The sequence below is a fragment of the Pseudomonas sp. Y39-6 genome (genome assembly GCF_023651955.1).
Taxonomy (GTDB): Bacteria; Pseudomonadota; Gammaproteobacteria; order Pseudomonadales; family Pseudomonadaceae; genus Aquipseudomonas; species Aquipseudomonas veronii.
Window position 1 is genome coordinate 4,917,787 of the sequence record NZ_CP069594.1, and the last position, 57,671, is coordinate 4,975,457.

At 54.2% G+C, this 57,671-nt stretch carries 40 protein-coding genes and 6 pseudogenes (1 of these 46 running past the window's edge); 30 read left to right on the top strand and 16 right to left on the bottom strand.

The features are described from left to right. Window positions 1–43: 43 nt before the first annotated feature. Complete coding sequence (locus tag JN756_RS22315) at window positions 44–886, bottom strand: DNA/RNA non-specific endonuclease (RefSeq protein ID WP_250690855.1); 843 nt, start codon at window positions 884–886, stop codon at window positions 44–46. 484 nt (window positions 887–1,370) lie between these two features. Between JN756_RS22315 and JN756_RS22320 the strand changes: the two genes are divergently transcribed. After that, the gene (locus JN756_RS22320) at window positions 1,371–2,162 is read left to right on the top strand and encodes a hypothetical protein (RefSeq protein ID WP_250690856.1); all 792 of its coding nucleotides are present in this window, start codon (window positions 1,371–1,373) and stop codon (window positions 2,160–2,162) included. A gap of 277 nt (window positions 2,163–2,439) precedes the next feature. Here the strand turns inward: JN756_RS22320 and JN756_RS22325 are convergent. Beyond that, window positions 2,440–3,060, bottom strand: a pseudogene (locus tag JN756_RS22325) (tyrosine-type recombinase/integrase). Between the two features lie 123 nt (window positions 3,061–3,183). After that, on the bottom strand, window positions 3,184–3,678 hold the full coding sequence (locus JN756_RS22330; RefSeq protein WP_284694042.1) for a DUF2938 domain-containing protein: 495 nt from the start codon (window positions 3,676–3,678) through the stop codon (window positions 3,184–3,186). 299 nt (window positions 3,679–3,977) lie between these two features. Between JN756_RS22330 and JN756_RS22335 the strand changes: the two genes are divergently transcribed. The 3 genes from JN756_RS22335 (at window position 3,978) to JN756_RS22345 (ending at window position 7,298) form a co-directional block, all read left to right on the top strand. Next, window positions 3,978–5,198, top strand: coding sequence for an MBL fold metallo-hydrolase (locus JN756_RS22335; protein ID WP_250690858.1), 1,221 nt, complete (start codon window positions 3,978–3,980; stop codon window positions 5,196–5,198). 480 nt (window positions 5,199–5,678) lie between these two features. After that, the gene (locus tag JN756_RS22340; protein ID WP_250690859.1) at window positions 5,679–5,969 is read left to right on the top strand and encodes a hypothetical protein; all 291 of its coding nucleotides are present in this window, start codon (window positions 5,679–5,681) and stop codon (window positions 5,967–5,969) included. Between the two features lie 414 nt (window positions 5,970–6,383). Continuing rightward, complete coding sequence (locus JN756_RS22345) at window positions 6,384–7,298, top strand: hypothetical protein (RefSeq protein ID WP_201021362.1); 915 nt, start codon at window positions 6,384–6,386, stop codon at window positions 7,296–7,298. A gap of 436 nt (window positions 7,299–7,734) precedes the next feature. Here the strand turns inward: JN756_RS22345 and JN756_RS22350 are convergent. Together JN756_RS22350 and JN756_RS22355 are read right to left on the bottom strand one after the other, a co-directional pair. Further along, window positions 7,735–8,733: pseudogene (locus JN756_RS22350) on the bottom strand (serine hydrolase domain-containing protein). 417 nt (window positions 8,734–9,150) lie between these two features. Beyond that, the gene (locus JN756_RS22355) at window positions 9,151–10,113 is read right to left on the bottom strand and encodes a hypothetical protein (protein ID WP_201021363.1); all 963 of its coding nucleotides are present in this window, start codon (window positions 10,111–10,113) and stop codon (window positions 9,151–9,153) included. Between the two features lie 557 nt (window positions 10,114–10,670). Between JN756_RS22355 and pilL2 the strand changes: the two genes are divergently transcribed. The 8 genes from pilL2 (at window position 10,671) to JN756_RS22395 (ending at window position 18,269) form a co-directional block, all read left to right on the top strand. Then, a complete protein-coding gene (pilL2, locus tag JN756_RS22360) occupies window positions 10,671–11,258 on the top strand; it encodes a PFGI-1 class ICE element type IV pilus protein PilL2 (RefSeq protein WP_201021364.1) in 588 nt (195 codons plus the stop codon). After that, window positions 11,258–11,926: a hypothetical protein gene (locus tag JN756_RS22365; RefSeq protein WP_201021365.1), complete on the top strand. Its 669-nt coding sequence runs from the start codon at window positions 11,258–11,260 to the stop codon at window positions 11,924–11,926. The genes pilL2 and JN756_RS22365 overlap by 1 nt, the downstream gene beginning before the upstream one ends. A gap of 10 nt (window positions 11,927–11,936) precedes the next feature. Then, entirely contained in the window at window positions 11,937–12,662 is a 726-nt protein-coding gene (locus JN756_RS22370) for a TIGR03759 family integrating conjugative element protein (RefSeq protein ID WP_201021366.1), read from the top strand. Continuing rightward, window positions 12,647–13,207, top strand: a complete 561-nt coding sequence (locus JN756_RS22375; RefSeq protein WP_201021367.1) for a lysozyme family protein — start codon at window positions 12,647–12,649, stop codon at window positions 13,205–13,207. The genes JN756_RS22370 and JN756_RS22375 overlap by 16 nt, the downstream gene beginning before the upstream one ends. Further along, on the top strand, window positions 13,204–13,719 hold the full coding sequence (locus JN756_RS22380) for an integrating conjugative element protein (protein WP_201021368.1): 516 nt from the start codon (window positions 13,204–13,206) through the stop codon (window positions 13,717–13,719). Before JN756_RS22375 ends, JN756_RS22380 begins: the two co-directional genes overlap by 4 nt. A gap of 2 nt (window positions 13,720–13,721) precedes the next feature. Next, a complete protein-coding gene (traD, locus tag JN756_RS22385) occupies window positions 13,722–15,890 on the top strand; it encodes a type IV conjugative transfer system coupling protein TraD (protein ID WP_201021369.1) in 2,169 nt (722 codons plus the stop codon). 270 nt (window positions 15,891–16,160) lie between these two features. Further along, on the top strand, window positions 16,161–16,910 hold the full coding sequence (locus JN756_RS22390) for a TIGR03747 family integrating conjugative element membrane protein (protein ID WP_201021370.1): 750 nt from the start codon (window positions 16,161–16,163) through the stop codon (window positions 16,908–16,910). A gap of 396 nt (window positions 16,911–17,306) precedes the next feature. Further along, entirely contained in the window at window positions 17,307–18,269 is a 963-nt protein-coding gene (locus JN756_RS22395; RefSeq protein WP_201021371.1) for a hypothetical protein, read from the top strand. 166 nt (window positions 18,270–18,435) lie between these two features. Here JN756_RS22395 and JN756_RS22400 read toward each other — a convergent pair whose 3' ends face one another. Next, window positions 18,436–23,571: an NACHT domain-containing protein gene (locus JN756_RS22400; RefSeq protein WP_201021372.1), complete on the bottom strand. Its 5,136-nt coding sequence runs from the start codon at window positions 23,569–23,571 to the stop codon at window positions 18,436–18,438. Window positions 23,572–23,959: 388 nt separating this feature from the next. Here JN756_RS22400 and JN756_RS22405 point away from each other — a divergent pair, with 388 nt between their 5' ends. The 16 genes from JN756_RS22405 to JN756_RS22480 all read left to right on the top strand — a co-directional run bounded on the left by JN756_RS22405 (window position 23,960) and on the right by JN756_RS22480 (window position 39,517). Next, on the top strand, window positions 23,960–24,526 hold the full coding sequence (locus tag JN756_RS22405; RefSeq protein WP_201021373.1) for a hypothetical protein: 567 nt from the start codon (window positions 23,960–23,962) through the stop codon (window positions 24,524–24,526). Between the two features lie 295 nt (window positions 24,527–24,821). Continuing rightward, entirely contained in the window at window positions 24,822–25,148 is a 327-nt protein-coding gene (locus tag JN756_RS22410; protein ID WP_236255052.1) for an integrative conjugative element protein, RAQPRD family, read from the top strand. Continuing rightward, on the top strand, window positions 25,145–25,384 hold the full coding sequence (locus JN756_RS22415; protein WP_201021375.1) for a TIGR03758 family integrating conjugative element protein: 240 nt from the start codon (window positions 25,145–25,147) through the stop codon (window positions 25,382–25,384). Before JN756_RS22410 ends, JN756_RS22415 begins: the two co-directional genes overlap by 4 nt. A gap of 40 nt (window positions 25,385–25,424) precedes the next feature. Next, a complete protein-coding gene (locus tag JN756_RS22420; RefSeq protein ID WP_201021376.1) occupies window positions 25,425–25,787 on the top strand; it encodes a TIGR03745 family integrating conjugative element membrane protein in 363 nt (120 codons plus the stop codon). A gap of 12 nt (window positions 25,788–25,799) precedes the next feature. Then, complete coding sequence (locus JN756_RS22425) at window positions 25,800–26,204, top strand: TIGR03750 family conjugal transfer protein (RefSeq protein ID WP_201021377.1); 405 nt, start codon at window positions 25,800–25,802, stop codon at window positions 26,202–26,204. Then, window positions 26,201–26,872, top strand: coding sequence for a PFL_4703 family integrating conjugative element protein (locus tag JN756_RS22430; protein ID WP_201021378.1), 672 nt, complete (start codon window positions 26,201–26,203; stop codon window positions 26,870–26,872). The genes JN756_RS22425 and JN756_RS22430 overlap by 4 nt, the downstream gene beginning before the upstream one ends. Continuing rightward, window positions 26,872–27,759 carry a TIGR03749 family integrating conjugative element protein gene (locus tag JN756_RS22435; RefSeq protein WP_201021379.1) on the top strand — a complete coding sequence of 296 codons (888 nt, stop codon included), beginning with the start codon at window positions 26,872–26,874 and terminating at the stop codon, window positions 27,757–27,759. Before JN756_RS22430 ends, JN756_RS22435 begins: the two co-directional genes overlap by 1 nt. After that, window positions 27,749–29,230, top strand: a complete 1,482-nt coding sequence (locus tag JN756_RS22440; protein ID WP_201021380.1) for a TIGR03752 family integrating conjugative element protein — start codon at window positions 27,749–27,751, stop codon at window positions 29,228–29,230. Before JN756_RS22435 ends, JN756_RS22440 begins: the two co-directional genes overlap by 11 nt. Continuing rightward, window positions 29,211–29,630, top strand: a complete 420-nt coding sequence (locus JN756_RS22445) for a TIGR03751 family conjugal transfer lipoprotein (protein WP_201021381.1) — start codon at window positions 29,211–29,213, stop codon at window positions 29,628–29,630. Before JN756_RS22440 ends, JN756_RS22445 begins: the two co-directional genes overlap by 20 nt. After that, the gene (locus JN756_RS22450; RefSeq protein WP_201021382.1) at window positions 29,630–32,419 is read left to right on the top strand and encodes a conjugative transfer ATPase; all 2,790 of its coding nucleotides are present in this window, start codon (window positions 29,630–29,632) and stop codon (window positions 32,417–32,419) included. Before JN756_RS22445 ends, JN756_RS22450 begins: the two co-directional genes overlap by 1 nt. A gap of 657 nt (window positions 32,420–33,076) precedes the next feature. After that, window positions 33,077–34,564: an alpha/beta hydrolase gene (locus tag JN756_RS22455; RefSeq protein WP_201021383.1), complete on the top strand. Its 1,488-nt coding sequence runs from the start codon at window positions 33,077–33,079 to the stop codon at window positions 34,562–34,564. 326 nt (window positions 34,565–34,890) lie between these two features. Next, window positions 34,891–35,286 carry a TIGR03757 family integrating conjugative element protein gene (locus JN756_RS22460; protein ID WP_201021384.1) on the top strand — a complete coding sequence of 132 codons (396 nt, stop codon included), beginning with the start codon at window positions 34,891–34,893 and terminating at the stop codon, window positions 35,284–35,286. After that, window positions 35,283–36,230, top strand: a complete 948-nt coding sequence (locus JN756_RS22465; RefSeq protein WP_201021385.1) for a TIGR03756 family integrating conjugative element protein — start codon at window positions 35,283–35,285, stop codon at window positions 36,228–36,230. Before JN756_RS22460 ends, JN756_RS22465 begins: the two co-directional genes overlap by 4 nt. 26 nt (window positions 36,231–36,256) lie before the next feature. Further along, entirely contained in the window at window positions 36,257–37,654 is a 1,398-nt protein-coding gene (locus JN756_RS22470) for an integrating conjugative element protein (RefSeq protein WP_201021386.1), read from the top strand. Next, complete coding sequence (locus tag JN756_RS22475; RefSeq protein WP_201021387.1) at window positions 37,651–37,995, top strand: hypothetical protein; 345 nt, start codon at window positions 37,651–37,653, stop codon at window positions 37,993–37,995. The genes JN756_RS22470 and JN756_RS22475 overlap by 4 nt, the downstream gene beginning before the upstream one ends. Window position 37,996: 1 nt before the next feature. Further along, window positions 37,997–39,517, top strand: a complete 1,521-nt coding sequence (locus tag JN756_RS22480; RefSeq protein WP_201021388.1) for a conjugal transfer protein TraG N-terminal domain-containing protein — start codon at window positions 37,997–37,999, stop codon at window positions 39,515–39,517. Between the two features lie 2 nt (window positions 39,518–39,519). Here the strand turns inward: JN756_RS22480 and JN756_RS22485 are convergent, their stop codons facing one another. The 3 genes and pseudogenes from JN756_RS22485 to JN756_RS22495 form a co-directional block, all read right to left on the bottom strand. Next, the gene (locus JN756_RS22485) at window positions 39,520–39,879 is read right to left on the bottom strand and encodes a DUF3742 family protein (protein WP_201021389.1); all 360 of its coding nucleotides are present in this window, start codon (window positions 39,877–39,879) and stop codon (window positions 39,520–39,522) included. A gap of 217 nt (window positions 39,880–40,096) precedes the next feature. Continuing rightward, window positions 40,097–41,023, bottom strand: a pseudogene (locus tag JN756_RS22490) (DinB/UmuC family translesion DNA polymerase); the annotation flags it as partial. 46 nt (window positions 41,024–41,069) lie between these two features. Continuing rightward, window positions 41,070–41,858: pseudogene (locus tag JN756_RS22495) on the bottom strand (IS3 family transposase); the annotation flags it as partial. 51 nt (window positions 41,859–41,909) lie between these two features. Between JN756_RS22495 and istA the strand changes: the two are divergent. Next, a pseudogene (gene istA, locus JN756_RS22500) lies at window positions 41,910–43,109 on the top strand (IS21 family transposase); the annotation flags it as partial. Window positions 43,110–43,129: 20 nt separating this feature from the next. Beyond that, window positions 43,130–43,880: pseudogene (istB, locus tag JN756_RS22505) on the top strand (IS21-like element ISPsy14 family helper ATPase IstB). Window positions 43,881–44,233: 353 nt separating this feature from the next. Here the strand turns inward: istB and JN756_RS22510 are convergent. The 7 genes from JN756_RS22510 to JN756_RS22535 all read right to left on the bottom strand — a co-directional run. Next, window positions 44,234–45,154: a hypothetical protein gene (locus tag JN756_RS22510; protein ID WP_201021390.1), complete on the bottom strand. Its 921-nt coding sequence runs from the start codon at window positions 45,152–45,154 to the stop codon at window positions 44,234–44,236. A 351-nt stretch (window positions 45,155–45,505) separates the two neighbouring features. Continuing rightward, window positions 45,506–46,725, bottom strand: a protein-coding gene (locus JN756_RS22515; RefSeq protein ID WP_442966357.1) for an IS3 family transposase whose coding sequence is annotated in 2 segments (ribosomal slippage) — window positions 45,506–46,380 and window positions 46,380–46,725 — 1,221 coding nt in all. Because the reading frame shifts where the segments join, the coding sequence is not laid out codon by codon here. 79 nt (window positions 46,726–46,804) lie between these two features. Then, window positions 46,805–52,330 (bottom strand): DEAD/DEAH box helicase, encoded by a 5,526-nt coding sequence (locus tag JN756_RS22520; RefSeq protein WP_201021392.1) that lies wholly within the window; start codon window positions 52,328–52,330, stop codon window positions 46,805–46,807. Beyond that, a complete protein-coding gene (druD, locus tag JN756_RS32465; RefSeq protein ID WP_502941024.1) occupies window positions 52,327–53,367 on the bottom strand; it encodes a Druantia-type antiviral defence protein DruD in 1,041 nt (346 codons plus the stop codon). The genes JN756_RS22520 and druD overlap by 4 nt, the downstream gene beginning before the upstream one ends. Window positions 53,368–53,377: 10 nt before the next feature. Continuing rightward, the gene (locus JN756_RS22525) at window positions 53,378–55,255 is read right to left on the bottom strand and encodes a hypothetical protein (protein WP_201021393.1); all 1,878 of its coding nucleotides are present in this window, start codon (window positions 55,253–55,255) and stop codon (window positions 53,378–53,380) included. Continuing rightward, complete coding sequence (locus JN756_RS22530) at window positions 55,239–56,915, bottom strand: competence protein CoiA family protein (RefSeq protein ID WP_201021394.1); 1,677 nt, start codon at window positions 56,913–56,915, stop codon at window positions 55,239–55,241. The genes JN756_RS22525 and JN756_RS22530 overlap by 17 nt, the downstream gene beginning before the upstream one ends. 19 nt (window positions 56,916–56,934) lie before the next feature. Continuing rightward, a protein-coding gene (locus tag JN756_RS22535; RefSeq protein ID WP_201021395.1) for a Druantia anti-phage system protein DruA crosses the window boundary here: on the bottom strand, window positions 56,935–57,671 show its 3' portion. 493 nt of this gene lie beyond the right edge of the window; the window shows 737 of its 1,230 coding nt (coding positions 494–1,230); its start codon lies off the right edge, out of view; its stop codon occupies window positions 56,935–56,937.

Here is a 57,671-nt window from a genome sequence, read left to right on the forward strand (position 1 = left end):
AGACTCTTAAGTGGCTGGGGTAAGGCTTCCTCGCAAGCCGTCACTAACATCCAATACGACTAGCCAACTGCCCCTGTCTCGACTTCAAGGCGGTCTGCACTGGCAGCGGCAGATCACTCCAGAACGTGAGCCCCGACCGAACTTCGATCTGATCGACAGTCACTTGGTAAGTGCAGAAGTTCGCGTTGCGTGGAGTCTCTTGGTTCATCAAGAACGAGGCATACAGCCCGTTTTCTGGTGAGAGTCCTACGAAGATAATCTTCCAGTATCCGCTCGGGATGGTGTGGGCCTTGTTCGTCCCGGGGAGCTTGCCTACAAAGTGTTCATAGAGCGGGCCGGTGGCGACGTACACCTCATCGATGGTTGGATCCTTGATTAGGCTCCTCTCCTGATCTTCAAGACGAGCCCAGGGTCCTTGGTTCAGGTCGGATTTCTGAGGGGTGATGTTCGAGAGGTAATTGAGGGTTTGCCAGCCTGGAACTCCCCCCATCGACGCAAGGTTCGCCTGATGACCGCGGTCGATCTTTAGCGCGATGTTTGCACCATTGTAGTCCACGGGATCAAGCGTCTCGCCGACAGGGACATCCGGATCCGTCTTCCAGTTTCGCGGGCGGCCACTTGCCGGCGACTCTTTTGTGATTTTGTAGGACACCCAGTTTGCAAACTTGGTCGAACCATTGTTGTTCAGTGTGTAAGCCTGGCGGGCCAGCGTCAGAGAACTACCGCCGGAAGGGCAACCCACCGAGCAGTTATCGATCAACAGTGCTTCGACTGACTGAGTGTGCGGCGTGATGTCAGACTTAAGCGTTCTATCGGACGTAGTACATGCCGCAATGAGGGGAAGCATCCAAAGCGCTAGAAGTTTGAGTTCTATACGTCCTTGCATGGTGTAACTCCTTGAGGCCAACGAATGAAAAAACTGAGTGGTAAATCAGTTGCCTCAGTTCCATTAATGGCTGCCCTCGGAGCAGCACCAATTCGCTAGTGACTGCTGAACCTGAGCGACAGGGGTAAAAAGAACACGCTAGACGAACGATCATCTGAAATGGGTCGATTGTAGACTGTCGCGAAAGACCGGTACCGACCCATTGCGGTCATCACCTCTCCCGCCACTGGTATGGATGAGCAAGGCTATGAAAGTCACGAATTGAGCGAACAGCACCAAACCGCCGATGGCAACGGCCCAGCCCTATCTATTGCATGGACCTCCCGAAGGGATGCTCAACCGTCCGTCATCAGCATCATCTTCGGCGTGTTGCTCTGCGGTTGAATTAACACTGTTCTCCTCCAGTTTTCTGATCTACTGCCGACACAGAAGCTGGATAAAAGCCCTGCAATAAATCCGAAAATCGCCTAGGGAAAGACGCTTGATGAAAAAAATAGTTGTGACTATGTTTTTTATGTCTCTGTTCGCATCAGCTTGTTCTAATGCTGAGGAAGGGTACGATATTAAATGCACCTTGGACAGTGGGGATATAATGACGCTCAGCCATAGCAACAATACAGCTTATATAGAGTTTTTGGGGCCTAATGACGATCCGGATGAGGGTGGAAGCGTGATTAAACTGGATATTCCGTCCGGTGGAGCACAGCAATTTCTGAGTAAGAGCAGCGACGTCAATCAGTCATTCGTTCTCCGAGGAACTGACGAGGATATTGAGGGCGCTGTTGCTGTTGGTTACGAAAATCATGAAGGTAAGTTAGGTGCTTATTTCAGCTCCATGAATAGCTTGGGAAAAGAAACCGAAAGACATACCTGCAAACCCGAAACAATCCAGGCGGACCGGGTAATATTAAAAAAAGGTATTGGGGTTGATGTGCCGTCTCAGAAAAGTCAGCCAAATGAAACGGGGACAAAAACCACAGGCTCTCCTACAGGAGTTCCTTTTAAAATAAGCGTTGGCGAAAGAATATTTCAGTACGGCACTGTCAGGACACCTTACAGAACAGTAAACATCGTTAGCACTTCAGACAATCTGGTTATTAACAGCGTTACCGTTAATAGAAATCAATGCTCGGAAAGCATGGGCAACCCCAAGAAGGCAATCAATTTGCCTTTCGGCAAAACTGCTACGTACGACTATAACATTCAATACAAGCGGTGTGATGTGATTGAGATTGTAGTTAAAACAAACAAAAACGATTGGACCTTCACACTTTAAGAAAAGCTCGTCTATGTCGGCATAGCTGTATGCATTATATTTTTGCCGCCATTTACGCGGCAAAAATATAATAAATGCTATCTACCTGTGATGGACTACCCTTCAGTTTAACTTCTCACGGTCAGGCATTGGTTTGTTCTCTTCCCGACAAGCCGCGTTATTTTGCTTCTTGGCCTTCACGTCTCCAGTTTGAATATTCGAAGCTTCACGCTAGCGCTGCAACTGGCAACGTTGGGTCGGTTAGCGACGGCCTGACTTCGACCGTCGCTATGCATAGTCAAACCTCAGTCTGTTCCGCCATCTGCAGGGCGTCATCGACCTCAATCCCCAGATATCGAACGGTGCTCTCCAGCTTCGTATGGCCGAGCAGCAGTTGAACCGCCCGCAGGTTCTTCGTCCTGCGGTAGATCAGTGATGCCTTCGTACGTCTCATCGTATGAGTGCCATACATGGCTGGATCAAAGCCAACGGCTTTCACCCAGCCTTTGACGATACGAACGTATTGCCAAGTGGATAGAAGGTCTAAGGTATGCAGCCGGCTAGGGAAAAGGCAGTCCTCGCTGCGTAGCTGGGCCTGATGTACCCAGGCCGCGACAGCGGACCGTGTTTGTTCAGTAATCTCGAACTGCACTGGCCGCTGCGTTTTCTGCTGCATCACCAAGGCTCATGACGATACGTGCTCGCCATGGGCGACGTCGCGCACGCGGAGCTTGGTTAAGTCGCAAGCTCGAAGCTTGCTGTCGATGGCCAGATCGACGAGAGCCAGATCCCGAGTTCTTTCTGCAATTTGAAGCCTTACTCGGATGGCCCAGATATCTCTCAGTCGTAGCGGGGGTTTCTGCCCGACCAATTTTCCTTTGTTCCAGCGCTGACGGCTGCGGGTAGCGATGATGTTCATGACATGTCCTCCACGTGTGGAAGGACAAGGATGGCTAACCAGAGCAACGGTCGCTAACCGGCCAAAGGCAGGCACTCGGAACTTACAATCTCACCCTGAGCACCACCGCTGTACCAAAGGCACTCAACTTAGGCAGAACGATCTCGGAAAGAGCATCATCAACAGCGATGCCGCCACAAAAAGTCCCAGTCCGAACGTCAGATGCTCAGTGACGCTCCTGCGCCTTGCCACGCTAGGTGCCCCTGTCTTCAAACCGGCAACGCCGAAACCGAGCGCGGGCTGCATGATGAAAAAAGGCGCAATCACATTGACCAAACCCATCACCAGCGCAGGTACTAGCATGGGGTTGCAGATCCACGCAGGCCCATTCACACCGATCAGCACCATCGCGAAGACGATACCTGTGATGTAATGGAATACCCATCCCATCAGGCGTTCATTCCTGATAGGAGGCGCCGCCATGATCGAGGCATGACGAAACCGTCCTTGCAACATGTGGCCCAGCCAACGACCAACCAAGCCATAGTCAAGCGACGCTAGACCAAACACTCGTGCTTGAACAAAACCCGACACGTCCATAATCAGCGTGGCCCCGATTCCAACAAACAGAATGTGCAGTGCGGTCTCGACTAGGTGACTTGGCCGGACGGTTACATTGCACGTCCCAGAAGGACCAGATATTACAGCCCAAATAGGCCAGAAATGATCACGGCTCTTGAGACGGCATCTTTCCAAGACGGAACCGCCCCGCGCCTCTCGCAACTGATGATGCTCGCGTCCCGGCGTCTCACAAACAGATTTCAGACAGTTCCTGATTCGATGTGACCGTCCTGACGCTCCTAATACATCTGTCGACGACGGTATAGATTATCTGCAAAAGGCAAGCGATGATGGCTAACTAAGATTAAGGAGCTTTCATGGCCAAATTTATCGCTCTTCCTGTAGGCCAGGGAGATGCTTTTTACCTGGATCGAGGTAACAGCACCATTTTGGTGGATGGCGGGAAGAGCAGGTCCGCCTTGCCCGACATGTTCCGCAGAGTAACCGGCAAGCATTCCGTTGATATCTTAGTGTGTACACATAACGATGCCGACCACGTTAACGGCGTGTTGGGTTTTCTTGAGTCAGAGCTGGGATGCGAAGAGCTGTGGCTCCCAGGCCGTTGGCTCGCGGTCCTGCCCGATGTACTCGCACCATTGCACACATTCGCGGAGAAAGTCCTGAGCGAAATGGGACATGACGGAATCCTCCTAGGCCCCGATGCACGACCCGTCGATCCAATATCACTCGAAGAATACGCAGCTAGGTATGAGGATCTTTATCGAGACTACGAGCCCGGCGCGGATGGTGATATGGAGCGTAACCATAACGGTATCGAGCTGGGTAACGACGGCTGGCCCACTTCGGCTATCAACGATCTAGAGACCGCTCAACCATGGGATATGGCTGGCGGCATAGTTTGGCCTAGTAATAATCTGTGGCAGTGGATAGATATCGTCTACGACAGCCCTACGACCGCCCGTAATCTAATGGTATCCCTTATCGATGCAGCCTCACGCATCAGGGAGGCCGCGATCCTCGCGTTTCACAAAGGAGTCACTGTTCGCTGGTTTGAGCACTGCCCCTCATTGCCATCTGGAGGGACCGCAGGAGTATTGATCCCGGCGAACGCTCAACAATTACTGAGAATGCGCTACCGCAAGGGATCGGTAGTGGAATACATATCCCTGTCAGTAGCAAACCGCGAAAGCTTGGTATTTTGGGCACCGCCAACCGACAGAATGCCAGGCGTCCTTTTCAACGCAGATTCGGATTTAGCAAAAATGTCTCTGCCCACAGGCCTCGAGAACTCATTAGCGACTGCCCCTCATCACGGCTCGGAATCAAACGCGCATGCTTACGATGTAGTGAAAAATGCCTCAGGAGATGGGAAGTCGGTGACATGGATTCGCAGTGACGGACGATTCCTCAAGCGCCCAGGAGATGCATATCTTACGAAGACCACAAAACGTTTCTGCACCCTGTGTCGCCCCGGAAAATCCCCTTCATCCAAGCCTAAACAGGCGGTAAGACTGTTCACCAGGAAGGGCAAATGGGCTCGCCATGAGGAATGTCATCCTTGCGCGTGCGCGCCCTAAGCATGACGCTGCCCTGCTATGACGCACCTCGCACGCCGAACAGCGAGGTGGCCCCTTAGCAATTTCCTGCACCACGCAGGGGCGTTACTAAAGCTAAGAATTAGCTATATTTTCCGAATCCAAACCGGCAGGGGTTCTCGGAAAACTCGCATTCGGCACAACTACGCTCAAGGCTCGACACGAAATCTTTGGCCAACGACATCTTTGGGTCGATTCTGTTGAAAAAGTCGGTTTCGGTTTTCAAGGCAGAAAAGTTCGCTCCCGAGATTGAAATCTGTGTTTTGGGCAGAAGGTTCACGACTCGGATTTTAAGTAGCTGCACGCAAAATAGGTGTTTTTACCCATCAGTTTCCGAGCGTTTTGGACAAACCGACTTTTTCAACAGAATCGGTCGAAAGCTGTCAGTCGTGGAGTCAGCGCTGCGACTCTTCGGCAAATGGTGGTACAAACTGAGCATATGACGACATGGATAGAGACGAAATGAATCAGCTGAGTCCCGATCTGCGTGAAGACCTCCTCGAAGTGCGGGATGAGGTCTCTACACTGATGTCCGCTGAATATGCGCAGCTTGGCCCCTTGCCTGATGATCATCCACTGGCACAGTCAGGTCTTGAGAATGGGGCAGAGATCGTTCTGGACTACATCGCGCACGGCGAGGCAGGTGTCGCACTCGATCATCTGTTCTACATGATCAAAGAGCCTCCTCTCGCTATCTCTGCCAGATCTGCCGAGAAGCTGGCTCGGCTTGCCAAAGTTTTCGAATGCCCTTGAGCTGGAGGGCATGAGGTCTGATCGGAGAGTAGAACAGGACGCGCCATTGTCGGAGCGGAAGACGGCTATCGGCCCAGAGTGTGTAAAAACGCTTCGTCAAAATTGAAGTGTGCGCGTCTACGTTAAATCTGAAATTTATCGGCACGTCAGCAGATGTGGATTTTGCGTAGAAGCGCGACTTTCAGTCCGGTTTTGAGTACCTGCCGCGCTCAAAAACGTTTTTACACAGCCTCGGCCAAAAGCTGACGCCTATAAGAGATAGAACAAATTCCCCCCCGTCCCAAGCCTCAAATCATCACAACGTCTGTCAACTCTAGGCACAAAATGATATCATTATGGCATCGCCTCGTGTTTGGATACTGCACTAATAAGTATCTAGCATGGGAAACTTAAGACATCTATAATGGCAAAAAGATGGAATCTGTAGAGTCAAATGATGCATCACAGGACTGTATTGAAAAAGTAGACCCTGTAGAGTCCGAAAACAAAGATGAAAATACCTCATCAAAGCCCAACAAAAAGTTAACCGAGAAAGAAATAAAGCAATCAAGAATCCAACTAAAACCATACGACTATAAAGCCGGAATCAAAGACAATGACGATGAGAAAGTCATAAAGATCTATGCTAAAAGTTTGAGTTTTATAGTATATAGAACAGATCGTGCAATACGAATTGATATTGATGATGAGCACTTGGATGCGCAAAGTATTGGTAGTCGCCACTACGGCCTGAGCGTCGATTTAGCGCGAATTTATTCGTTACTTCCTGAAAATCTTTCCAACTCAGAGTCGATAAACAGACTTGTAGCTCGCGCCATCACGGCTAACGCCGCTGGCCGCCCTGAGGACGCTAAGCAAATACTAGCCCAAGCCGAAGATCGCCTCGTAAAACTGAAGACCATCCAAGGGCGGCTTCGATATACCCTAAGCGCTCTAACTCTTGTCTTGATAGTTTTTGTAATTTCTTTATGCAATGGACTGACAAGTGCCCCGATACTATTTAATATTATTTTGCTTGGAAGTCTTGGCGGCGTCCTCTCTATCGCTCTAGGCTTTTCTTCGCTTGAAATAGACTTAGATGCAAGTAACAAAGTTAACTGCTTGATCGGCTGCTCCAGAATTTTAATAGCAATTGCCGCGTCGATTTTCTCTTACTTTGCGATACGGACAGACGTTGCTTTTTCGTTTGTCGCCAATGCCCCCGATAATTCAGGGTTTTACATGATCGCTATGGTAGCTGGATTTGCTGAGATGCTTATACCTAACATTATGAGTAACTTAATGAAGGAGGGAGGTGAGAAAAAACCAAGCGCATCTGAATCTGCATAACGGACGCAATTACACAATGATATCCAGTTCGAGTCGAATGCTTCAGGCTGGGACTATTGGATCACCAGAATGCGATACGGTAGCCGCACTTTCCCAACAGGCAGCTATGGGTCCAGAGTGTGTAAAAACGCTTCGTCAAAATTGAAGTGTGCGCGTCTACGTTAAATCTGAAATTTATCGGCACGTCAGCAGATGTGGATTTTGCGTAGAAGCGCGACTTTCAGTCCGGTTTTGAGTACCTGCCGCGCTCAAAAACGTTTTTACACAGCCTCGGTCGATTGTAGCCGGTCGCGAAAGACCGGAACCGACCGATTATGTTGAAAAAGTCAGACGCGGTTGTCAAGGCAGAAAAGTAAGCGCATGAGATTGAAATCTTAAATGCCCGCACAGGCATTCGGACACAAATTTCACGTAGCCGCGCGAAAAACAGGCTCCTTCACCGATCAGCTTCCGGGCAATCCGAGAGAACCGACTTTTTCAACACAATCGACCCAAAGCGGTCATCTGGAGAATCATGAGGCCAACGCCAATAGGACTTCGACGCTCTCAGCCCCCCCTGCTGCAGAACTTGCATCAGTTGTCCAACGACTATTGCTTCGACGGCACCTTCACTGGCGCCTGCCTCAAAAGCAGAGCAACAAGCCGATGCGTTACCGTCGCAGATACGGTAGACAGCAATGACACTGCCTGGCCCGCAGCCTGTGTGCCCGCATAGGGAATATCCGCAGTCAATCGTCCCCTGCATCACGCCAAGGCCATAGCCCGGCGTAATCCATGGGCGCCCGGGAATCGGGCCGCCCAATGTTCGTGCTGTCTGCATTTCCTGGAGCAAGCCCGTGGGGAGCAGATCTCCGCTGAGGAGTCGATCCAGAAATAGCGCTGCTTGTGAGATTGAGCCGATCAAAAGGCCGTGATAAACCCAGGCGGGGTCATAATTTGAGGTGCTTCCAAGGTGGGTCGTCTGTAAGTCTGCTCGCGTTTTAGCAAAGCGAATGTTCGACAGGCCCAGAGGGGAAAGTGCCCGTTGAATCACAGCTTCATCAAGAGTCAAATCGGTTAGCCGTTCAATTAGTCTACCGATGAGCAAGTAACCTACATTCGAGTAACGCCAACCGGTTCCGGGACCGTATCGTAGTCGAGTACCGTCAAGGCGTTACATCATTTCATTTGCCAACTAGGCCGGCTTATTATTCGTAACGGCGGCGTGATACTCAGCGAGTTCACCGTAATCAGCCAGACCTGCCTCATGCCGCAGTAGCTGGCGTAACGTGAAAGGCTGATCAAGAATTGGGTCGTCCAATCCGATCAGCCCGTCACGTACCAAGGTTAGGGCTGTCGCAGCCAAGACTGTTTTCGTAAAACTCCACCAGGGGGCCATCAGTTCCAATCGGTCAGGCGTTCGTGGCTGACCATTGGATACGAGTGAACTGAGCATTGGCTTCCTTGGAATGTTGAGCGGATCGACAGTTCGACAAGATATCTCATTTACTCTTTTTCGAAAGAGTGAAAAGTCAGCAGCTTGTACTGTCCTGAACGACTGCTATTAGCCCAGAGTGTGCAAAAACGCTTCGCCAAAATTGAAGTGTGCGCGTCTACGTTAAATCTGAAATTTATTGGCCCGTCAGCAGATGTGGATTTCGCATAGAAGCGCGATTTCCAGTCCTGCTTTGAGTATCTTTCGCGCTGAAAAACGTTTTTACACAGCCTCGGCCGGGAGCAGCCGTTTATGTATGGTAATTTCCCAAAGGGGAAGCTTCACGACAAGCTACAACAGCCTGCCTTCTGATCTGCAAACGCTCGGTCAAGGCTTGTTTACTCACTTAACGGTACTACCCATCACGATCGGCAGATTTTACTCAGCCATAAGCTTTTCGTATTTGTGTTGACAGTAACTGCAGACCCCTTCCCACTGTTCACTCGTATCCAGACGCTCTTCACACCATTTGCAGGCGATGTTATCAGGCACGTAAAAGCATGCAGCACATTGATCGTACGCGCAAAGATAAGCATCGGCCTCGCATTCTGGACAAGACTCCGTAACAGGGTCTCCGCCTTTACGAATAGACCAATGGTTCGCTCCAGACTGCGATTCGGAGACGGCTACTCCAATAACAGAGGCATAAGTAGAGTCCTTATGACAGGTGCTGCACGTAAAGACTTTTTCCTTATCTTGAACGCTCGAGTCATATAAACGAAGTAGCTCAGAGTCGCATTCTGGACAGCGCATGTATGGAACAGACTCAAGTACTTCATCAAACGGCCAGTCAATAGCTTCTAGCTTCTCTCGGCAAGCCTTTAGCTCTGCATCGTACACAGAAGCAACATCGAGCATCTGTCCCCAGCATTGCTCGCCAAGAATTTCGATAGGAGTCCTTTGGAGATGAGGTTCACAAAACTGCATAATCAGATGCAGCGCACTGGCGACAGCCTCTTTCATACGCTCCGCGGGTAGCGGACTGTAGTAGTGCTCAATATCATTTCTGATTCGCTGCAATTGCTCAAGGCGTCCCCATTCAATTTCGGTCACGCCAAGCGAGCGCAAACGCTCTGTAATATCTTGAACATCTACCGTCTTCTTTCCCTTACCCGTCCACTCAATTTCCCCAGTGTCCGGACTTGCTAGCGGTAAAATCTTTACTTTAAGGAGCACCTCATCAGAGCCATCGGGGCTTAATTGTTGAAGCTTATATTTGAAAAGAAGCAAAATACCCGCGTAGAGGTTCCGAATGGCAGAAAGCACCCGACGGTGGTCGTCGTCATGAAAATCCTCCATCCCAATTTGGATTGATTCCACAGCGTTATTCAAAATTGACATCTGACTCGTTCCTCCGTTAGGCGATCCATACAGAATGAGCCACCAGTAGAATAGATGTTACGAGTTTAGCCCGGATGCGTGAAGCCGCCCCCAAATCCTGCTTCATAACCGTAGATAGCGCCTATGGTTGACTGTTTCAGGCCAGTAAATGCCCCTGCGCTGAGCGTCCACTTTTGGCCCCGAGTGTGTAAAAACGCCTGATTGGGTTTTTATTTCGACGCTCAAAGGCCATGCTGACGTTTTGCAAACTGATCATGGTTTCAACGTGTGTTGGTCAAATCCGATGCATCGCTGGTCAGAACGAATGCAAGTGACTGGTCAAGTCGAATGCAAACAGGCGGTCAAGTGAAGCGCAATTTCGCACTTTGCTTGAGGGCTGCGCTAATCTCGCTCCAACGGCATGGATAGGCAAGCTAAGCATCGGCGGATCTCGTCGTTTCTGAAGCCTCAACCAAAAGCCAAAAACACCAAAACCCCAACGTTCAATATCAGTTTCTTTGCGGTCCCTTCCCTTTAGGTTTGCCACCTTGTTCTCTCCATTGTGTGAGGAAACAAGGATGTTCTACCTGCTGAATAGCCCGCTGAAGGCCATTTCACTATTCGCTTTTCCGCTAGCGGCAGCCGTGCTTTCAGGTTGTATGTCGTCTCACGGCTCAGTTGAGCCTGAGCCGGTAACGGAGTCTGCGCGTATTGCGTTGCCCCTGACTAACGCCACGACTGCCATACATGCGAAGCCCTCATCGGCTATTCGCTATGGTCGCTACACCCTTGCCAATACGTCGCCCAGACCCGAGCAAGTCGACCTGCTCAGCCAAGTGATCGACATCCAGATACCGGATGGTCTTGCTCCCACGGTCCGGGATGCATTGACGTATGTGTTGCGCCATTCGGGCTACCAGGTGTGCCCGCTGAATGACGATGTGCAACTGCTGTACTCCCGTCCCCTGCCCGCCTCGCCTTACCACCTGGGCCCGATCTCATTACGCAACGCCCTAGTGACGCTGGCAGGTGTCGCCTGGCAGCCAGTTGTAGATGATAAGACTCGAACTATTTGTTTTGAAACACGCAGTTCTTCTGGGCTCGCGCGAAGTGCGGACTCTTTAGGCTCGACGACAGACAGTCAGCCGCATACGGGAGGTGAGTGATGAATCGCCGCTCTTTCCTCCCCGCTCTACAAAACGGAACATTGGTGCTACTAACCGGTGCGGCGTTGCTCCTGGGAGCGCAGCTATCCGCCCTCTCCTCAGCCGTGCAGCAAACACCTTCGAGCGATCAGCTTGAGAGCACCCAGCAACGTCTTGAAGAGGTGAACGCCAAGCTCGATGCCTTACAGCAAATGGGCTTCGTGACGAATGAGGATTTTCAGATCCATGAACTCATCCTTCAGGAACAGTTGGATGAACTGAATCGCACCCACGACCGATCTGCTGATGTTCAAGAGCTGCAGCGTGATTTGGGTGATCTAGCGGCTCAAGTGCAGATTGCGCATACCCAACTGCAGGCGCTGAAAACCATCATCGACGGTCTGCCCCCCCTGTCGGCATCCCCATCTGTAGCCGCGACGCCACGCCCATCTCAGCGAAAAGTCTTCGCCAATAAATCCTCCCCGCGGCCCTTCAATATCCTCGGCATCGAATCTCGCGGTGGTGTGATGTTTTTGGCAGTGTCGCCCACAGGTCTGACGCGACTGGATGACGTGGAATTAATGCGTGTTACCGGCTCATACATGGGCTGGAGGCTAGACACGCTACTGCCTGACACTGCTCGTTTCAGACGGCCTGATGGCTCCTCACACGACGTGAAGATCAACTAGGAGGTCTGCGATGAAACAAGCGTATTTGATGATCGCACTGAGTGGCCTGTACGTTTCAGGTTGGACTGAGGCCTATGCGCAAGACCAGGAATCAGTCATTGAAAACACCCGCACTCAGGAACAGCTCACCTCCACACTTGAACAATCAAAAGCCCATGAGTGGGGGCTCAAGGCGCAAGAGTGGCAGCGCTACCGTGAGCTGATGGAAGGGCCACTCGGCGTCTACTCGCCCGGCATTGATCCCCTGACTGCACTAGGCATGGAGGCACGTGATAGCGAAGAGCAGAAACGCTACACAGAGATGCAGGCACACGCCGAGTACAAGCGGATTACAAAGCTGTTTGCCTACCAGAACGCCTACGACGACGCTTTCGCGCGGCTTTACCCAAACCTGCTACCCGTAAATTTGATAGGTGCCGACAACACACACCAGTCCTCTCCCGCCACGGCACCAGCCCGATTGATGGTCTTCGTTACGATCGACTGCAAGGGATGCGTAGAGCGGGTTAAACGGCTTCAAAGTGCTGATCAGCACTTTGACCTTTACCTGGTGGGGACACAAGGCAACGACGAGCTCATTAGAGGTTGGGCCAACAAAGCAGGCATTGATCCGAAAAAAGTTCGAAGCCGTGACATCACCCTGAATCACGACGGCGGACGCTGGGCCAGCCTTGGAGACGGAGGCTCATTCCCAGCAGTGATGCGACAGGTCAATGGCCAATGGCAACGGCACTGATCATCGCTGGTGCGTTGTTGACTGGAGGACTGGCAGCGGCAAGTGCCTCTGCTTACGACGTTCCGCCACCGGCTTACCAGGTAGCAACGCATCGCACCGGCGTTCCAGCAGAGGTGCTCTACGCTCTAGCTCTTCAGGAAAGTGGGACAGTGTTGCGCGGGCAATTGATTCCCTGGCCCTGGACCTTAAACGTCGCCGGCAAACCTTATCGCTTTTCACATAGCGAGGCGGCTTGCAGTGCACTACTTCAAGCCATACGGGATGTAGGCGCCAAATCGGTGGATGTCGGGCTAGGCCAAATCAATATTGGCTGGAACGGCGAACGTTTTATCCAGCCATGCGAAGCCCTGGATCCGTATCGTAATTTGGCGGTGGCTACCGCCTTGCTCCGAGAGCACAAAAGCGCAGACAACGACTGGATAACGGCCGCAGGACGTTATCACCGCCCGGCAGGCGGCGTACCCGCAGCGCGCTATCGAAAGTCCTTCGCTCAACACCTCTCTCGTATCACCCGACCATCACTTCAAGGACCGAAGACACCATGAAGATCCCACCCGTTTTGGGAGTCGTGACACTCCTACTCGCCTCCTTCTCTCATGCCGCACTGATCGTGGTGGAGGATATGGGAGGTACTTCTGCTCTCCCCTACTACCGAACACTCAATCTTCCCTCTGACGATCAGTCGGCCAAGCCCATGACCTTGCCAACAGTACGCCTCAATCCATACAGCGAGGCTGATATGTTGCCGGTGAAATCCGAGCACTTAAGCCCGGGCAAAGTCGAAAACCGCGTAACCAATGTCCCCGGGCTTGTGCCGTTATTTCTAGTGGGTGACGACAACCTCTCGCGTCGCTGGTTAGCCGCCAGGGCGGATTTACTACGCGAGATAAGTGCGATCGGGCTAGTGGTGAACGTGCAGCACATAAAAGCACTGACAGAACTGCGTGAACTCGGTTCCGGACTTGAAATGGTACCCGCGTCGGCAGATGACCTTGCCTTGCGAATGGGGGTTAAGCACTACCCAGTGCTGATCACTGCGACCGGCATAGAGCAGTAGTCATGACCCAGTCGCACACCATCGAAGCGTTGCTCCGTCCTGCCGTCGAGCTGTACACCGTAGCTGTATGCATAGTCGGAGCGTATCTAAGCCTGTTCGCGCCTTGGTCAGTGGCACTGACACCTTTGTTTGGGGTTGCCGCGGCACTATTCTTTCTGGGGTTTGGCTGGATTCGCCTGCGCCAAGCACTGGTGGTTCTGCGCTATCGGCGCAATATCCGCCGGCTGCCGCGCTACGTAATGACCAGCAAGAACGTTCCCGTTAGCAATCGACGCCTCTTCATTGGCATCGGGTTCAAATGGGAACAGCGTCATACACAGCGGCTGATGCAGACCTACAGGCCAGAGTTTCGTCGGTATATTGAGCCTACAGCGTTGTTCCAAGCCGCTCGCCAGATAGAGGAGCGCATGGAGTACGCCAGTTTTCCGCTTAACCTGCTGCCTAAAGCGACTTCTTGGGACAGCCCTCTGAATCCTGTGCGCCCTCTTCCGCCTGTAGGCGGTTCTCCAAGACTGCATGGCGTCGAACCGGTAGAAGTAGAAGTGTCGCTGCCCTTGGGGGAGCGAGTAGGTCATAGCCTGATCCTGGGCACTACTCGGGTAGGTAAGACTCGATTGGCTGAGCTGTTCATCACTCAGGACATTCGCCGAGTGAAACTGGTCAACGGATTACCTGAATTTGAACCCGTGATTGTCTTCGATCCAAAGGGCGATGCGGACCTACTCAAACGTATGTACATCGAAGCCAAACGTGCTGGCCGAGAGGGAGAGTTTTACGTATTCCATCTGGGCTGGCCGGATTTTTCCTCGAGGTACAACGCCGTAGGCCGCTTTGGGCGGATCTCGGAGGTGGCCAGTCGGATTTCCGGGCAGTTATCAGGTGAAGGCAACAGCGCAGCGTTCCGTGAGTTCGCCTGGCGTTTCGTTAACATTATTGCCCGTGCGCTGGTGGAGCTGGGTGTTCGTCCGGACTACCTAAAGATTCAGCAGCATGTGATCAACATCGATGCTTTGTTCATCGAGTACAGCGGCTACTACTTTGCCAAGCATGATCCCAAAGCGTGGGAGGTGATCGTCACGATTGAAGGTGCACTGAACGAAAAGAATACCCCCTTCAATATGCGAGGGCGGCAAAAGCGCGTGACCGCCATCGACCAATACCTTTCAAAAACCAGGGTGGCTGATCCCGTAATGGACGGTCTGCGCTCGGCAGTGAGGTATGACAAAACCTACTTCGACAAGATCGTTGCCTCTCTCCTCCCTCTCCTGGAGAAGCTGACCACCGGCCGTATGGCTGAACTAATATCCCCAGATTACACAGACTTGAATGACCCCCGGCCTATCTTTGATTGGATGCAGGTCATCCGTAAGCGCGCGATCGTGTATGTCGGTTTGGATGCATTGTCCGACCCAGAGGTTGCTGCAGCCGTGGGCAACTCAATGTTTTCAGACCTGGTCTCAGTGGCTGGCCACATCTATAAATTCGGTATTAATGACGGCCTTCCCAGCGCCACCTGCGATCAGAAGATCCCGATCAATCTGCACGCTGACGAGTTCAACGAGCTGATGGGGGATGAGTTCATCCCGATGATCAACAAGGGCGGCGGCGCCGGCATCCAGGTCAGCGCCTATACGCAAACCATCAGCGACATCGAGGCCAAGATTGGCAACCGCGCCAAAGCGGGCCAGGTGGTGGGTAACTTCAACAACCTGTTCATGCTGAGGGTCCGCGAGACGGCGACAGCTGAGCTGCTGACAAAACAGCTACCCAAGGTCGACGTGTACTCAACAACGTTGGTGAGCGGCGCTACAGACAGCTCAGACCCTTCTGGCAGTACTGACTTCACTAGCAATACCCAAGACCGGGTCAGCTCCAATAGCGTGCCGTTGATTGAGCCGGCCCATATTGTCAGCCTGCCCAAAGGACAAGCCTTCGCGCTGATCGAAGGCGGAAATCTTTGGAAGGTTCGCATGCCCCTACCCGCTCCAGATCCCGATGAGCTGATGCCCAAGGATTTAAGAGCCTTGGCCGAGAATATGCGCAACAGCTACGTCGATGGCGGTGGTGAGTGGTGGACCAGCAGCGGAACCCGAAACCTGGATGAGTCGTTGCCAGCAGGTCTACTGGATGACCCCTTGATCGCAAACCATCAGGAGATACCACAACTATGAGATGGCCATCGCGCATGGAGCTGCGCTTTATCAATCTCAGAGCAATGACACCCGCTGTTCGGGAGATTTCAGGTGAGCTCCAGTTACTGCTGGGCTACGCCAGGCTAGGCATCTATGACGGTCATGCGCTCTTTGATCGACTACAGGAGAAAGGCCTAAAGCCCCTTTGGGCCAACCCCAGCAGCATACAGATTGAAGACCCAGTGGCAGGCCCTCTGCTGGTTTGCTTTGAACACCAATGCATGACCATTCACTGATCTAGGGAAGACCATGGTAAGTGCGACTGAGACCGCGAAAAGCCAGCAGCAATACCGTGAAAAAGGTTGGTTCAGCAAAACCATAGGTCTTCCATTCGCCTTACTCGGAATTCTGCTGATCTCACTGTTTTTCAGCATCATGACGGAGTGGATCGGGCTGTATTTCTTCTGGCCGGAAGAAGGATGGCATCACTCGCGGGACATGCTGAATAGCGAGTTGGAGTGGATATCCAAGTCGTTCCCCCAGAGCTTGTTGATTCAGGACCCAGACCACACAGCACGTTGGCTTATTGGGTTCATATACGAATGGTGTTTTGAGAAAACGGCGCTGATTGAATGGATCAAGCTTTCATCCGTACAAGCAAGGATGAACAGCTCAAAGGGCGGAGATCTTCAGTACTACCTAGGATTAGCCTACGTCCAAATAGAAAACTACGGACTCGCATCGCTTTATGCGGCACTTACCTACCTGGCGAGGCTTTTGATACTGACGCTGACTATCCCCCTGTTTCTGATGGCAGCGTTCACAGGATTGGTGGACGGCCTCGTACGTCGTGACCTTCGACGTTTCGGTGCCGGGCGAGAGTCAGGGTTCATTTACCACCGGGCCAAGATGCTGATCATGCCACTGTTGGTTGCCCCCTGGCTCATCTACCCTGCTCTCCCGATGACCGTAAACCCGATCTTAATACTGCTCCCCAATGCAACTGCGCTCGGTTTTATCGTGAGCATCTCAGCAGGAAGCTTTAAAAAGTACCTATGAGTGAGAACGCCCATCTATAACGGGGGAGTGAATCGGCGAGACGCGTCGCCCTCAAAAATGTCTCTTAGCCACCCGTGGTACGCGCGCAACGGTCTTGATTGAGGAGCAACTGGGCGGTCTTAAGTTGGAGTCGGTCCGTTGCGACCGGCGGCGCGCGCCGTCGTGGCGTAACCAAAACGATCATCGACCAACGCAGCATTCCTAGTTTCTGCTGAGCCGGGCCCCCATAGACGGCCAAGTGCCATAATGCGGTAAACCGCTACCAGTTGCTCGGCAACGTCCCGCAGGCATTGGCTGGCTCAGGAATCAGGTTTGAATGTGGTTGCCACTAATGACTGGATGAGCGCGGTAAATACACAAACTAATAAACTTGAAACTTTTGCCTAGGATTTCTGCATGACGGTGTTCAGAACTGATGCGCTCGGCTTTACAAATTCGGATCGACTCCTAATTAAGCACCCGGCAATCTACAAAATGATGACCTACGGTGATCATGAATTACCCGACGAAAAGCGACTACCCATCGTCAATTGGAACACTTGGGGATTGGCACCACGAGGCATCCTCACCTGGCTCGCAACCCAAGCCATGGGAGTGTCACGCTTCCCATGGCATCCTGACCAGTGTCAGATTCAGCCGCCAGACGGAGACCAAAAGACGGGCGCGTTGCAGGTTCTCAAGGAGCATTTTGGTGAGCCTGCTCTAGTGAAAGATGGCGTAAGACAGATGCGCGAAATCTATGAGCACACGCAAGCTGTATTTCGTCGAAGGAATCAAAAAACCATCGTTCTGCACCGTAGCTTTTGCGATGACACATACCAAAACGATGGCCAAGGTTATGCCGACAGATTGTTGAGTATGGCATGTGCCGCAAAACTCCTTGGGCGCGACAGATTCGAAATAAACACAAACATTCTAACGTCTTGGTCTAAAGGCGCCGGGTACGGGGCAAATCCAATAACCATCAGGGTTGAGCACCCTGTCGAGAATGTTTTTTGGGGCAGCGACCTGATTGCATCTAAGAGTAGTCGCGCAGAGAAATCGGCAGTAGAGTCCGGTGAGTGGGTCATTTTCGACCCCAGTCTTCAGGGTCGGCTAGTTGTACCAGTGAACGGTATCGTGAAAGGTCAGGTGGGCGACGACTGGGTCCCACTATATGAGCGAGGCCAACGATCTATTCATACATCGCAGCCAATGAAAACAGCCACTCAAGAGGCTGAGGAGTATTTACAGCGTCAATCCGAATTTCTTGAGCCAATTCTGATTGATAAGCTGCACACCTATCCACACAGAGTGTTGACACTTAATTTCAGACAGCGATTGATACTGGCGTTTCAGATAATCCGCGGCGCGTCATAGGGACTGCTGAACTGCATTTACGGGACGCGAGTAATGTTGGTCTATTTCTACTTTTGCGATTAGTGCAAGTTACCAAGGTCTGCAATTCTGGTAATTATCAGGCTCTTTCTCCGACTCCTCTTTCTTGGGAGCAAAGCGGACGTTCACCAAGAGTTAGACGGCGTTCTTACGTATGCGCCCCAGCCACCGCCACGACCTTCAATTCGAGATCATGGGCTTCAGCGACGCCAACAGCGACTAACCTCCCGAGCATGCGGTCAATACGGGCACGCAACGGATGCGCCGGGGTGAGCAACCTCGGCTCTTGGATGATCGCCGCTTCCAGCCATTGGACTACTTTCCGTCCAATATCTTGGTCGATCCACAGCCCGGGCGCCTGCGTGCGATCAAACCATACTTCAGTCGCCTCGAGCAGAAAGTCGAGATGACGCTCGCGCGGAGCAACCAGGAGCAGATTCATCGTGCACCGCGCCACAAATGCCGTCGGGCCACCTGGCAGCAGCTGTCTCATTGCTGGAAGGAGCGGATCGACGCGGTCGAATAGCAGGGGCGGCAGATAGCTATAAGTCCCGTTGAACGGATCGTAGGTGTTCAACATAATCTTTGCGAAAATCCCGCCGCTCTCCATGTCGATCCGTGAGGAGGTGGGATCTCCGGCATATTGCCACCTGTGGAGTAGCATCACCCGTTGCGCCAACTGGACACGTAATTCGACATGCCGTGTGGCCGGACGTTTCGGATCATTGAAATAGAGCGCGTCTGCAGAATGGATAACAGTCAGCGCGACGTTGCTAAATGGGTGGTCCGGCAGATCAATTACGAGCTTTAAATCAGTTTCAAACGATGTATCGGCAGCGTCGAGCAGCCGCTCGGCGAACAGTGCGTAGTAGTGCAGATTCCAATCGTGCGGTTCGCGATCGATCTCGATGTCTACCGGTAAGCCGAGCCCGTTCATCCGTGCGGTCCAGTCGACATAGGCTTCGACCAACTCCTGCCTCCAATCGATTGCATCCTTGGAAGCAGCTTGGACCATTGCCAGCCATTGCGCTGCCGCCTGGCTGTCGACATGGATCATCGATGACTGCTCAACGACCGGAGAATTTATCGCCTCATCCTCCCCAGACCCTACAAACTGGACAAGCCCTGAAACTCGGATACGCGAGCCTCGCGCCAAGAGCGGCCGCTCCTCGGGCCAAGCAGGCCATACAGGCTCGGCATCCCCCCCCATCCAGGCGATCTCGGCAGCGACTGCTGAGTCCACCGCCGCAGCCTGCTCTGCGACGAAGCACGCTTGCTCTGCCTCGTCGTCCTCATCGTAGCGCTTCCAGCGCCAAGTCATCCCTGCGAACGCCGCGCGCATTGCTGCTTTGAAAAGCTGGGGCTCGACTTTGAGAATTCGCCCGCATCCGACTGAGAATGCCGGAAGCGCGCTGCGATCCTCGCGCGTCGCAAGCCGGATCAGCGCGTTCCGGTCCGTCTCACTCCCCTGCCGGGCCCAGAGATATATCAGCGTAAGAATGGCAATCGCTGGCCGATTGAAGCGCAGCGTATCCTCTGATCCGCCGCGGCGATCGGAATGCTCCTGCAGCGCAATGACGACAACCTGACGAACCCAAACTTCCTCGGCGGCAAGCAGCGCGTCATCACCGTCGCGAGCCACCAGCAACGCGGTCGTGATCAGTCGGGTTGAACGAGACTTGAGGTAGTCGGTATCGCTATCGTCGGGAAGGTCGCCGTTTGCATAGCTGGCCGCATCGCGCGCTGTCGCTGCAGTAGCGTGTTCGCCGTTGCCATCAAATGCCAGATCGATGCGCGATTTGATCTCGCTCGAGAGCATTAATGCGATCCGTTGCTTCTCCATCGCCTCAAGATGTGCAGCTTCGTCAGGAGGAGACTGATAGCTAAGTCCTCCGTCCCCAATGTCGCTCCAGTTCGATCGCTGGAGCCTATTGTGGGCAACCCGTGCAATGAGCCGGGAGTCACTATAGTTTGAGTAGGATTCAATCGGGTCAAGGCTCAAGATCGCCGCACCCAGCTGCTCGCGAAGACGATTCGCTACGGGATCATCTTCCAGATAAAAGTGCACCACATCGAATAAGGTCGCCCGCCGCGACAGACGGCCATTCAAGTCGACGAGCCTGACTTTCGCATTTGGCTCTTTCCCGATCGCGAACTGATCAATCCCCAATCCGAACTGGTCATGGTCCCGGCGCATCCTGTCGGTAGCCAGCAGCTCTGGATGCGCTATCAACGGCGCCAACGCGTCCTGTGCAGCATCGAAATGTGACAGCAGCACATCAACCGCAACAAGGAGGTACGCCGCACAACTGCCCTCGGGCCCGAGAATATCGGCGAGCACTTCATCGACGGGGGCGCCATCATCTAGCCTTTGCTGACTCCAGGCTTCAAGCGACTTGAGCCCTGAGGCCGCCGAATATTCGCGGCATTGATCCCGAGACCAGAGATAGCTGTCGGCCCGAGGAAAGAAACGGGGACCACTGCCAAAATCGACGGTGAAGCCTGGATCTATCGGCGCGCGTGCATCGGTGCTGAATGCAATCGCTTCCGCAACCAACGTTCGGATCAACTTCAACCCCTCCGCAGGCGCGGACTCCAATAGATCCAGAAACGGAGGCTGCGCCGGCGAGGCGGGCAAGTAGTTGCAGTCGGCGAAAGTGAAAGCCTGCTCCATTGCGCGATCATGGTGGCCGTGCCGCTTCTGTGGCTGGAGGAGGCTCGCTAACACGAGCTCCGCCAGTTCGGCAGGCGCAACCGGCGCGATCACTTTGGAATACTTCCGGATATCATCGACTTTATTGCGGTCCTGCTCATTGCCCACCTCCCGGAGATACGCCTTAAGCTCATCAGGCGCGAATTCACCGAGTAAGAAAGCGATCATGCGAAGTTGCTCAATCATGCGTCTTCGCCCGTCGCTCTCTGCCCTCCCGGGTTTCAGCTTACCCGGGATTGTCACCTCGGCACCGCCGACGTCGAGCTGTCGTAGCCAACCAAACAGCATGACTGCCGTTTGGATGGCGAACGATTGAAGATGCTTGAGGAGATACATCTGTATCTTAACCAGTTCTATCACTGCGCCGATCGCCGCTATCGAGATCTCGGCCACATGCAACAGCACCCAGCGCAGTACATTGAAGGAAGATCCGGTGACATCGATCCGATAAGAGCGCGGCAGATCGACCTTGGTACCGTCTGGCATCTTCATAAGGTCGGCCGTCGCTACTGTCTCGACCGCGGCAATTGTCGTACATAATTCGACAAAGAGAGCCCCGTCGTCCGAAAGCAATCCGGCGCTGCACTTTTCGAGCAGCTCGTATGCGGCCTCCGAACGCGATAAGGCAAGGATTGCCTGACGTCGCCAGGAACCATGCGCCCCGGAGACCGAGAGCTGTCCGATCAGTTGGATCCACCCGATGGAATCTGCACCGGACTCGAGTGAGAGGCGTGCGGCGAACTCGACGCCGCGTGCTACGCGCGGTGAGGCAGGCCCGCTCAAGTCCATTGCGGCCAAACGCTGAGGGCTCTCGGCGATATAACTGCCTATCGCCCAGTCACGCAGCACGTCATGATAGAAGTCGAGGCGATCGCGCTGTGTTTCCCTGATCGTAAAAGCTCCGAGCAAATGCGAACGCGCCGCCGAATCTTCGGCAATTTCAAGCCCCCCCTCACCTTCCAGGGCGCTGGCGGCGAGCGCTGCCATCAGCCTCTGCGCAGCCCGAACATCGCTTGCAGGCGCGCCGTCCGCACGCCCCCACCAGAAACGGGCCATCGCGGCCTCGGTACGGATTCCGGTAGAGCTAGGCACCTTCAGCAGTCGAGACAGTCGATAGAGGTTTCTGGCAAGTCCGGCGGCGGGATGCCTGGGGGCCAAAAGCGATCGGAGATCTGGTGTTTGATCGACCAGGGTCGCGACTTCATCATCCGAGAGGGGCTCGACCTGTATCGGGTACACGCCCCCCATTGCGGCGACGATCTGATCGTCAAGCCAGATATCGACATCCACATTGCCGGCCGTGCGCGTGGTGGTGATTATCTTGAAGTCCGGGATCGAGCTCGCAGCCCTAATGAGCTCGGTGATAGTACGCTGACGCCCTACATCGTCGAACATATCCAGGCCATCGACGAAGAGCATCGCGCCCCCGCTTGCGGCCAGATCGGTGAGGAACTCGACCGCCGATCCAGGGATGCCGAGAGCGTTTGAAAACGGCAGCCACCCACCCGGAGGGGTTGAGTCCCGGTCGAGTACAATGATCGGTGAATGGCTTGCGACACGCTCGGCAAGATGGCGAAGTACCCAGGACTTGCCGACACCGGGATCCCCGCGGACCTCGACAAAGCGATGTCCCTCACATGCATCGTCGACTGCAGCGACTGCTTCAAGTCGCGGCAAGGTTACCCCCGCCACGTTTGTACCAATATGTGAAAGCGTATTATGCGCAAGCTCGGTAAGCCTGGCGCGCGCGGTGTCATATTCACGGCCACCAGCAAGCCGGAAGCCCGCCTCGGCGAGATTGATGCCGAGTTCCGTACGATCGATTTCACCGCCGGTAGTACCGGTCTTAATCGACAAGTCGACCAACCGACTCCATAGGGCCTCAGCACGTCCGACATCCTCGTCGCTTAGTGCCATCCGTGCGAGCGCGTACCCATAAGTTCGGGTGATCGGTGACGTGGCTTCGAAGTCAAATTCAAGTATAAGAATCCGACGCAATAGTCGCCAAATCGCATCGTCGTCATCAGCGACACCACCCGCAATCAGGTGCTTTCTAGTCGTTGCGACAAATTCGCGCATATCCTTGCTTGCTATGCCCTTGCCGGCTAGACGGGTGAAGAATGCCTCAGCACTCTCCATTGTTCGCGCCCATTTGAGAACATCCTGATAAGCGCCGGAAATCTTACGACTGGTTCGCTGTGTCGCAATGCCCAGAATGTGCCGATCCGACGGAACTGAACCCAATACACTCTGTGCTATCTGGAAGGCGACGTCTTGATAGATGCGGTCCCCCGGCGAGAACGAAATATCCCGTTTCGACTGAATTTCAAGGATGAAATCGCCGGCCTTCCCCACGCCCAAAGCGATCAAGTCATCCAACTTAAACCCGTGCTCGGTGCCCTGAAATCGGACTCTGGTCACCCGAGCGCCTGGCAGGCCCGGAGCCGGATTACCCGATAGCAGGGCAAGCAGATAGAGCGCACCAAGTTCGCCTTCGATATAAGCACCGGCCGGCCCTCGCGAGGCTGGACTTGAACCGCGCTCCATTTTTGGTCTGAGATCTACTTCCATCATCGATCCGTAGTGCTAATAGTCGTCCTTCTACACTAGGATCATACCTTATGTTCAAACGACCTGAATGGGACTCAGCTTTTGGGATAATCAAGATTGTCGGTAAAGCTAGAATGGGCGGGAAGCCGAACTTTGGCCAAGTCGACTCACCAGCACAACTGGTTGCACCCAGCTTCCCTAGCTTAAAGTACTGAACTGGATGTAATCGTCTGATCTATGAGGGGCTCAGGCAAGCCCCATTATAAAGCGCTAGAGCGCCAAGTATAGCTCCATTCACGCCGAATGCTCAGCCTGCGATCAAGCTATCCTATTATCACCGAGAATTATCCTGTCGACCTCGAACCCTCAAGGACGAGCAACGATTACGCTAAACACCAAGGAGAAAGGAATGAAGCGTCTGTCGGAAGAAAATACCGTCCTGCCAGAACAATTTCATGACGCGTACGAATTTTGCTTTGCAGCACATGACATCGCAGCCCACTTGCTAGTATCAGGTATGGAGCAAGGCATATTCGTTACTAACCTTACGTTTCGCGATAAGAGGGAACAGGTAGATCTTGAACAGGCTGAAGATCTAATCGAATGGCTACAGAAAAGTGATCGAATGGATGACGAAGCGGATGTCCTCGTAACGATGGCGTTTCCGGCGGTGTTATCAGACATGCTCCACTGTATTTTCGAAGCCCTGGAAGCCTCCAGAAAAGGAACGCTGGCCGTTGCATACATGCTCCTGAGAAAGCCGTTCCAAGAAAGCTTATACCTCTTGGAGTCGGTGGTCGCAGACAAAGCTTGTTTCGCCAAAATGATCGCCGAAGATCCCGCTAAGCTTCGCCCACAACAGATCGTACAAACCGTCCATGATGACTCGTATTCCCTTCTGAAACAGGTGCTTCCAATAACCTGCCCGCCGTATCAAATTCCCACAGTTCCCGATAAGCCTCCGCGGCTCTCGTAGTCGACCTTAGCAAGGACCGGGTTATCGAGGTAAACGTTCCAACATCACCTAGACTCCATCGATATGGACGTCCAAAACTTCGTCTTGAGCAATTTAAACGGTCGGAGATTATTGATGAATGGTCCGGCGATCACCTTCACGGTATCCATTCAACTTGTGACGAATTTGCCGCCCGTTGGATATACAGTGTATTCAGCCCCCGCAGAAAACATCTTCACCTAATCCAGTTTTCCTGCTGGCTGCAGCAACTCCATGCGAGACACTCAGAAAACTCTTCTGCGCATGGATGCCACCGATGTTCCTCCCCTTCCGTCTCGGACTTTCAGCTCTACTGGCGTGCTGCATCGCGTCATCTACCGTTGCTTTTGCTACCGGCGACGAGCATCAACAACTCTCCCTGATCCTTCGCCAGCTTGATTCTTTGAGTCGGCTGACAGCATCGCACGACGCGCTTGTAATCGATCCAGGTGCCCGCTACAGCTTCGACTACCCGCGCCTGGCCGCTGACATCGACCTGATCCGCCAGGGTATCAACAGCTATATCACGCCCTCCCGAACTCAACCTCGTGACCCACCTGAGTTGACGGGTCACTACACCCGTTCAGGCGCTTCACATCCATGAGCATGAGCCAACAGCAGCTCGCTGCCTTTCAAGCCATAGGCGGATTTACGCCACAGCAAAGCACCTCGCTTTTCATCGGTGTGGTCCTAGCCAGTGCCTTGGTCTTCGCTGCCTGGGCGCTCGGTAGCGGCTATCGCGGCTGGGCGGCCGGCCAGATCTCACAGGCAAAGTTCGTAGGCCTTGCCGCGAAGGTGACCCTCATCTACATCCTGCTCACATTCCTGTTGCTGCACTGATGCGGCATCAACGTTCGCGCATCGCCATTGGAGGCACACCATGCATATTCACCCGATCTTCAAGAAACTCGCTCGCCGCTGTTCACCCTACTTCGTGATCTGCTTCGGAGTCTTGTCTGCCGGCACTCACGCCGCCCTTCCTCAAATGGAGGCGCCCAGTCGAGGTGAAGGCAACGGCATCATCCAAACGCTGCAGAACCATGGTTTCGATATCGTAGGGCTTATCGCACTTGCCATTGCCGCCGCAGCCTTCTGCGGTGTTGCGTACCACGCCTATGGGTCCTATTCCGAAGTGCAAAGCGGCAAAAAAACCTGGGGACAATTCGGGCTGACATGCGGTGTAGGCGCCCTGCTCCTGGTGATAATCATCTGGCTGCTGACAAAAGGCACAGGCGTGCTGTGAGGCGGCTGCTCAATGAAAAGGGATTTAGATCAACAACTGTCTGACGGCACCTTGCGCTTCATTCCCACGCGGCTTAACCGTCAGCCCATCATTGTCATGGGACTTACCGCTGACGAGATGTGGATCACCGTTGCTGCCTCCGCGGTGCTAGGCATCGCGATCGGCATTGCAGCGGCAGTGCTCTTCGAGAGCATTGCATTGGGTCCCACGATGATGATGCTGTGCATCGCCCTGGGTCTGTTCATCGGTGGAAAACTGCTGCGACGTCACAAGCGCGGCAAACCCGAGACATGGCTCTATAGGCACCTGCAGTGGTCCATCGCCAAGCGTTTCCCGTTGCTCACTGCTTGGACTGGCGGAGCGGATATCGTGGTGCGCTCAGGCCTTTGGAGCACTCGCCGGAGCCGTCATCCATGAGTCGCTTCAAGAACGAGGTCACTCGACTTGAATCTCACGTGAAAACGCTGCGCGTCGGCTGCGGGACGCTACTCGGTGTAGCCTTGCTGATGGGCCTTGGATGGTGGGACTCTCCGAGGGATCTGACTATTCACAACCCACCAGACCTGCGCTCGGGCAGTACGCGTAAGTGGTGGGAGGTGCCACCCGAGTCGGTCTACACCTTCGGCTTTTACATCTTCCAGCAGCTCAACCGCTGGCCCATCGACGGGGAAAAAGACTACCCGCGTGCGATCCATAAGCTCAGCGCTTACCTGACGCCGAGCTGCCAGGCCGAACTTGAAAGCGACTTTCAGAAGCGTCAAACGGCGAGCGAACTGCGCAATCGTACTCGCAGTGTTTTCGAGCTCCCGGAACGGGGCTATGGGGAAGATCCGGAGCTTCGCGTCAAGGTACAAGGCCGAGACCGTTGGCTGGTCAACCTGGACCTGGCCACAGAAGAGTTCTATGGCTCGGAGCGCGTCAAGCAAGCCTTTGTTCGCTATCCCTTGAAGGTGGTGCGTCTGGACGTCGACCCGGAGCAAAACCCTTTTGGCCTGGCTCTGGACTGCTACGACTCGTCCCCGCAGCGCATCGCACCTCCCATCCCGCCCATCAGCCGCTCCCCACACAAGCAAGGAGGCCAGTAATGCGCCGATTGCGTTTCGCCCTGCCACTTGGAATGGCTTTCACAACTGCACAGGCTGTCGAGATCATGACCTGGGAACGACTGCCATTGCCTGTGCCTCTGCATGTTGGCCAAGAGCGCGTCATCTTCATCGATCAGAACGTCAGAGTCGGCGTACCACGAGCGCTTACTGACACCCTGCGGATTCAGAGCACTGGCGGCGCGTTGTACCTGAGGGCCAGCGCGCCAATCGCCCCCACGCGACTACAACTTCAAGATGTGCGTACCGGCGAAATCATCCTGGTGGATATCGCCGCTACAGAGGGCAACGATCAGTCATTACTTGAGCCCGTAAAAATCGTCAAAGGTTCCCGCGGCCCTAAGCGTTACGGATCTGATCCCAAGCAGGCGGATATCGGCGCCGAACCCTTCTCCCCAGATCCAGCACAAGCGACGCCAGAGCGCCGTGAGACGCCAATACCGGTTGTGCTCACTCGCTATGCCGCACAGAGCCTTTACGCCCCCTTACGCACTGTAGAACGGCTCCCGGGCGTCATTCAGATCAAGCAACGCCGTGGTTTGGATCTAACTAACCTGATGCCGACTCAGCCGGTGAACGCCTCTCTCCTTGGCGCCTGGCAACTGGAGAACTACTTCGTCAGTGCCATCAAGCTGAGCAACACATCGGCTCTCACCTTAAGCCTGGACCCTCGCGAGTTACAGGGCGACTTCATCACCGCGACGTTTCAGCATCAAACCCTCGGCCCCGTCGGCGTATCCACCGACACCTCCGTCGTCTACCTGGTAACCCGGGGCAAAACCTTAGCTGAAGCGTTGCCACCTTCGGTGAGCCAGATCGACGCCAGCATCAACCTCAAGCCATCCCGGGTAGGTGCTCATGCACAGTAATGGCTTGCTCAAGTGGCTGATTCTGCCTCTGATACTGCTGGTCGTATTTGGGGCGTTTAAGGCTTGCTCCAACAAACCGACTTCGACATCGTCCTCTAAGGCCAACGAACCAAGACTGACCCAGGAGGAAATGAAGCAGCTCGGCATTGACGGCGATACACCGAACGACACCGTGGCCACCTTGGTAGCCCAGACCAAGGCCATGCGCAGCGAACTGAAAGCGTTGCTCTCCGACAACAAGGGCCAACAAGAAGAAAACACCCGTTTACGCCAACGAGACAGTGATATTGATAAACGCATTCAGCAAGCCTTGAGCAATGAGTTGCAGAAGCTCCCGCCCAAGGACCAGCGTCGGCTAAACGAACAGGAAACACAAACGTTGCTGGACGATCTCAAGCAACGCCTCTCCACAGACTTTTTGAGTAACCGAAGCGCCGACCTTCCCATAGGCCTGGGATTGCAGCCTGGGGATGGCGACCAGTTTTCCAATGGTGAGGATGATCTGATTTGGATCGCCCCTCAGGACGCCACGACGGTGGATTCACAGGGTAAACCGATACCGAGCGGCTCCAACAAACCGTCTACAGGCTTCAGCTTTCCTGATGCCTTCAGCGATGAGATCAATCGCGGTCAACGAGAACTGAAAGCAACCACCGGAGCTGTTGGACGCAACATCAGAACTTCCGAGGAGAAATATTTGGCCAAGCCCGTCTACACCCTACCGGAGAACAGCACACTCACAGGCTCCATCGCCATGACGGCACTAATCGGCCGGGTACCGGTAGATGGCGTGGTTAACGACCCCTACCCCTTTAAAGTACTGATTGGCCCAGACAACCTCACAGCCAATGGCATTGATCTGCCGGACGTCGCAGGCGCAGTGATCAGCGGAACTGCGGCGGGTGACTGGACGCTTTCCTGTGTGCGGGGGCAAATCATCAGCATGACCTTCGTTTTCAATGACGGTCGCATCCGCACGGTACCCACCCCGCAGAAGCTCACCAACCGTCAAAGCCCAGGCCAATCCAGTGGATCGCAAATGGACAAGATCCAGGGCGGAATTGGTTGGCTCAGTGACCCCTATGGCATCCCCTGTATTTCGGGTGAACGACGCTCCAACGCTGAGCAGTACCTGGGTACCAAAAGCTTGATCACCGCCGCCGGCGCCGGCGTGGCCAAACTGCTGGAATCAGACCAGCAAGGCTCAAACACGCTGTTCAGTGCATCTGGCACGCCAGTAGGTAATGGCTCAACCGGAACCGACGCGATGAATACCATCCTCTCAGGCGGCGTAAAAGACATCGGTGACTGGGTTAACAAACTCTACGGCCAAGCCTTCGCCACCATCTACGTACAGCCCGGAGCCCAAGTGTCCGTGCACTTGGACCGACAGTTGGAGATCGACTACGAAACGTTGGGCCGCAAGGTGCGGCACGCTTCTGGAGGAACTTATGTACCCGAGCTCGATTAACCCCTGGTTGCTGGTTCTACTCGGTATGTTGTTCATCGCTGGCTGCAGCACCGAAAAGGATCAACTACTCCCCCACGGCCCGCAGAACATGGTGGACATCTGGGATGCGAACACCAGGTCTGCGTCACAAAGCACTGTCGATCGGCAATTGCATGACGCACGCGTGTCCTTGCGCAGGCCAATGGATGTATCGACACTTGATCTAGCCACCTACACTCGAACCGCTCAGACCGAGATTTACAGCCAGTTTAAACGCCTCCCTAACCCTGACCTGGTGATGTACATCTTCCCTCACTTGGCAGGCACTGATCCCGTTCCTGTGCCCGGGTACAGCACCATCTTCCCCTTCTACCAGCGCGTGCAATACGCCTTGCCTGGCGAGCGGACGGAGGACTACTGATGGATCAGAAAATGACGGATGCAGGGCAGGACCACGTCGATAAGCTTGCAGCCCACGGATTACAAGCACCTGGTGCGTGGAGGACTTCTCAAGAGCGTCCAAGCACAGTAGCCGATGAGCGAGCCCTCTACGCAAAAGCACCCAGCTTTGTCGACATGCTGCCTTGGGTTGAATTTCTTCCTGACTCCCAATGCATGCTGCTTGAAGATGGCGAGTCAGTGGCTGCGTTTTACGAACTGACGCCGGTTGGTACAGAAGGACGGGAGGCTAGCTGGCTGCGTACAGTGCGAGACGCTCTGGAGAACGCGCTGCAGGACAGCTTCGATGAACTGGAAGACCAACCCTGGGTCGTTCAGCTCTATGCGCAGAATGAAACGGACTGGGATGGCTACATGAGAAATCTCAGGGCATACATCCAACCCCGCGCCCAAGGAACGGCTTTCACTGAGTACTACATCCAGATGTTCGAGCAGCACCTGCAGGCTATTTCCAAGTCGGGTGGTTTATTCGAAGACACAGCGGTGACCAAACTTCCATGGCGGGGCCAAACCCGTAAAGTACGGATGGTCGTCTATCGCCGCAGCAAAGGCTCGCCCTCCCGCCGGGGTCAATCCAGTGAGCAGGCACTCAACAGCATTTGTGATTGCCTGGTGGCCGGGCTGGGAAATGCTGGCGTGAAATCTTGCCGCATGAATGCCTCACAGACTCACAACTGGCTATTGCGATGGTTCAACCCTAACCCGCGATTACTGGGCAATACCGCAGAAGCACGAAAAACCTTTTACCAATTGGCGGCGCTGCCAGAAGACAACCCAGATGATGAACTGGAGCTCGCCAGTGGTACAGACTTTGCGCAACAACTGTTCTTCGAACAACCCCGTTCAGATGCAGAACAGGGCCTTTGGTACCTGGATGGCATGCCGCACCGTGTGGTGGTACTTGATCGTCTTCGGTCCCCTCCCCCCACAGGTCACCTGACAGGCGAAACGCCTAAAGGTGGCGATGCCACCAATGCCCTGTTCGATCAGATGCCTGAAGAGACCACTTTGTGTATCACGCTTGTGGTCACACCCCAGGACATGCTGGAAGCGCACCTTAATCACCTTGCGAGCAAGTCAGTCGGTGATACGTTGGCGTCAGAGCAAACCAGGGAAGACGTCCAACAAGCGAGATCCCACATCGGCAGCGCTCACAAGTTGTACCGAGGAGCCGTAGCCTTCTATCTGCTCGGCGAGGACGTTGGGCAGCTAGACGAACGCACGTTGCAGCTTCACAACGTAATGCTCAACGCCGGACTACAGCCCGTGCGCGACGAGCATGAGGTAGCGCCACTCAACAGCTATCTACGCTGGCTGCCTTGTGTGTTCAACCCAGGCGTTCGTAATAGCGAGTGGTACACGCAACTGATGTTTGTACAGCATCTTGCCAACCTGGCGCCGGTGTGGGGGCGCAGCGAAGGCACTGGCCATCCCGGGATAACCTTCTTCAACCGTGGCGGGGGCACGGTCACCTTTGACCCGCTCAACCGTCTCGACAGGCAGATGAATGCTCACCTGTTTCTATTCGGCCCAACCGGCGCCGGCAAGTCAGCAACTCTGAACAACATTCTGAACCAGGTCACTGCGGTGTACAGACCACGCATTTTCATTGCAGAGGCCGGCAATAGCTTTGGTCTTTTCGCAGACTTCGCCAAACGCCTGGGCATGACGGTCAACTCTGTGAAGCTGGCGCCAGGTTCGGGTGTCAGTCTCGCGCCCTTTGCCGATGCATACCGACTGATTGATACGCCTGGCAACATCAAAACGCTGGATGCCGACGCGATAGATGAGTCAGAGCCCACGGAGGATGACGAGCGAGACGTACTGGGTGAACTCGAAATCACTGCTCGCCTGATGATTACCGGCGGCGAAGAGAAAGAAGAACAGCGCCTAACTCGCGCTGATCGGAGCATGATTCGCCAGTGCATCATCACTGCTGCAGCAGACTGCACAGACCAACACCGAACGGTTCTGACCCAAGATGTACGAGATGCGCTGAGAGCCTCCGGCAATGACACAAGTTTGCCGGAACAAAGGCGCATCAGGATGCTGGAAATGGCCGACGCAATGGACATGTTCTGTCAGGGTTCTGATGGCGATCTATTCAACCGTGATGGTACGCCATGGCCGGAAGCTGACATCACAATCGTCGACCTCGCCACCTACGCCAGAGAGGGCTACAACGCTCAACTCTCCATCGCTTACATCTCCCTTATCAACACGGTCAACAACATCGCTGAGCGAGATCAGATGCTCGGCCGGCCGATCATCAATGTCACTGACGAAGGACACATCATTACCAAGAATCCGCTGCTCTCCCCCTACGTCCTCAAGATCACCAAGATGTGGCGCAAGCTCGGAGCGTGGTACTGGTTAGCCACTCAGAATATCGATGACCTTCCCAAAGCAGCAGAACCGATGTTGAACATGATTGAGTGGTGGATCTGCTTGAACATGCCACCCGATGAGGTCAACAAAATCGCGCGGTTCCGCGAACTCAATGATGCTCAAAAAACGCTCATGCTCTCAGCTCGTAAGGAGACAGGAAAGTTCACGGAGGGGGTCATTTTGTCGAAATCCCATGAGGTCCTTTTCCGAGCAGTACCGCCGAGCCTTTACCTGGCGATGGCCATGACTGAACCAGAAGAGAAAGCTGAGCGATTCAAACTGATGAATGAGCAAGGTATTAGTGAACTAGAGGCTGCCGCGACCCTTGCAGAGGCAATAGATCGTAAAAGAGGCATCATCTGAACGTAGCTCCCATCCTGCCTCCACAATCTGGTCAGAAGGCACAGGATGGGCTTTTTTGAGACATTACCTCGTGGAACGTAAACGCGCTATACACCGCACCTCCATACAAGCCAAATCCTTGATGAACTGGCAATGTTCATTAGCGCTCAACGTCTCCATTGCGTAAAGGGCTTGGATATGACCTAAAGCTAACCATCCCTTCTCGTCAACCTGCTCGGCAGAGTGTGCATCTGCTATTCGGTTGATAACCTCGGTGCAAATACTTCGAGCACGGCTAAGATCTGCCTCGGTATAAGTCGGCATTTACTTGATTCTCCATTCATTAGCCCTATCCTCCCTTCATACCCACCCGAAGGCATAACATCGCTACACATAGACAAAGCTTCATGCGTAGAAATAATCTTACCCTCCACATGCCCCTATTAATTGGCGAAAAGGTTCGCGCTCCCCAACTGAAAAATTGTCACCAATTGAAAAGCCTCGCAGCCTTAACAGCATTTGGCGCGAAAGTCAGTTCACTTTTCAAGGCGGTATGCTGCCCGCTAACGGATGAGGAGCGCACCTGCCAGCCCTCTAAATCAATAATGGCAATTTGCTTGCATTGCGTACTTCTTATAGCTTAAATTGAACAAAACACCTACATCGGAGAGACATCGCATGGACAGAACGAACATAGAAAGGACTTCGGCCGATCTTGCAATCGCACTAGCTATTTTGCATCAGAATTTCTCCACCAATCTATCTTACAAAAGAATAATAAGCTCGACGCAGATATTGCTATGTTGGAAAAATGCACCAACCGGTACGTTCGTTGAGGTTTTAGAGTCAAGAATCCTAAAAAAGTCAGCACTTCACGAGTTTAAATACCTAACTAAGAACGCAGACAAAGTGAGGTTACTCGCCGCAGCCACAGAAGCCCGAGCCATGCTTGACAGCGCAGATAATAGAGGACACGACAACCTCAAGATCATTAAAAATGATCACTTTAGATTCATTATTGAACAGTCAGTTCGGCTTCCCCAAGAACTCATCATAGGTGAATGGATCGTTGGAAGAATGCAGGCACAAAGAATTGGACAGCTTCTCACTAAATCCGAACTTCACAATATCCGGAGTTTATGGTGGAAGTCAGAAAAGAATTTCGAGTCTGACACTGTATCAGAACCCTTCACTAGATACGTAGTTCATTACGGCACAGATCGACTTCAAGAGCCAGGGACTGGAGTAAAATTTGGTGGATATAGAGGCGGGAAGGTAACCTATGGGCTCGCCGAAGTATCCATTCCAGACACACATATACGAGGACAAACTGAAAGACCTAGCATGTGGTCGTACAACCAGAAGGGAAACCCAAATAAGCATATTGTAATCCACAACGTCGAGACATGCGAATTGACTGAGTGGTTGGAACAGGCAAGAAGCTATTTAGAAAAAGCAATAAAAGCTCAAGAGTTCGGAAGCCAAGAAGGACTTCTTTTCATACACGGGTATAACGTGAATTTTGAAGAAGCGATCTGGCGATCAGCTCAATTGTGCCACGATCTTAAATTTCAAGGCTTGATGATGTGTTTTTCATGGGCTTCGCTTGGCATAACCAAAGGATATATCCCAGATACAGCGTCAGTCGATGCATCAGCCTTACACCTTGAAGAATATCTAACACACATCACAAAAGAACTAAACCTGAGCGCCCTACATATAATTGCACATAGCATGGGAAACCGCGCACTTCTATCCGTACTTGAAAAATGGACAGTAGTCCCTAGTGACGTACCGATAAGCCAAATAGTTTTGGCCGCCCCAGACATCGACAGTGACAGATTTAAACAAATTGGCCGAGTTTTTAATTCTTATGAACAAGTAACACTATACGCATCCAAGACAGATCGCGCGATCCTGGCCTCTGCTAAAGTCCATAAAAACCCACGCGCAGGCGGTGCTGACCCAATGATCGTCATGAACCACCTTTCGGCCATTGACGTTTCGTCCGCTGGAAAAGATATGTTTGGTCTAGGCCACTCCTACTTCGCTAACACGTCGAAAGTGTTTAGCGATCTATTTTCAATTATCAGGCATCGACACAAGCCTAGCCAGAGAGTAGACATAAGAAAAATCAAAGGAAAAAATTACTGGGAACTGACGTAACTCATCAGTGATACCGATCATTTTTGCCTAAACCCGTCTCTTCCGTTAGGGCAATAATGAGCGCCATACTTTCAGTGATAAACTAGAGAAACATCCTTCTCACGCCGGCACGCTTGTGTGCCGGCAAATCGTCTTTATGAGCTACTGCAATCCTAATAAGCACTAAGCCGCAACCAGCCTGTTCTGCTCCCTTCTGCAACGCATTTCTGCGACACAGCTAGCCACCAGTGTCTACGTTTAATAGAAAGGATGGGAAATCAGTTTTCGTAATGTTCTTCAGTAGCGCTACATGCAGGATTCAGGACTCACTCCCCCGGATCTGAGCCATGAAGCCCAATCTCATTCTGATAAGCCTGGCAGCGCTGGTCGTCAGCCAAACTTCCGCCGCCGTACCCTGGGTCATCACCGACAGTGCTCCTGCCATTGAGGCGACGAATGAGATTCGCTTGATTCTCATCGACCAGCTTTCAGCGCTGGAGGATGAGGTCTCTAGTGGACTGCCCTCCTCGCCCGATGCAGCCGAAGCCATGTTCGGTGAACGAATGACCGCCCAGATGAGCGCTAAGATTGAGAACGCTCACCAGGACATCGTTGATACCTGGAGCCTGGGAGTCACCAAAATCCCAGCGGTCGTGGCGGATGGGAAATACGTTATCTATGGAGACTCAAACGTCGAGCGCGCGCTGACGAAGATCCCGCTGTACCGGGAAGCGCATCCATGAGCGAGGATCGCAAATACCCTTATCTCATCGCCATCGCACCGTTACTACTCACACTTACCTACAGCCCCCTGAGTCAGGCGTTAAACACGGCGATCATCGTCCCTACGGTGATATCCCCAAGCTGCCTTGAATACAAAGTCGTGGGCGCTTGTTTCTGGCTCCGTTGCACCAACTTTGGGTGCAAGGTCAAAACTTCTGCCAAGGTTCGCCACTACGTTCCCGATGCCGTTGTCTCAAGCTATTCCTCAACAGGGCAAAATCCCTGGAGTGAAGTCAGAGCACTCAGTTCACCGATCTCCCACGCCAAAGGCGGCGGCAGCGGTACAACCAACGATCAACACGAGAACAACCTCTCCATCTTCAAAAATGTGGATGTGATTGGCCATCCAGGGATCGCAGCCTTCAACGCTTTCGCCAGCGGCTCCGGATACGCCTGTGCCGGCGCCGGCACGCCATATGTGCCAAACATGCTCAGCACACTGGATTACGTCGGCTGGCGCTACGGCATTCCAGAAAGTATCTACCCACAATCACTCATTCCCGGCATTCGCGAGGTGGGCAGCAGGTTGTCTTTAAACCTGTGGGGAAACATTTATCCCCGCAGCGGTTTTCTGCACCAGGTGGACGACTACAAGGCCTCCGCCGTCATGGCTCAGCGCGCAGGCGATATTGTGACGCGCCCTGGCCAGGTCCACGTGTACCAACCGCTCCTCGCGTCACCCAGCGCAGGCTATTGGCCCGCGGGTGAACTGCGCGAATCAGAACCCGCCACAGGCAAGTGGCAGCAGCTCGCGCCCCGCATCAGCAGCTCCTGCAACGCTTTCCCAGAATCGGGCCCTCACCTTCAAGCCATCGATGGGGGATACGCGTGGTCCCTATGGCGGCCTTACACCTGCTGTAAACGTGAGGGTCAAACCTTCCTCGGCAGCACTGGCCCTCATTAACCCTCAATTCAACACGGAGCCTGAACATGACTCGGACGTCAGCCCCCCAATCTCTCTCAACCTGCCGCCGGCTGGTCCTAAGCGCTGCTCTATGGAGTGTCACCTCTCTCGCTTTCGCAGCCAGTTTTGGTGGTTCTGGCAGCGTCATTGGCGATGACGTGCTGTACAGCATCGGTGGCGGCAACGCGGTCTCCATGGGCCGCGCGGGCCATATGCAAAGCGTCGGCGTCGGTGTGGGTTGGAACAGCAACCTGATGTGCGGAAACATGGATCTCTCGACCACGCTGCATAACCAACTCAACGGTTTGACTGGCGGTTTTCAGAGCATCATGGGGAGCGTGATTCAAAACGCGACGGGGGCTGTTGCCTCCTTGCCTGCGCTGATCATTCAGCGTGCGGACCCCGGCCTCTACAACCTGCTCACCAACGGCATTCTCCAGGCACGCTTGGACTTCGACAGATCGAAGGCAAGCTGTCGCGCGATGGCCGAGCGCATGGTCACCCTTGCTGGCAATCAAACCGGATGGGGTTCACTCGCAGAAGGCCAGGCACTCAAGGAAGCCATTGGTCAAAACAAGGATGCAGTGGCAGTAACGGCTCAGGCTGAGTCCGATAACGGTAATACCGGCATCCCTTGGATAGGCGGCAGCAAGGCCGGTGGCCGCGGACAGCCCCCCATCAAGGTGGTCAGCGAGGTCACCAAAGCCGGGTACAACCTGCTCAACGGCCGTACCGCCAGCGACTCCTCTACGATCGCTCCAAATGACTGCAACAGCGGCATGCTTTGCGGTACCTGGCGATCGCCAGAAGAGGCTGGCGCATTTGCCAATCGTGTACTGGGCGAGGTGCAGCAACAGACATGTGAAAGCTGTACCAAAAGCAGCGCAACCGCAGGCGTGGGATTAACCCCACTCATCCAGGAAGAATACGAAGAAAAACTGGAGCTACTGCAAGAGCTGATCTCCGGCGCCAAGCTACCCAGCTTAGAGAACTTGTCTGCGGCAGGCAGCAGCTCAATGCCCATCACCCGGGGCGTCATCACGGCCTTGCGTGATGAACCGGATCAAGAGATTTTGGCTCAGCGTCTGGCGTCAGAAATTGCTGTCACCAGTGTTCTGGAGAAGGCGCTCCTGCTGCAACGCATTTTCCTCGCAGGTAACAAAGAACCCAATGTGGCGGCAAACGAATTAGCCACTAACGCGGTGAGCAATGAGCGCCAGTCATTGCAACAGGAAATCACCAACTTACGCACTGAGTTGGAACTGCGTAGATCCCTGACCAGCAACTCCCCCGCTGCCATCATCGCCCGCCACAAGGAGCGTAAAGACAATTCTCGCGCCATTTATGAGGGTGACCCTGATACCAACCGCCTTGAAGAAGCAGAACGGGATGTGTCCAGTAAAAGCCGGGGACGCCGACCATGACAAAAAATCCGTTACGCAGGTTCATCAGTCTGGGTCTCTGGGCTCCCATCGCAGTAGTAAGTCTGGTACTCGTCATTGCACTAGCGTTCAACCTTCTAGGCATTCAGGTCATGAAGGGACTGCCCGCCTGGCAAGAGTGGAGAGCCAACTCCTATTGGTATTTCTTTAGCTGGCGGGTGGCGCTTTACAGCGTCGCTCTGTCCCTCTGGCTGCGCTACCGCGATCGTCAGCTACATCGCGAGCCATCCTCCAAATCCAATGTGCGCAAGGCAGAGACGGCTGTGATTTTATCGTTGCTGTTGCTAGAGCTAACCAGAGCCCAACTGCGGATGGGGGCCTGAGATGACGCTCTATACCAATGACTATCTGGAGTATTACCTGACGCTCGTGGGCTGGCTCATCAGTAACGGCATCTGGGACGTTCTGATGGACTCAGGCATGTTCGCCCTCTCCATCTTCGCCATCCTGCTCCAAGAATGGCTGAAGGCCCGAGGAGAGGGTGCAGACGAAGGAAACAAAGGGTTGTTGGCCAGCACCCGGATCGAGAGCCGGCTTTGGATGGCGACGGCCGTGATCATGTTCGCTGGCATACCCTTCATCCATCTCGACCTGAGCACCATGCAGTTCGACGATAGCCGCTCACAACAATGTCAGTACCAGGTACCTGCGCCAGAGGATACTGGCTGGGGCAGGTCCTTCACGTCCCTGAACAACCAAAGTGCACAAGTCCCCGTCTGGTGGTTCTTCGTGCACTCCATGTCTAAGGCTATAACCGGCGCCGCAGTTGCCGCCATTCCCTGTGGGAGTGATCTGAGACAGATGCGTATGCAGGTAAACAACACCCGCCTGCATGATCCAGTGCTCGCTCAGGAGGTCGCAGACTTCACAAACGATTGCTACGGCTACTCGCGAGCGAAGCTGTTCATGAATCGTCCAAATCTCAACGATGAGCTGACCAACGATATCAACTGGATTGGCTCTCAGTACTTCATTGGTCAGCCCGGCTACTACGACACCTACCACTCCAGAACTCCACGTGCCGAATGGCCCTACGACTCTACGAGGGATATGGGGCTGGCCCAGGTGAGAAACGGTGGAGGCTATCCGACTTGCAACCAGTGGTGGGCAGACAGCAATAAGGGGCTTCGTAGTCGATTACTCGCCCAGGTCGATAGCAGCCTGTTGGACCGCTTTATTCGGTGGGCCAGCTTCATGCCACAGGAAGAGGTGAACGATGCAATCATTCGTCAGGTGGTGTCGCCCAGTAGTCAAAGCATGACTCAGGGCAAGGTGTACTCCGACTATGGCGGACAGGTCGGCGGCTCGCTATTCAATGACATGAGTCGAGCGACAGGCACCGTCGGATTGACCGTCGGGACCCTGGCGTACTTCCCCGCCATGGACGTCGTACGCCAAGCGCTCCCAATGGTGCTGGCAGCTCTCAAGATGGCCCTGCTGATCTGCATTCCGCTGGTGCTGATGTTCAGCACCTACGACTTGAAGGCAACCATCACGGTATCCGTTGTCCAGTTCGCAATCATCTTCGTGGATTTCTGGCTACAGCTAGCACGATGGATAGATACGACCATCCTCGATGCGCTCTACGGTGCGAACTCTCCGCACTCCAGTCTGAATCCGCTGATGGGCATGAATAACACCCAGGCAGACATGCTGCTGAATTACGTGATGGCAGCACTGTTTATTGTGTTACCGACGTTCTGGGTAGGTGCTCTGAGCTTTGCTGGATTCAGAGTTGGCAACTCGATCGATGGATTGAGACAAGCCTCAAAAGGCGCCGAGGACGCCGGCTCTAGCGGCGCAAGCGCTATTCAAAGGACGTCCGGTATCGGTAGAAACAAATGAGCTTACTTCTCCTCGTCGAACCTGCCGGCATCTACGCGAAAATCGCCACTGTAATCACCATATCCAGAAGCTCCATTACGCCAGCCATCATCATTTTTCATAGCATTGGGTAAAATCAGCCCCCAACTTTGTAATGCCCCAACAAATAACAATATCGCGTAAAAAAGCGCAACCCAAAATGTGAAATACAGAAGCGCCCCGAGTAATAGGAGCTTAACGGTCCAGATTATCGTGGCTGTTACTACACTGGGGACGCCCTTAACTGCCAGCCACTTCACAATCAGAGCCTCTCGACGTGTGGAGGCTCTTAGAAGCCTTCCAAGACGGTAGCCCGCACGATGAGCAAATCCCTTTTTGTCCATTTCGCATTCATCCTATTTTGCTATTTACGGGGTGACCCTCAAACGCATCTGGATGCGAGTGCAAATAGGTTTGCAGAAGTTGAACAGGAAGGCTTGTAGGGGAATTCCGCAAACCAGAAGGGTTTTCTCTGGAAAACGACTCAGTACAGATTCGGAAATCCAGGTGCGTGCGGAAGAGCCCCGCAGTCTACGAAGAGTGGATGACCTGTAAAATTTGCTACTGACAAGAAACTCTCCAGAGCTGGTCCAACCTAGTCGTATAGCTTTGACTCATCATCTCCCGCCGCATGCCCCAGTCCGGGTTCAGCGGAACGCTTGCCGCACGTAACGTCCCCCTGCACCACCTCCCGTTGATCTCGTCCAACACAGCCATCACCTTCGACGCCTCGGCGGGCTGAGACGCCGCGAACAAATCGTCGGTGTATTCACCTTTCTGGCAGAGATTGAGCAGCAGCACCTCTGCCTTGCTGTAGTTGAAGCCGGGTCGAAAAAACCGATCCAGCGCATCAACCGCCGCCTTCGTCAGAAGACGAACATCGTCCGTGGGATAGGGAAGGTCAACGATCACCCCATTGGCATACTTTGCCTCTTCCGGATTGAACATCCCTGTACGAATGCTCACGCGGATCTTCTTACACAGCGAGTGCTGGGCCCTCAGCTTTTCAGAAGCCCGCATCATGTAAGTGGCGACCGCTTCCTTGATCGAGGGCAGATCCTTCAACCGCTTACCGAACATCCTGCTGCAGCAAATTTCCTGCTTTGGCGGATCGGGCTCATCCAGTTCCAGGCAAGGCGTTCCGGCGAGCTCACGAGCAGTCTTCTCGATCACCACGCTGAAGTTCTTACGGAGCATCCAGGGATCGGCCTGCGAAAGCTGCCAAGCTGTTCGAATGTTCATCTCGGCTAGGTGCGCCGTCATTTTTCTGCCAATGCCCCAGACATCTGAGACATCACACACCTTGAGCAGCTTGTCTCTTCGCGCAGGAGCTCTAATATCCAGCACACCCCCCAACTGGGACTGCCACCTCTTGGCACCGTGGTTGGCCAGCTTGCTGAGCGTTTTGGTTCCTGCGATGCCGACACCCACAGGAATACCCGTACTCCTAAGCACCTGCGCGCGGATACGCCGACCTAAGTGTTCCAGGTCACCTACGGCGTTTTTCAAGGTAGTTGTCGTATCTCCCGTCTTGCTAGGCGACCTTCACGACAACTGTCAGTTCCCTTTCGGGGTTGAGATACACCGTCCCGATGGGGTTCCAGTTGCGTGTCTCACCTGACCATCTTTCAGGCCATTTTTATCTCGCTTGCCCATAGATTGCCGCCCTCCGGGCCAGGATTTCCCGGTCTTTTCCCTCGTGGCGCTGGGCGGGTGTCACGAAGCGGATTCGGCTATGACGATGCTCGGTGTTGTACCAGGCCATAAATTTCCTCACCCAGATACGCGCGTCATCCAGGCTGCTAAATCCATCCTGCGGCCACTGCCGGCAGTACTTCAGCGTTCTAAACAGCGACTCCGAGTAAGGATTGTCGTTGCTTACCCGAGGTCTTCCTCTCGATGGCGTGATACCCAGGTCGTACATCTTGGTCAGTAACGTCACCGATTTCCTCGGTGCGCCATTCTCCGAGTGAAGCACCAGCGGCTGACGCCAGCACTTCTCTCGAGTGACACTTCGTTGCAGTAGGACGGCTGCTTTTTCACCATTTTCTGCCTCATAAACTTCCCAGCCCACAGCCTTTCGGCTGTAGATATCCTCGATCAAATAGAGGTAGTAAAACTCCCCACGAACCGGCGACGGCAGGTACGTGATATCCCAAGACCACACCTGATTGGCGGCTGTCGCCGCGTAAGTGGTGGGTGCTTCATGGCGATGCGGGCGTTTGGCGCGGGAACGATGATGCTGCTGATCTGCCGCATGCAGCACTCGGTAAAAGGTTGCCTCCGATGCCATATAACGTCCCTCGTCAGCGAGCCGTGGCACCCCATCTTTGATACAGCATCGCTGGCTGACGCCAGCGTTCGTGACACACTCCAGTACAGCTGGTTCTGCGAGCACTACCGGCTCTGGGCCGCCAAGGTCGACGTGGTCATGCGCCAGGAACATCGCGCCGGCGAAAAACTGTTCGTCGATTACGCGGGTCAGACCGTGCCGATCATCGACCGGCGAACCGGAGAGATCCGCCAGGCCCAGATTTTCGTCGCCGTCCTCGGCGCCTCCAGCTACACCTTCGCCGAGGCGACCTGGTCGCAGAAACTGCCCGACTGGCTGGGCTCGCACGCCCGCTGTTTTGCTTTTTTCGGCGGCACCGCACAGATCCTGGTGCCCGACAATCTGCGCAGTGGCGTGACCAAGGCGCACCGTTACGAGCCCGATATCAACCCCAGCTACCGCGATCTGGCCGAGCACTACGGCGTCGCAGTATTGCCTGCTCGCTCACGAAAACCCAAGGACAAAGCCAAGGCCGAAGTCGGTGTTCAAGTGGTCGAACGCTGGATCCTGGCGGTGCTGCGCAATCGGCAGTTCTTTTCGCTGGGTGAACTCAACACGGCCATCGGACTGCTGCTGGATCGCCTCAACCAAAAGCCCTTCAAAAAGCTGCCCGGCTCACGCCGTTCGGCCTTCGAGACCATCGACCAACCGGCGTTGCAACCGCTACCGGAACACCCTTACATCTACGCCGAGTGGAAAAAGGTGCGGGTGCACATCGACTACCACGTCGAGGTCGACGGTCACTTCTACTCGGTGCCATACCAACTGGTGAAGCACCAACTCGAAGTGCGGCTCACGGCCCAGACCGTCGAGTGCTTCCACGCCAACCAGCGTGTGGCCAGCCACCTGCGCTCGCCGCACAAAGGCCGCCACACTACCCACACCGAGCACATGCCCAAGAACCACCGCGAGCACGCCGAGTGGACGCCCCAGCGGCTGATCCGCTGGGCTGAGCAGACGGGCCCGAATACGGCTGGTGTCATCGCCTACATCCTCGAGCGCCGAATCCATCCGCAGCACGGCTTCCGCGCCTGCCAGGGGATCCTGCGCCTGAGCAAACAGCACGGCGAAGCGCGGCTGGAAGCCGCTTGCCAGCGTGCGCTGGCACTGGGCGCATGCAGTTACAAGAGCCTGGAATCGATCCTGCGCCAAGGGCTGGAACGCCTGCCGCTGGCTCAGCAAAACCTGCCGCTGCTGCCCGACGAGCACATCAACCTGCGTGGCCCCGGTTACTACCACTGACCTGAAAAAGGAGCACGAACATGCTGCCCAACCCGACCCTCGATAAGCTACAAACCCTGCGCCTGCACGGCATGATCAAGGCGCTCAGCGAGCAACACGCAACGCCCGACATCAACGATCTCAGCTTCGACGAGCGCTTGGGCCTGATGGTCGACCGCGAACTGACCGAGCGCGAAGACGCCCGCCTGACGACGCGTCTCAAAGCCGCCCGACTACGCCACAACGCGTGCCTGGAAGACATCGACTACCGCAGCCCGCGCGGCCTGGACAAGGCGCTGATCCTGCAACTGGGCAGCGGTCAGTGGCTGCGCGATGGCCTGAACCTGATCATCGGCGGCCCGACTGGCGTAGGTAAAACCTGGCTCGCCTGCGCGCTGGCGCACAAGGCCTGCTGGTTATAGCGTGCGTTATCTGCGCCTGCCGCGCTTGATGGAAGAGCTGGGCCTGGCCCACGGCGATGGCCGCTTCGCCAAACTGATGGCCGGATACGCCAAGACTGACCTGCTGATCCTGGATGACTGGGGACTGGCACCGTTTACCGCTGTGCAACGCCGCGACATGCTCGAACTGCTGGACGACCGATACGGCAACCGCTCGACGCTGGTGACCAGCCAGATGCCGGTGGACAAATGGCATGCGCTGATCGGCGATCCGACCTTGGGCGATGCGATCCTCGACCGGCTGGTGCATAACGCTTATCGGATCGAACTGAAGGGCGAATCGATGCGCAGACGCGCAACGAAATTGACGACGGCAGGGACTTCAGACTAACAATGCAAACCTGCGTCGCTGCGCTCCGACTGCCTGTCCAAGTGGACGTGGATCAGGTGTCCAAGTGCGCGTGGAACGAGTGTCCAAATGATCGTGGGCTGAGTGTCCAAGTGTCGTGGAATCCGCAATGAGATAGCAAAAGTCACCGATCAGCTTGAAGTCATCCTCGATATTCCACTTGTGGCACGCTTTTACAGCCGCTGGAAAGTTGTGTTCTTAGGTTAGTCCAGAAATCCACATTCGAAAGAAAGCCGTCGACCCAGTAAGGTTCAACGGCTCATTCAATTGGATGACAGCCATAGCTTCCGAGTTGTTCCATGGTTAGGGCTACACCTCGAAATCCGTATCGACGATCAAGGTTCAATCAGCGGTGATTCTCGGTATACGCGCAAGTTTATTTTGATGCGAATTTTATGTGGGGATGGGTACCAAGAAGGAGCGTAGCCTGGCCGGCTGTAGCCAGGTTGATCATCCGTTGCACCCAGCAGTTCGCAGATACTTTTGAAGTCGGCCTCGGATGCCTTTGGAAACACCTCACGGCTCAAGTCAAATTTGGTTTGGCTCACCATTTCATTAGTCACCAGGAGTGCACTGGCACGCGCATTGGTGAGCTTCATGAAGCGGTTTACCCAGCCATCGAAGGTGATATAGGTCGTTTCGATTTTTTGCCGACCTGCGCTGAAAAACATTGAGACCGTGAAGTACAGCCCAATGGATGCAAGGTCTTGCATGGCGTTATGAATCCGATTTTCGGCCCGCGCCTCCTTCTTCGAAGGCTTGAGAATTTCATGAGCGTCCTTTTGCTGGTACAGGCAGGCAAGAGCGCAGAGAACGAAAATACTTCCGATCGGCACGCCAAGGCGTCTCGCCTCTTGGGCGAGCTCTTGTTGGACTGCCTTGAGTTGGTCTTTGGCAATAGGTTGGTACAACCTACGCTGCGCATACCCAACAAATTCGGCATTGGCATCCCACCGTTCTTTTTGACGATTGACGATCGCAAGCATGTGCTCCGTGTGAGCTACCTTTGCCATGTCATCCGTCAGCGCTAGTTTGAAAAAACTGGCCAGCGCAGCAGTGTCCTTCTCAATGGATTCCTTGAGCTGTTCTACCGTCTGCAAAACACCGATTTGCCCTTCGAAACAAGCAAGAATAGGACTGACACGATTGCCTTCCTGATCAATCGAACGCAGCAGTGCCTCCTCTTCACTGGACAGGGATTTATCCTTGATCTTGGAAATGACGTTTCGGTCAACACAATAGACATGGCGAATCAATTGAAGCTCCAAACAATCCACGAACGCGAAAGTTGCATCCCTATACGGCCGAAGCCCCGAAAAGGCGGGGCAGATGTATGGGGACGTTTTCGTTATGGCCGAGTGCTGGTGAACTGCTCCCGCTTGAGGATTCGCCAAACTTCGTTTCCACATTGACCAGCCCTTCTAAGATCAACCAACGCTCTTGGCTACCCTCGACTTCAGACCAGTATGGTTTATCCCTTTTAACCATCAAATGAAACCACAGCAGCCCTTCCGGGCGACCACGTTGAGGTAGGTCTCAGAGTCCTTAGTCAAAAGCAGCAACCTACCACTGGACTTGCCCCTACAAAATCGGACACCTACTCCCCGTTAAATTGATGCTGCCGCCAAGCGCCTGAACTCCCTCGGCGAACGATAGTTCAAAGCGCTGTTCGGATGCTGCTCGTTGTAATGTTCGAAGGCAATTGCCAGGTTACGCAACGCCGTTTCCCGATCCGGTTTGGGCATGTGCGCCACGTAGTCACGCTTGATCGTCTTCACGAAGCTCTCCGCCATCCCGTTGCTCTGCGGGCTGCCAACTGGCGTGGTCACCGGCTGCAAGCCGATCTGTCGAGCAAATAGGCGTGTCTGTTCGGCGGTGTACGCCGAGCCGTTGTCGCTTAGCCATTGCACCGGCGTGCTGGGCAATTGATCACCGAAGCGCTTCTCCACGCTTTCCAGCATCAAGTCGCGGATATCATCGCCGCTGTACCCGGTCGGGCTTGCCACCCAGCCGATGGCTTCGCGATCACAGCAATCGAGGGCGAAGGTCACGCTCAGTTTGGCGCCATCCTCGCAGCGGAACTCAAAGCCGTCCGAGCACCAACGCGTATCGCTGGTTTTCACGGCAATACGGCCTTCGTGCCGACGCGGCACGCCGGGCTGTTTGATCCGGCGCTCCAGCAGCAAGTTGTGATCACGCATGACCCGGTAAACCCGCTTCACGTTGATCGCCGGCAGCGAATGGGTTTCACGTTCCCGACGCAGTAATCCCCAGACACGACGGTAGCCATAGCTGGGCAACTCGCTGACCTGCTGTTGGATTTCAACCACCAACTCAGCGTCGTCCACAGGTCTGCTTCGCCGTGTCTTGGCCGATACCGATTGCTTGATTCGAACCGTTAATTGCGAGCGCGCCACACCGAGACATTCGCTGACCAGCTTCACTGGTCGTCCCCCGGCAACAAGGGTGAGTGCGCAATCCATTTTCGCGACCGGGCGATCTCCACGGCCTCTTTGAGGATTTCGGCTTCCATCGTTTTCTTGCCCAGCATCCGTTGCAGTTCACGGATCTGCTTGAGCGCATCGCTCAGCTCGGAGGCCGGCACCACGGCTTCGCCAGCACTGACCGCCGACAGGCTGCCGTCCTGATACAGCTTGCGCCACAGGAATAACTGGTTGGCATTGATGCCGTTGCGCCGAGCGACGACCGACACACTTTGCCCTGGTTCAAGGCTCTCGCGAACCATGGCCAGTTTTTGCTCCGGGCTCCAGCGGCGTCGCCGCTCCTGACCCAAAAGCTCACCACTCTTATCGTTGCTGTTAGTCATAAACATAACCGTTTGCCTATCCCTTATCGTAAGGGGGAAACGGTGTCCTGTCTTTCATGGGGCTCGTTCAACCACCCAATTACTGAAACGTTGCTCGTACTCTCTGATGTGCGTCAGGCAGGTTGGACCTGAGCAAGTACTCGTTCAGTTCAAGGCTGTCGCTGACATCTGCGGCATGCCTGACAGGATGCACAAACTCTGGCGTTCCAATGAGGCCTGGATAGCAGCCAATCGCAACACGCCGGCCATCACGTTCTACCAGCAGGGGAATCTCTGGGGTTCCGACTGGCGTACAGCGAAAACCATCCAATTCGAGACTTGAGCGAAGTTGAGACAGGGTGACTACCTGCTCGTCAGGAGAGGAACAGCAAGGCTTCTCGCCCAAAACTGCGTAGCGGAGTAGCAATGCGCCAAGTTTTCGGTCGAGTCTTTTCTGAAGGTGCTGGTTGTGAAAATGGTTTAGGCATTCTGTGCATGAGGTTTCGCACGTGCAGCCTTCCAGAAGCGCAAGCGTCGACTCTAGAATTTCAGGCAAATTCCTAGCTGCGACTTCGGCATACCCTGCTCCTCCTGAGAGGGTGTCATACAAAAAGATGTCGAGCATTCGAGCGTTGTCCTTAAGCGCGGGCTCAATGCGGAAACCAGAACCGAATTCAGCAGGGTCCAGATCCAATTGTCGGTGCCGACTTGCAGCAAGTCGAAGCGCTTCAGCTATCGAGTGCAATGCATCTTCGAGCATCTGCAACACGACTACCTCAACCGTATTTGTTACCAATGGTTCGGCAATCTTCAGCCTCAGCAAGAGAAGATCGGTGCTGAAGTCATGGCCCAGCAGGACTCGCCGGAATGCGCCAGAACAACGCGGCGGTGTCCCCTTTGGACCAAGTTGTCGATATGGACGGTCATGCACTCCCGCTTGCGGTGCATACTGATCGAATACGGTGGCATGCCCACAGTCGACACAAACCGAAAACCCGCCAAGCTCCGAACCTTCCTTGCCCCGGTTGACTGTCACCAATGTACGGTCAGTCGCATGGGTGAAGCTTGCGTTAGGACCACAGTCGGTAAAGGTAAACACCTCCGGGTCAACGGGTTGTGGGAACTGAGCCATGGTGGCGAAAGTGATGTCCTGCTCACGATCATCCTCCGGAAGATCTTGAGCATTTTCTGGGCCGAATACCTCCGGCAAAATCATGGTTTCCTCTTTCAGTTCTCCACCACATACCGGACAGATTTCACCATCACCTCCAGGTTTGTTGGGATCTCGCACAAATGAGCATGCTTCGCAGTGGACATGTTTTTTTGCGTTTTTGAAAAGAAGACGAGCGCGATTGACCTCCCCGGCGGGCATATCTGCAAAAACACCTCCCGATCGGTAGGTTTTTTTGTCAATTACGATAAGCCGGCCTGGCGCGTACTCGCTAAGGGCTTTAGAAATTGCCTGCTGCGGGCGCTGAAGCGTACGGATCTCCCAATTGCCATTCGAGTTTTTCTTCAGTTCTTCAACCAGGAAACTGGAGAGACTCGTTGGGAAGGCATAGCTCGGCAAAAGACCATGAAAAAATAGGAACTCCAAAAGCTCCTTCTGCTCAACACCGGCACCGGGATTTTCATCTACTTCGGCCTCCTCCTCACTTATCTCATCAGCCGCGACGTGTGGTGGAACTTCTGAAGCGAGTTCGCGCAGAGTCGACAGCAAGCCCTCAACCGTTTCCTCTAACCACTCACCAAGAGTAGAACCGCGAGTGTCCAAGTTGGGCGGCAACCAAGCCACCACCGAGGTTTTCAGATCCGCATCTGCTGCGAGAACTCGACGTGATACCCAGTCCTCAAAGCTCGCTAGATTAAGCCCTGTATTATCTGCCCCGTAAAAAAAGTCCTGGGTTGATCCGAGCGCCTTTAAAAGCAATGAGGTTTTTTCTGCGGGAGGATTGGTGCCCTGAGCCATCGCCTCATGAAAAAAAGTCTGAACCAGATAAGCATGTACATGCCTGCGGGCAATCTTCGCGTTGTCGACCTTGACCTCAGGAGTCCGTGGAGGGCCGGCGACGATGTGCTCCGGGTTTAAGAAATAATGGCTGTCGTGCGGCCCGTTTTGCGAATATGTCACCACTGTGGAGACAGAAGAACCTCGCCGCCCAGCCCGCCCGGCGCGTTGCTGATAGTTCTCGCGTTGAGGTGGCACGTTTCTCAGTGCGACCGCCACCAATGAGCCAATGTCGACGCCTACCTCCATAGTGGTGGTGCAACTTAGAACATCGATGGGCCTATCCTTGTCGCCAACAAGGACGTCCTGGAACCTCAATTCGTACAACTCAGTGGTTGCATGGACTTTGCTTCGGTCCCGATTCGACAGTTGCGCGGTATGTTCCTCTACGCTCAAGTTTGAGAGGCGTGCTCCCGGCTCGAGTGCCTCTTTTACTGGAAGACGCCAGAAACCTTTGCGTGCCGTGACATAGGCGCTCGTCGAGGGGTCGATCGGTACGGCGCCTTCACTCCCACAGGACAGACAAATATTTCCTCCTAGCGCAAATGGCATCAGCGCAGTGCAATCTGGACACTGAGTCCAGACGTGGGAAAGATCAATCACGAGGCGCAAAGAATTAGGAGCAAGGAACCACGCACCATCGACTTCATCGGCTAGCTGCCCGCGGAAAGCGGCTTCCACAGCTTCATAGGTGGACGTATCCCAGCCCCAATGGCCAGTCAGTGCCTCTCTCAAAGCCTTGTCGAACTGTCCCTTACTCCCCCACGCGGGCTTGTAGTATCCAGCGGCCTTATAGCGGTAAACCTTATCGATTGTCGCGTCGAAGGCGAAATCCTGAAGCATGGAATCAATCCAGCCAACCGCAAGCGCAAGTAGATCCTCGTCCCTAACTGGAATTGACGCGGTACTCAGTACCTCCTTCAGCTTTTTGAGTTTTGCTCGTGCAGGCACTACAAAGCCTACGGTCGTACCTGAAAGCGAGTAATAGCTGCCACACAAGAGCTTGAGTAAAGCAATTCGATAACGTGAAGGTGCCTCCTGTGGGCTGAACCTATCCTCCAATGCTTGACCCAAATCAGAGTCGTAGTCACGTTCAAAGACGCTGCGCGCATCCTCAATTTTCTTTGCATCCATGCCGTCAAATATAGCGAGATCGTGACCGGTTAAAATGGAAAGGAAGGCGAGATACAGCGTCGGCGTTGGTCGAGGCTCTAACCTTTGCTCATCCAATTGCCCACATGCTAGGGCTATAGCCTGACGAAAAACGTCGAGTTCAATATCTCTGGGAATATCTCGCGCCAGGCGAGCAGCCTTCTGGCGACCGTCGGAAAAAATGAGAACTTTTCGACCACCGTTGGGATGTCTTGCGTCGTTAGCACGACTTGCCGGCTGACGGGCCATTTGAGTCCGCACCAACGTGGTAAACGGTGCTTCGCCCTTCGTAACATGGTCCATGATCTTCGACGGTTCGTCTTTGGAGTTTTTGGTCCTACGGATGCAGACTGGGCAATTATCGAAAGCTACATCAGGACCAACTGCGACCTTATCTGCTACACGGACTTTGCGGAAACCGGCTCCGTCCGCTGGGCATTTCGCAGAAAGGATGCCAGTGGAGATGTGCAGCCACATGTCCCTGTGTCGACTGCGCGGGTGAGCATTTTCCTCTACGAAAAATTCAACCGGCATAAGGTCCAAGGTTCCACCCTCGGACAATGGCCCGCTTGGCTGATGCCATACAAAATCCATTTCAGCGCTGACATACCCTCGGATAAAGGCGGCGCCACAATCACGGTGGGTTAACAGCTCATACACCCGACCATTTGACTCACAACCGCAATGACTCAATGGTTTAGTGTGAAGGCGGCCAAGAATGGTAGGCCCGCCATGCTCACCCAAGCGCTTCGAACAGTTTGGGTCCACGCAAGCATAGAGTCCTGGCAACCCGCGATGAAATAAGTGCAGACGGGTCGGAAGCAACACGCGACCATCTGAGCTTCGCTGTGCATGACTGCCCAACGCGAGTAGTGCGTCGGTAGCTTTTTCCGCTGTTTCTAGAGGACACCCCTCAAAAAGAGTTTGGCTTAAAGTCCCTAGCTTGACCGCTTTACCTGACACCAAGGTAATAAGTTTTTCCAGCGGTCCGAAGTCAGTCAGGCTTCGAAACAGCCAGTCGCGAAATGATGAGTGATCGCTCGCATGCGGAGCCTCCCAACCAAGCTCTCTAGCAAGAGCCGCCGCGGCTTTTTTGGCAGAAGGGAGATCATTTGCTGACTCTTGGAAGGCGTCGAGATCAAAGCCCGCCAAGGCATCAATCTGTTCTCGGGTTACCGTGTGCACCGAGGAGCGCTGCTCGTTCGTCCCCTGAATAACTCTGACCTTGCGGGAGGAGCTTTCCAACAAACCAGTCAAGTCGCGCGCAAATCGTTCACCGTCCGCAACGGCGGTTTCGCCGGCGCCAAGACTCGCACTGGTGAGAATACAACGCATGCGTTCTCGTGGAATTTCCAAGCGGGCACATAGACGGCGAATGAGAAGCGCGACCTCAGCACCTCCTGCCCCCCTATACATATGCGCCTCATCCAGAACGAGTATGAACTCGTTTCGGATGTCTTCTTTTAGCCAGTCTCTCGTCTGCTCGAAGATCCCACGCTCAATCGGTCTCATGAGCATGTATTCGAGCATGGAGTAGTTTGTCACTAGCAGTTCAGGACAGCGTGCCTGCATCTCGTGACGTGTCATGAGCTCACGGTCACCTGGTTGAGTTAGCAGCCGCCCCTTCCAGTTTTTTGAAACGAATTGATTGCCGATTTTCTTCCCAGAGGCGTAGGTTTTGGTCTCTACCGCATCATCCGCGTAAAAGGCGTCAAGATCTTTGCTTGGCCAACGGCCAATACGAGCCAGGTCTTTTTGGATGGCCGGGATCTTGGCCACTTTCTTATAAAACTCCTCGAAGAGCGGCTTGATGAATTGCTCGTCTCGTGTAGAAGAGCGCTGCCCCGGGTATGGTGTCCTGCCGGTATAGCTGCCGAAGCGGATCGGTGTTTTTCTGCCGTTCGACAGCAGTTTAGCGGCCTCAGTGTTACCGAGTATTCGACGGATACGTGCGAGTTGGTCATTCACCAGGGCGTTCATGGGGTACAGCAGCATCGCCCTACAACCCGGTAAAGCAGCAGACTCAGGCCTTTCGGCGCCTTCTACTGCCAGTTTCCCAATGACCGGCATCAAAAAGCTTTCTGTTTTACCCGAGCCCGTACCGGTTGCCACCACCAGATCGGCAGCTTCATCGCCGAGAAATGAGGTGAGCGCCTGAGATTGGTGCTCATATGGCAGTGGGTAAAGGCCAAGTCCCATCACTGACAATTTGGTCAGTGCGTCAGAGGCAGCCTGCGGTATTGGCAAGTCTTCGTAAGGAGTTCCCACTTTGTAGACCGGCGTTGACTCAACATATGGGGTTTGAGCAATAGTTTCATTCGCTTGGAGAAGCGCGCGCCGCTCCCTGACGAGACCTTCATCGAGAATGTGATACTGAGCCTCGATATATTGTCTTAGGCTATCAGCCAAGCTGCGAGCGGTCTCATGGACACCTGCCGCTTCAGCCAACGTGGACTTCACACTCATCGGATCCCTCCATCTGCGCCGCAGCGCTCATCTAAAACCACACCTAACCCGTCGAGCGCAGCGCGCACGATGGATAGCATTTCTATAGGTAAAACGTGATACGTCACGCCCGGGTGCTCGCCTTCAGGCGTAGGTATTTGCCAACCCAGTAAAAGCGCTCTGGCTTCCTGGTGGGGTAACCGACGTTCTAATCGAAGTTTTACGAAGCCCTGAGAGGTCACAGCGTTAACTCTCATGGGGCGACCAGCTTGAGCATCTAAATGAAAGCGGAGGCGCCTAGCATCCTGAAGGTCGAGAGACGCCATTTTGCGAATGCGCCCACGGAAACAATCCCCCATGAAATGTGAAGCCACCGGACCTGTCTGGCATTTTGAAAGAAAAACCCCTCCAGCGTTGGGCCGTTCCGCCAAGGCGCCCCATCTACCTCTATCGTAAATCGCAATCTCACCCAAATCGCTGGGCACGTCGGTGAACCGCGACTTCATAATTGCTATCAGTCGGATAGACCAAGCTTCGAGCCCTTCGACAGGTGCACCAATCCACTCGTTAGCATCCCATACATCGATCCAATCATTACAGGCGATTGCATCGACAAGTCGCACCCTGCCTGCGGCTTGTGTCTGGATGTTGTGCGGAAGAGTCTCTATGGGACCGCCGCCTAATATCACTGCGCTGTTGTTGGCAGCTTTGATGGCACGCGCTGGTGGCGTCAGCCAGTTCCCGCCTTGAACTCTGACCAAGTCACCTAACTCGCCCAAACTATTCAAGACCGACAGCACATCAGGGCGAGCATCATTATCCTCCGCAAGATCTGGCCAGAGAGGTGATAGCCGCCTCCGGACCATACTGGTCAAGCTAAGGGAGGCAGCGGGCTCCCAAGTGCCATTGCCAGCGGCCGGCGCAGAAGCGAGGTACGAGGCCGCTCGCAGACACTCGGCTATCGCAGCGATACGAAGCCCTTCACCCACAACCCTGCAACGAAGACCTGTCGCGAGAATTTTTCGCGCTCCTTCGCGGGACATCGCCTGCCACTTCATCTGCGCCCCCTCAGGTTTCTGCCTCGGCTTGCAATTCGGCCAACATCCGGCCCGCGATACGAGCAATATCCTCAACGGGACCGGCCGTTGCCTTCGCCCATGGGAGAGCCCACAACGTCAACACGGAGTGCAGATCCTCTTCTGATGACCCGCCGGTGATAGTCCGCAGACGGGAGTAAGCACGGTCGGCCATCCTTGTCCAAAGATTGCCGGGGACAAACGAGCTCTCTTCTATGAGTTCCTTCAGCTCAGAGACAAGTGCCCGCGGCGAATCATCGTCAAAGCCGTCAATCTGATCCCAAGAGTTGCGCACCAGGTGGCCAAACTTGAGCTCCGGTAATTTGGCGGATACCCCACGCATAGAAAAATTATCCGTATCAAAAACCGGACCGATCTCCGCGAGCGTGCCGCCATCAGGGAACGTGGCAGGGCCGTGTGTCCACGCGGCTATCAATGAGAGACGTTGGTAGCTTGGCAGTGAGAATTGGCGGCGCGTAACGACGTCTCGAATCGCGGTACCGTACACCTCAAAAGCTGAACGGTTTGCTCCCTTCATCAGCAAACAACCAGAGGTTTCCGAGACCACTTCTAGATAATCAATCGCCGCTTCATCGGATACTAATCCGACCGGTACACGCCATTCATGAAATGTTTGACCGCCAATGGCTGCTGCCACGGCATCTGACACTAAATCAGAAATCGAGCCCGAGAACTGGACCATCTGCCCCGCAGACAAAGCTGCTAAAATCTGGCGGGCTGTGGCAATTGCTGCTCCTTTCATAACTCCGCAGGCCTGAAGGTTGCTTGCAATCAGTTCACAGGCGCCTTTGACAGAGTGGATATCTACAATAGGCCCCGGTGACTCAACTTCAAAAAGTCGAACCTGTGGTTTGGTCGCCGTGCCATTGCATCCCTTTGCAACGGCTGCTTCTAAAATATCGATCCGCTCAGCCAAGTGACCGACTGCCGTGACGGCGTGGTTCCACTCGGCCTCCTGCGCACAGAGCGCATCGATTGATTGCTTGAGCGCTGAAACCTCCGCCTGAGTTTCGTCCCACGCGCGGCCCTGTTCTGTAAGCGCCTCCAAACTATGGTGGAACTGTTCGGCTCGTGCGTCGGCGGCGGCGATTACTTTTGTGATTTCCTGTCTTGCGACGCCAAGTGTATCGACCGCCTCTTCCAGTCCACTGGCACACTCAGCCACGCGCTCGAATGCAACCCGAAGTTCCTTAACGTCATCCTGACTTTTGTCGACACTCAAGACGACTTCTCGAATGCCTTTAGCCAGAATGTCCGTCTCGGACTCAAGTTGATCAATTCGCTCCGCCACCTCTTCTGCCGCGGCTTCAGCAATTTCGAAGTAACCTTCAATCTTATGCAACCGCCCCGGAAGTGCGTCGATCATAAGGTCACGAGCTAGCGTCGATGCTGGACGAAAGCGTCCGAGTGCGACTTGGGCTTCGGGACTATCTGCAAAGCCACTGAAGTCCAACAGACGTTCCAGACTCTCCCTGGCTGCGTCAGGGAAAAGCTCCGCCAGGCCCTTTAAAAAAACGGGCCCAGCGTCCGGTGTAGCCGATGAAACGTCACTTGGGGGAAAAGTTGTACCCAATCGGCTCCTTGCCCAAGCCTCCCACAGACCGGCAAATGTGCTCCAGTCGGCAGCCCCTTTCTGCCCAGGCTGAGTGTGAATGAGGTGCCCGACCAAACGCTTTTGTTTTTCCTTGAACTCGGGGGGCGATCCCCGCCGGAAACCCTGAATTGCCGGCTGGCGATCATAAAAAATTTTACGAATACCATGAGGAATCTCCTCAATGAATTCAGTAATCGCAATTTGTCCGAACGCAGAGATACGATCCCTTGCCTCCTGGCTATATTGGTAGCTCATATGAGACTCCTTCCCCTAGCTGTTTGAGCTCAAAGCCGCGGGCGAGGACGTCCTTCACCAGCGTACGGTAATTCGGAATAAGTTGTGGATAGGGCCTCAAGCTAGCGAAGGTTCTAACCAGCGCATAGTCATCGGAAACCGCGGCGATTGGGCCACCTGGTTGCAACTGAACCATAAAGCTGAGCAGCCTGGATCGAAGCGAGGGGCCCAGGGTAACGAAGGTCTCGCTGATAGGTCTGCTGGAAAGATCGCCGGCAATGTGCAACCGCCCGAATCCACCGAAGTTGATGTCGACGTAGCATGTCGGGTCGACCAGGTGCGCAATGAGAAGGGTCTGCACTTCTTGTGGAAGAAGGCGCTGATGCTGGCTGTGTTCAGACACTGTGTCGCCGGAAAAAAGTAAGATCTCACTGCGCTGAGAGGACTTGTCAGCAATAAGTCGCCCATTACAGCCGTGTGGCATGGAGAGATACTCAAGCGTCATTGTCTGAGCTCTGGCAGCCATGACAAAGGTCCTGCATTTTTTTTGATGCAAAGGGACTACGTGTCGCTTCGACTCCCGATCCCTAAATGCAAACTCTACAGCCGGCAACTTTTGATTTCGGCGCGGTGAAAGCGTGCAAGAGACAAACTTCTCGATGTCCGGGTAGTCCGCCTTTCCGACTCGGAAGTCTTGGGTTTTCTCGGTTGCCAAAACAAAGAACGCTGGTGACCTTTCTATCCCAGTGGCAGAAAGGCGCTCGCCTCCCCCGTACACTTGCATTGTCGGCCCCCTGCTCTGCTGTCCGACGGGCATCATCTGTGTCGACAGCAGTACCGTAGGCGACTCAAGGCACTCAATAGCGTTAACGCTCGAATTTCTCGTAAGAAACGGCCATATAGGGGTAATGGAGGGGGCGGGTGGATTTACGAGCAGCCCCGTAAAAATGTGAAGCCATTCCATGCATTCTTCAGAGGGCTTTTCCGGGATGGTGGCAAGAGCCAGGCCCCAGCCCTGCCTGCTCTGAAACTTATCGAGTACGAGCTCATCAGGAAAAACGGGAGCGGCATTTTCACTCCATAAAAAAGCGTATGTTTCCGAACCTCTGAGCTCCTGTGCTCGGGGAAATCCAGTTGCTCCTTCGCGCCCCGACGCTGAAAAGACAGCAGCTCCCGAGGGTGAAAGTCCCGGGCACTCGCGTTCCACACTGGCCATGAAAAAAGGGTCGGCATGGGCGCTATAGGACACGATGCGATAATTTTCGACGGACAATTCGGCCGTCGCGCGAAAGCCCTTTGCCATACCACGCATATCTAAGTGCTGAAGCCTTCCTCCCACGTCGATTGTGACGGTGGCGTCACACACACGACATGCAGGTACCGCCAACTCTAGCCACCAGGCAGCACGCTGCCCTCTGGTAATCATCAGGCGCAGAGCCATCCGGCGCCTCGTCACGGTGGCGAAAACGCTACCTTCTGAGTTCTGCCCGTATTGGCTCGGGATAAAGTTTTCGCACTCTGGTGATCCCCAACCGGGCCAGTGGCCAAAGTGTTTTTTTCGTTTGTCACCCGAGCGAAAATTCACCATTGCTTTACAGCACGGGCAAATGAACATACCAATTCCCGACGACTGAGCAGCGGACTCTAGCTTGTTCGTCAGTTTGTTAACGGCGTATTCCAACGCAATTCCCCTTGCGACCCTAGCAGCCGCAACTGTTGTCTAGCATCACTTCTCGCTTAGCCTCGGTGCGGAGAATTTGAGCTTGACTACCGAACAAATTAATCAGGTCAGTCGGCGTCCAGCCTCGGTATCCCGGTACATTCCTAGAGCGCGGGATCATCCATCGATCCAACGCCAGGCCGGCAATTTCACTTACAGACAGAAGCGCGCTGACATCAGGCTTACCCTTCCCAGACTGCAAGATTTTAGTTGCATTGGATGCAAGCTGACAGATGAAGACCTCACGCTGAATACCGTGGCGCATCAAATCATCCTTGAAACCTAATGCCGTAAGCGCAGCACGTGTTGTCCTCAAGCGCCAGTTGGGCCCCTGCCCATAACCATGCTGGTCGGCGTACGTATGGTCGATGTGACGCAGGTAGTCACGCATCTCCATGAACAACCAATCGGGGATGTGAAAATGCCCCCAGCCGCCGGTATAACCAATTGGCTTGAGATATTGAGTGCCATCCAGCTTCAGTCGGTTATAGACCGAGGATCGACCCATCGATGATGTCGTGACGATGGAAAGTAGGCGAGCCTTCTTTTCTGCCTGCGAGATGATCCCCGTCGAGTTGCCATAGGCCTTCGCAAAATCATCGTAAATATCACGGCTACGAAGCAGGCATGCGACCAACTTGCCTCCAAGAAGCGAGTTGTAAGGTGGGATCGCCCCAAGAACGTAGGCATCCATCAGATTGACTAGCCGAGCCACCC

Coding starts and splice junctions, on each gene's coding strand:
- JN756_RS22365 (WP_201021365.1), top strand. CDS start 11,258: ATGAATCGCCGCTCTTTCCTCCCCGCTCTACAAAACGGAACATTGGTG.
- JN756_RS22520 (WP_201021392.1), bottom strand. CDS start 52,330: ATGAGTGTGAAGTCCACGTTGGCTGAAGCGGCAGGTGTCCATGAGACC.
- JN756_RS22335 (WP_250690858.1), top strand. CDS start 3,978: ATGGCCAAATTTATCGCTCTTCCTGTAGGCCAGGGAGATGCTTTTTAC.
- JN756_RS22440 (WP_201021380.1), top strand. CDS start 27,749: ATGCACAGTAATGGCTTGCTCAAGTGGCTGATTCTGCCTCTGATACTG.
- JN756_RS22410 (WP_236255052.1), top strand. CDS start 24,822: ATGTTCCTCCCCTTCCGTCTCGGACTTTCAGCTCTACTGGCGTGCTGC.
- druD (WP_502941024.1), bottom strand. CDS start 53,367: ATGAAGTGGCAGGCGATGTCCCGCGAAGGAGCGCGAAAAATTCTCGCG.
- JN756_RS22435 (WP_201021379.1), top strand. CDS start 26,872: ATGCGCCGATTGCGTTTCGCCCTGCCACTTGGAATGGCTTTCACAACT.
- JN756_RS22380 (WP_201021368.1), top strand. CDS start 13,204: ATGAAGATCCCACCCGTTTTGGGAGTCGTGACACTCCTACTCGCCTCC.
- JN756_RS22455 (WP_201021383.1), top strand. CDS start 33,077: ATGGACAGAACGAACATAGAAAGGACTTCGGCCGATCTTGCAATCGCA.
- JN756_RS22430 (WP_201021378.1), top strand. CDS start 26,201: ATGAGTCGCTTCAAGAACGAGGTCACTCGACTTGAATCTCACGTGAAA.
- JN756_RS22370 (WP_201021366.1), top strand. CDS start 11,937: ATGAAACAAGCGTATTTGATGATCGCACTGAGTGGCCTGTACGTTTCA.
- JN756_RS22315 (WP_250690855.1), bottom strand. CDS start 886: ATGCAAGGACGTATAGAACTCAAACTTCTAGCGCTTTGGATGCTTCCC.
- JN756_RS22320 (WP_250690856.1), top strand. CDS start 1,371: ATGAAAAAAATAGTTGTGACTATGTTTTTTATGTCTCTGTTCGCATCA.
- traD (WP_201021369.1), top strand. CDS start 13,722: ATGACCCAGTCGCACACCATCGAAGCGTTGCTCCGTCCTGCCGTCGAG.
- JN756_RS22415 (WP_201021375.1), top strand. CDS start 25,145: ATGAGCATGAGCCAACAGCAGCTCGCTGCCTTTCAAGCCATAGGCGGA.
- JN756_RS22475 (WP_201021387.1), top strand. CDS start 37,651: ATGACAAAAAATCCGTTACGCAGGTTCATCAGTCTGGGTCTCTGGGCT.
- JN756_RS22465 (WP_201021385.1), top strand. CDS start 35,283: ATGAGCGAGGATCGCAAATACCCTTATCTCATCGCCATCGCACCGTTA.
- pilL2 (WP_201021364.1), top strand. CDS start 10,671: ATGTTCTACCTGCTGAATAGCCCGCTGAAGGCCATTTCACTATTCGCT.
- JN756_RS22355 (WP_201021363.1), bottom strand. CDS start 10,113: ATGTCAATTTTGAATAACGCTGTGGAATCAATCCAAATTGGGATGGAG.
- JN756_RS22450 (WP_201021382.1), top strand. CDS start 29,630: ATGGATCAGAAAATGACGGATGCAGGGCAGGACCACGTCGATAAGCTT.
- JN756_RS22445 (WP_201021381.1), top strand. CDS start 29,211: ATGTACCCGAGCTCGATTAACCCCTGGTTGCTGGTTCTACTCGGTATG.
- JN756_RS22480 (WP_201021388.1), top strand. CDS start 37,997: ATGACGCTCTATACCAATGACTATCTGGAGTATTACCTGACGCTCGTG.
- JN756_RS22400 (WP_201021372.1), bottom strand. CDS start 23,571: ATGGAAGTAGATCTCAGACCAAAAATGGAGCGCGGTTCAAGTCCAGCC.
- JN756_RS22470 (WP_201021386.1), top strand. CDS start 36,257: ATGACTCGGACGTCAGCCCCCCAATCTCTCTCAACCTGCCGCCGGCTG.
- JN756_RS22345 (WP_201021362.1), top strand. CDS start 6,384: ATGGAATCTGTAGAGTCAAATGATGCATCACAGGACTGTATTGAAAAA.
- JN756_RS22405 (WP_201021373.1), top strand. CDS start 23,960: ATGAAGCGTCTGTCGGAAGAAAATACCGTCCTGCCAGAACAATTTCAT.
- JN756_RS22525 (WP_201021393.1), bottom strand. CDS start 55,255: ATGAGCTACCAATATAGCCAGGAGGCAAGGGATCGTATCTCTGCGTTC.
- JN756_RS22485 (WP_201021389.1), bottom strand. CDS start 39,879: ATGGACAAAAAGGGATTTGCTCATCGTGCGGGCTACCGTCTTGGAAGG.
- JN756_RS22425 (WP_201021377.1), top strand. CDS start 25,800: ATGAAAAGGGATTTAGATCAACAACTGTCTGACGGCACCTTGCGCTTC.
- JN756_RS22340 (WP_250690859.1), top strand. CDS start 5,679: ATGAATCAGCTGAGTCCCGATCTGCGTGAAGACCTCCTCGAAGTGCGG.
- JN756_RS22460 (WP_201021384.1), top strand. CDS start 34,891: ATGAAGCCCAATCTCATTCTGATAAGCCTGGCAGCGCTGGTCGTCAGC.
- JN756_RS22395 (WP_201021371.1), top strand. CDS start 17,307: ATGACGGTGTTCAGAACTGATGCGCTCGGCTTTACAAATTCGGATCGA.
- JN756_RS22390 (WP_201021370.1), top strand. CDS start 16,161: ATGGTAAGTGCGACTGAGACCGCGAAAAGCCAGCAGCAATACCGTGAA.
- JN756_RS22420 (WP_201021376.1), top strand. CDS start 25,425: ATGCATATTCACCCGATCTTCAAGAAACTCGCTCGCCGCTGTTCACCC.
- JN756_RS22375 (WP_201021367.1), top strand. CDS start 12,647: ATGGCAACGGCACTGATCATCGCTGGTGCGTTGTTGACTGGAGGACTG.